Below are 51,655 nucleotides of genomic sequence, written 5' to 3'. Positions count from 1 at the left end.
TACCGGAATCATGCCGTAAAAGAAATTGCATAGAAACTTTAATTATTTGAACTGTCTACTTGACGCGGACCAGCGCCGCCGAACGCTTTTTTATTTATTTAATTTAGATAGCAAGTCTGACTGGTTTAATCAATAAACCGTTGTTTAAAAACAATTATTGTGGAAGGACTTTTTTAAATAATAGTTAAAATCAAATACGTTTTCGCAAAATTGTATGGTAAGATTTTGGTAACAAGTGCTTTCGTGAAAGTTGAGGTAATTGATGACGATGAAAAAAGTTAGTCTTGATATGACTGTTTATGAATTAGTACAGCAGCAACCGACAATTGTTCCTGTCATGGTCGCGCTGGGTTTGGACGGTGTCACTAATCCAGGACTTTTGCAGACAGCTGGTCGTTTCATGACCTTACGCAAGGGCGCTAAAATGAAATCAATTTCAATTTCAAGTTTAGTTAAGCAACTCCAACAAGCAGGTTTTGAGGTGGTAGCAGATGACGAAAAATAATCAGGCACCAGAGCACAATGCCGTTTATCGACAAAATAAGATTGTTGAAATATTAAAATTATTACATCAAGGTGGCTCATTTGAAGAGGCCAAGGCTATTTTTGACCAAACGTTTGCGAGTGTTGATGTTTCAGAGATTACTTCGGCAGAACGTGAATTAATTGCCAGTGGTTTAAATCCAATGGAGATCCAGAATCTCTGTAACGTTCATGCGGCAGTTTTTAAAGGAAAAATTAAAAAGGATCAGACTGAAACGCCAGATCAAGAGCAGCCAGGTCATCCAGTTCAAGTTTTGAAATTAGAAAATATGATCATTACCTCGTTATTGAAGGATGAATTACTGCCGTGCTTGAAAAAATGGCAACAGGATGGTCAAGACAGTGAATATTTGGCTCGTATGCAGCGCGCGCTTCATGACTTACTGACCATTGATCGTCATTATGCCCGCAAAGAAAATTTGATTTTTCCATTGATGGATAAATATGGTATTACAGCACCACCCAAGGTAATGTGGGGTGTTGATGATCGTATTCGCGGGTTGGTCAAACAGGCTAATCAGCTAGTCAATCAAGTACCGTTACCTGATAAATATCAAATTGAAACGGCAATCGAGACAGCTAACCAGGAAATCGTCGAGATGATTTTCAAAGAGGAAGAAATTATGTTACCAATGGTCAGCGAAGTTTTCACCATGGCCGATTGGGGCTTGATTGCTCGCGAAAGTGATGATATTGGCTACACATTAGTTCCGCAACCGTTACCTTGGCGACCAACGCCAGAACAATTAGCGGCGGAACCGGTCGCACCTAAGTCAACTATTGCTCAACAACTAAACGAAATGGCCCAATCTTTAGCAGCTGAACCAGTTAGTCATCCGGAAATCAATCCGCTCCTTAAGCAAGAAAAGGTTGCTGAGTTCAAACAGCAAATACCTGTGCCAACAAAGTCAACAACCCAGTCTACTAAGCGTTCTGCCGAGATAGCACCAACCCGGTTACAACTTGATGGTACTGGCTATGCCCAAGTTTTGTTTAACAATGGGACTTTGGATCTAAACGAATTAACTGGCATTTTTCAGGTGTTGCCGGTAGATTTAACTTTTGTTGATCAAAATGACCAAGTTGCCTGGTTTTCTGATGATGGCGAGCGCGTTTTTCCTCGGACTAAAGCTGTTATTGGTCGGGCAGTAGTTAATTGTCATCCGCCTAAGAGTGTTGATAAAGTTCAGAAAATTCTTAGTGATTTTCATCAAGGCTTGAAGAATCACGAAGACTTCTGGATCGATTTTCGGGGGCAACGCGTTTATATTCGTTATTTTGCCGTTCATGATCAGGCTGGTCATTATTTAGGTTGTCTAGAGGTGACTCAAAATATTACGACAATCCAACAATTGACTGGTGAGAAACGTCTGGAAGATTAGGTGAGTGAAACCATGATGATACTGCAGTTCAAAGGTTTTACGGTTCGCATTTATCAAGGGGATCTCACTCAAGTTGCCGGTGGTGCGATTGTTAATGCGGCCAATTCAGCTATGATCCCTGGTGGTGGCGTCGATGGTGCAATCAATCGAGCAGCAGGGCCGACTTTGGCGCCATTACAGCGCAGCCTGGGGCCAGTTGCTGTCGGGCAGGCAGTCGCAACACCGGCTTTCAAATTAGCTGCCAGTAAAATTATTCATACTGTTGGCCCGCGCTATGATCTGCAACAACCACGTCTGATGGCGCAGCAATTACAAGCCTGTTATGTGAATTGCTTGAAACTGGCCAATCAATTAAAATTAACAGCGCTAGCTTTTCCAGCAATTAGTACAGGTGTGTATCATTTTCCGGTTAAGTTAACTTTACCAGTGATTGCGGCAGTGTTGGATAATTATCAACAACAAGTAGGCACAGTTCGCCAAATTGATTTGGTTAATCATACCAGAAAAATTAATCAGCAGTATCAAGCCTATTTTCAACAATTACACTTAACAACACGATAACCAGCAAAAACAGCGTGTGGCAAAAGACGGTCAGCCGGTGAGCATTAACGTAAAATGCCGAACAATTCGTGAGAATTGCTCGGCATTTTTGCGTTAAGCGGAACCAGCTGCCTGTTGATAACACGTTTCAGCAACAAAAGTTCGTATTATTTTGGAGAATAGACACTTGCGTCACATATTCTTCGTCATTGTTAGCCAGCTTTTTTTCGATGTAGTGGAACTCGATTTAATTAGGTTGTCACCTGGGTGGGCCGGGGCTTGTGGGTGCCTTTAAGATACTCAGCCATATTTAATGGAATTTAGCTTGGATCACTTCTAGATCAATTGTGATTTCCGCGAAAGGATGGGCTAATAATTCAGCTTTCTGATCATTGCTGGCTTGCCATTCTAGCGGCGACATAACCATTAAATCAGTGAACTGGTTAGTATCCTTTAAAGGATAGGTATAGTGTAAATGCTGTTGCTGTAGGATAGTTGCCTCATCATTTAGCCGTTGTTGGACCGGATGATTAGAATAAGCAATTTTTTCGTCAGGGAGAAAACGATGACGTAGCTCTTGTAAGTACTGACTGCCAGGGATGACTTTGATCAGAGTCCCATCAGGTTGTAAGACACGAGCAAATTCTTGATAATGAGAAGGTGAGAAAATATTTAGAATGGTCGTGGCACTTTGGTCAGCAAAAGGTAAGTTTGTTAGATCAGCAATGGCCCACAATGTTTGGTCACTTGGCCGATTACTAGCTAAATAAATACCGGGTTTACTAATATCAAAGCCGATTTTAGCACCAGGTTGCTGGGTAGCTAATTGGGTTAAAAAACTACCTTCACCACAACCAACATCTAACAAGAAATCGGATTGTTGCGGCAGCCAACTCTGAATCAAGGTAATTAGGGGTTGAAACAGTCCTGAACGAATCATACGACCACGGGCGGCAAGCATATCAGTGCCATATTCCGTTTTGATTTGATGGTTAAGAAAATAGAGCGTGCCTTTTTTAGAAAGATCAAATTCATGGCCGCTTGCACAACGCAAACTGTTGAAGACGGCGGTCATGGGCTCATGACAAATCGGGCAGCGAAACAAGTGGGAAAATTTATTTAGAAATTCAGCGGCGGCGGTGATTTTCTTTACAGCCATAGTCAGTTAGTCATCCTTTTAAGAAAAGTATTAGCGTAATTTCCGGATTCAACTTGAAAATAGTCACGACAAACGGTGGGAAACTTGCTAGAATTAAGTTTAACACATGGCAGGAAGTCATAGTGGCTGATTTTCCGAGAAGGAGTGAATTAAAATGGTTAAGCTAGCACTGATTGCGGCTTTTGCCCAGCAACAATCATCTAATGATCATACGGGCCATGATTGGGCGCATTTACAGCGGGTGACTGCGCTAACGCAGCAATTATTGGGCAATTACCCTGCAGTTGATCAGAATGTGGCCTTAACGGCGGCCTATACCCATGATATTTTAGATGAAAAATTGGTCAGTTCTGAGGCAGCAGTCGTTTTACGGACTGAATTAATCACGAAGTATCAGCAAGCTGGCCTGACTAAAAAACAAATTGCGGCTGTTTTTGAAATTATTGATCATTTATCTTACAGTAAAAATCTTAAAACACACTGGCAGTTAAGTTTAGCGGGACAAATTGTTCAAGATGCTGATCGGCTTGATGCTTTAGGAGCGGTAGGAATTGGTCGCACATTTTATTACGGGGCTGCCAAAGGTGCACCGATGTACGACCCACAAGTACCGCCGCGAACAGCATTGACCCATCAGGCCTATCGTGAAGTCACACCAGTATTGAATCACTTCTACGAGAAATTATTCAAGTTAGCCTCCTTAATGAATACACCTGAAGCCAAGGCAGAAGCAGAACGGCGGACTGTATTCATGAAACAGTTTGTCGCAGCGTTTAAAGCTGAGTGGCAATTACCGGACACTAAAACTGAATAACTACTATATCTAGTAGCTGATAACGGTTTATCGTCTAGAAATAGTATTTTTAACCTTGAAAAAAGTGCCTTGTTTGTGTATGATAGTGAAGGTGTTTTTGGCGGAGAGACATTGTCGGCTTACATAGAAAGAACAAGTCGCACCAAAAATTGGATCGCCAAGACGACGGTCAAGTCTATAAAAGAATGGAAAGAATGTGATGGCAGTTTTAGTACTTAGTGGAGCAATTGGCGCAGGCAAGTCATCGTTAACCGGTTTAATCGCGGAACGATTGGGCACAGAAGCTTTTTATGAAAGTGTTGACGATAACCCAGTTTTGCCGTTATTTTATCAAGATCCAAGTAAATATGCCTTTTTATTACAGATTTATTTTTTAAATACTCGATTCCACAGCATTAAACGGGCATTACAAGCAGATAATAATGTGTTGGATCGTTCAATTTACGAAGATGCGTTATTCTTTCAAATGAACGCAGACATGGGCCGAGCTAATCAAACTGAAGTTAAAATCTATAAAGATTTGCTTGGCAATATGATGGAAGAAATCGCCGGCATGCCTAAGAAAAATCCTGACCTGTTAATTCATATTGATGTTTCTTATGAGACCATGCTGAAACGGATCACTAAGCGCGGCCGCTCATATGAACAAGTTACGACTGATCCATCACTAGTTAAGTATTACCATACTTTATTGGACTATTACGAACCATGGTATCAAAACTACAACTATTCACCAAAGATGCGGATTGATGGTGACAAATACGACTTCGTTGAAAATCCTAAAGACCGGGAAATTGTCTTAGGGATGATTGAAGAGAAGTTACGCGAAATGGGTAAACTGTAGACCGAAAGTTAATGGTTTATCTTAGTTGGTTCTACTAGTATGAATTAAAATATCAGTTCGAGTCTGGGACATAAGTCTATTTTTCAAAGCATAATCCGAACTTTCGTTGCTGAAACGTTTTCTCAAAAGGCAACCGGTTCCGCTTAACGCCAAAACACGGCACAATTCTTCTTACGAATTGTGCCGTGTTTTACGCTAATGCTGACCGGCTGACCGCCTTTTGTCACACGCTTGTTTTTTAGTTTTTCGCAACAATAGACGCAAACTAAATTCAAAATCTGATTCAGGTGTTAAAACAAAATTAGTTCTAACGTCATTCCAGCTGGAATGACGGCTGTTTAGTTAGCTTTGATTATCTTGCTTCGGTGAGCTGGCTGGTTCAGTTTTCTTGGCACGCCGTTCATCACGGTACTTGTTGAGGAATTCCTTGGCCTCTGTTCCCAACTGGCTAGGTTTGACTTGATCAATCGTTTGACGGACCGATAAACCAGCTTCGGCGATTAATGACTGCATCAGTTTCTTGTTCACTTCGCGCCATTGCCGTTTTGTTGTTGGTTGGGCCTCATTCATGCCCCGTAGCACAATGCGCAATGTTTCAGGCCAATTTTCTTCTAAGTAAGTAATTTCCTGATGGTTAGTCGCGGTGAATAAATCATAAACTGATTCGAGAAAATCCTGTTTGGTGTCGTCATCAACTTCTGTTAGCCAGCGGGCAATCGAGCGTTGCGTGTATTGTGACATGCGGCCGGTTGTCGCAATAATATTGAATTTGTGGCCAACAACTTGCCATGTGTAAGGGTCATGTTGTTTAAACCCGCGAGCTTGACTAGCCACGATTTGATACTCAGAATCTGGCTCTAGTAATAGACCAATTATCGATGATTGGGGAATAATTTTATGAATCTTGGGTAGTAACTCACCAGCGATTTCTTGTTTCAGTCCGGGGCCATCAGCACTATAAACCATGCGAATTCGTTGCTGCATGGCGGCACTAGCATGAGTCAGCACATAAACGGCTAAGTTTCCTCCCTTAGAATGGCCACCTAAATAGAATTCGCCAGGTAGCTCTTTGAATAAGTTTTGGGTGTAATGTAACGCCGTTCGTTGCGATGGAATCGCTGGGAGAAAGGTCATATTAAGATCTTCCTTCCAGTCAATTAGTGTGGCCGTTGTTCCCCGGAAAGAAATGTAATGCAATCTTGGTGCTAAGGTAAACGTGATGACGGTAATTTTTTGTTCTTTTTCAACATCAACTTTCGCTAACCAGTGATGCCAGGTAATGTTCTGAAATCGGGTTAAATGGTTAATTAGTTGTAATAGCTCCGCGTTGCCAGCAGGATTCCAAGTATCTGTCACTGCCATTTTGATTAGCGCTGGATCAGTTAAATCGCTCAGACGATTGACGCTATGTTGCGCTAAAACGCCAAAACCCAAATAGGCTAATTGGGCAAGAATGACGCCATCAATATCATTGAAGGGCACTTTCGTGAAATTATCGTTGCCGTATTTTTTAGCATAATCAATCATATTTGTCATTTTGCTCACCAGACTTTCTTATTATTGATGTTTTTTAATACTTGATTTAAAATGCTATTATTGCTTAATTTTAGCACGAATAAACTGGGAAAGCAGTTTTGATGAATGCGATAAAGCGGTTTTTTGAGTTTCAATCGGCTATAATGATTTTAGAAGAACTGAATGCTTTTTAATCGGCCCAAATTATCGAAACTAAATGGAGGGTTATTCATGCAAGCAAGCGACAAAGTTCTGTTAATGAATTTTGGAGATATTTACCCGCTATATGTTAAGAAAGTTGAGCGTAAAGGTCAAACGGCCGCTGATGTGATGCAGGTTGTCACTTGGTTAACTGGTTACTCGGCTTTAGAAATTCAAACTTTACAACAGCGCGAGTGTAGTTTAGCTGATTTCTTTAACCAAGCACCGGCTTTAAATCCTAAGCGGAAATTACTCCGAGGACGTATTTGCGAAATCAAGGTTGAAGCAATGGCTCCAGGAACAATGCAAGAGGTCCGTTATCTGGATAAGTTGGTTGATGACGTCGCCAAGGGCAAAGCTTGGGCAAAAATCCTACCAGCTTGAATAATCAGTTTACTTAAGCACCACGTTATCGGAAAACAGACTGCAAACTAATAGCTCAGTTGACAAGTCTTCAATTTACTTAGAAGGCTTGTCAATTGAGCTAGTTTTTATTTCAAAAACATTTCTGCTTCTGAATATATTTTTACTTAAGTCGTTCCCGAGTTCAGTTACGGCAGGAGCCCAGCAATTTTGAAGCCTGCTAAAATGGTGCCAAGACTTCCCCAATTAGGCGTTGGTGGTGGCTGGGCGATTAAGAGGGCGTGGAACGACGTGGCCGTCGATTTGAGCTTTTCTGCGAAAATCTCAAATTCGAGGCTTATTGTAAGTGCTAAAGCACCAACAATAATTTCACTGCTTCTCGCAAAATTGCTCGTACGCAAAGCCCCACTTCTCTGATGCCAATCGCCCAGCCACCACCAGGATAAACTAACAGAATTGATGACCACTGTTTAGAAGAGCAGATTGTGGTGAACTAATAATTTGATTGACAAGTTTTATGGAGTTGACCAAATTAATATATTATCCCAGATAAAAACGTTCAATCAGACTATTTGGTTTTACCGTTCAAGCTTAATATCAGTCTGACAGAGTTGAGCAACTCCACAATAGCTGACTTAACCACTTGCAATAGTGAAAGACACAATCTCAACTCCAGACGGAATGGAGGGCGTGGTTGTCAGCCAATGGGTTTGTATTCGCGTACGAGCTTGCGAGAAGCAGCCAAATTCTACTTAGCGATTTATCGCTTAGTAGAAGGCTTGTATTTGAGATTGTTGCGTAGCAATAGGCTCAAATCAATGCCGGCAGCGTTCCACAACCAAAACGCCCGGAATGGAGTCAGACGCAATTCTGTTTCAAAGCTTCACCAAGAGTTTAGCAATTTTGAACTTATATTCGCTTAAATCAATCTTGGTAACGTTCCACGACAGCAAGCCCGAAATGGTGTCAGAACCAATTCCGTTTTATCATCTTTATCGCTAAGTATCACTTTTTCATGAAATAATATTGGCTTAGGGAAATTAGTGCTCAGTAATTTTGCTGCGCTTGTGGTCGAACAACTAAGACCAACAAGATCAGCTCGATCAGACCGAGAATTACCAACATTTGAAAGGCATGTTGCGAACCAATTGCCGTTGCTAAACTAGTCGTTGTTTTGCCCAGATGGGTTTGGCTCTGATTAATGATCATTGAGACAAGGGAAGTACCTACAGCTCCAGCAAACTGTTGAATAGTGGTTAAAACAGCATTACCATCACTTTGCAAGAAAGTCGGTAAGTTTTTAAGACCATTGGTCATGATATTCCCGAAGGCTAAACCAACTCCGGCCATGAAGAGTAAGTAAAAGCAACTGATCATGGTACTCGTCAATTGCAGTGCGCGCAGACTAAATAACACAACAGCCAAGACTGAAAGACCGGCACCAAGCAGAATCGGTTTCCGCGGACCTAAATCGTCAAGAATTTTCCCACTAATTGGTGCAAAAATCGCACCAAGAACTGCACCTGGTAAAACCGTCAGCCCGGCAGCAATGGCAGTTTGGCTATTCACTAGTTGAATATAATTTGGCAAAATGAAAGAGAGCCCTAGCGCAATTAATTGCATGATGAAAAAGGCAGCGACATAACCACTAAAGCGTAAATAATGGAAAACTTGAAAGTTAATAATGGGACTAGTTAACTTCTTAGAACGGAAGACCAGTACAATCGCACCCAAAATACCAATCACTAATGCGCCTGCCACTGGCCAACACCAGAATGAATGATTGCCGATTTGATTCAATCCCAAAATGAGGCCAATAAAAGTGGCGCTAATTGCCAGCACGCTGGGTACGTCTAGCCAAGTAAAATGAATTGGTGTTTTCTGTTGGATCGTTAGCCGACCAAGAATTAAGGAACAAAGCAAAATTGGCAATAAGAAGGCAAAGATGTAACGCCAACCGAGACTAGTGACAACTAAACCGCCAAAAGTTGGACCAATTGCCGGGGCAATGGCGGTAATTAAAGTACCAATACCCATCATCAAACCGATTTTTTCAGCAGGGACCTGTTCTAAAATAATATTGAACATGAGTGGCAAAGCAATCCCAGTGCCTAATCCTTGCACGACTCGGCCAATTAATAGGATTGCAAAATTTGGTGCCACAAGATCTAAGATAACTCCCGTGATGAAAAGTAAATTAGCAGTGAGAAATAATTTTCGCGTGGCAAAGGAGCGTTTAAGATTGGCTGATAGCGGCACGATAATTGCCACAATCAGTAAATAAATCGTGGTCATCCACTGAACAGTACTAGTCGTCACTTGAAATTCGGTCATTAAAGTGGGAAAGGTGATATTCATGGCAGTTTCCACAATGACACCACAGAATGACATTAAGCCAGTGGCAATAATTGCACCGAAAACTTTTCCAGGAATTTTGGGTTTATTCATGTTTTTTTGCTCCTCTGGCAATGTAAAAATTTAAGAATCGTTCAAAAAGCGCCAGTTCGTCAGGACTAAAGCTTTGGGTAAGGGCCTGTTCTTCTTGCGCGAGATACTCAGCGAAAACCTGACTCAGTTTAGTTGCTGCTGGCGTTAAGGCCACAGCTTTTTGGCGGCTATCCGTCGCACTAGTTTTCCGAATGATCAAACCTTTTTTCTCCATTCGCTGTAAGAGCACGGTTGTGGTTGAACGTTGAATATTGAATTCTTGTTCTAATTCGTGTTGTTTGACTTCATTTTGCGGATGACGGCTTAGATAATCGATAATTGACATTTGGGTACCCGTTGAGCCATATTTCTCGGCGAAACGGTCTAAGTCACGGCTCATTTGATTACTCGCGATTTTTAAAAGTCGCCCCATATTTTGCTGCATGAATATTCATCTACTTTCTGCTAGCTAGCTAACAGAAATGCTATAATCAGATTTTTACCCAATGTCAACTAACAAATTCACTGATGGGACCATGGTCATTTTGAGAGATTCCGAATAAATTTCAGTAGTAATTTAGTTGTGGGGTGTGCGAAATAACGCTTAATTAGCCGAAAAAAAATAAATAATTCTCAATTGGTTTTGTTTTTTATAGTGAAGACTAATTCATTGGATTAGTTTCAAATGTAAGTGACTTATTCGCGATAGATTAGCATTTTGACTGTATTTGGCGTATGATTGGTATGGCGGTAAATGCTGATAAATATACATTTCAAAAATATAAACGTTTTCAAAAAACTATTGCATCTGCGAAAATCATGTGCTATTGTATTGGATGTGGAAACGCTTTAACAATTTCTGGAGGAACGGCAATGACAAAAGTTACAATCAAGGACGTGGCACGAGAAGCAGGTGTTTCCATTTCAACAGTTTCTAAAGCTTTGAATGATGTCAACGTTGTTAAACCAGATACCAAGAAGCACATTTTGGAAGTTGCCCAACGGCTTGAATATTCACCAAATCTGATTGGACAGCGGCTCAAGTCTGGTTCAACCCAAACAATTGGCTTCTTTACATCTAGTGTGACTGGCCCTTATTTCTCACTGTTAATGGATGCTTTGGCACATTTCAGTGAAAAAAGTGGTTATGGCTTAAACGTCTATATTTCCAGTGATCGTCACCAGATTATGAATACCATTCGTGGTAACTTGTTTGACGGGGTTTTGCTGTTTGATTTGGTTATTTCGGATCAGGATTTAGAAATTCTTAACTCGGAGAAAATGCCAGTCGTGTTTCTTGATCGGAAGTATACGTCGGAATATGCGACGAGTGTTATCTTTGATTCATTTCAAGCTGGTTATGATGTTGGTAACTATCTATTGAATCTTGGTCATCGAAAAATCGCTTATATTGCTGGGTTTGAAGGCGTTTATGATAGTGAGCAGCGTCTAGCTGGTTTGCGTAAAGCCCTGGCTGAGCGTTCGCTGGCAATTCCGCCATCATACTTGTTGCAAGGGCTGTTTGAAGAAGAAGCGGCTTATAATGCCGTACTTTCTTTCATTCGTAGTGCGCGCATTCAAGGCACTGAGATTCCCACCGCCTTTGTTGCTGGTAATGATATCAGTGCCATTGGGGCGATGAAAGCCTTGAAATATGAAGGTTATAACGTGCCGGAAGATGTGAGTGTCATTGGTTTTGATGATATTGATATTGCTGAGTACTTTAGTCCAGCGCTAACCACAATTCGCAACCCGATTGCCGCTCAAGCGCGGCAGTCAATTAATCTGTTATTACAACTGATTAAGGGTGAACGTAATGTGGCAGCCAAAGTATTACCAGGGGAACTGATTATTCGGAAGTCAGCCCGGAACATCTAGGTTAAATTGGTTCCAGTTTTTTAAATAAAAATAAAAACGTTTTTATTTCAGGAGGAGTAATCATGAATTCCGAAGCAAAGAGCAACAAAACGGTAGGAAAAAAAGTTGCTAATTGGTGTCGCGATTGGGCACGGCAATGGCAACTGCAGACAATGGTCCTACCAGGTATCATCTGTATGATTATTTTCAACTTCATTCCAATTTATGGGTTGACGTTGGCGTTTAAGAGTTATTCCGTAACTAGTACGATTCAGGATTCACCTTGGGTCGGCATGCAAAACTTCCAAACGATTTTGCAAGATAAGTATTTCTGGCAATCAGTTCAAAATACGGTGGGTATCAGTACCATCAAATTAGTAATTGAGTTTTTCTTACCTATTATTCTTGCCATTATGATTTTCGAACTGAACTGGGCACCATTTAAGAAGGTTGTTCAGACAATTACTTATTTACCTCACTTCTTATCTTGGATCATCTTAGGTGGGATGTTGATCACTTGGATGTCTTCTAACGGGATGTTAAATGGTTTGCTGAACATGTTAGGTTTCAATATTCACACGAACCACATGTTAAACGCCGGCGGTTATTGGAGCATTGCTTCCTTATCTGATGTATGGAAGGAAGCCGGCTGGGGCACAATTTTATATCTGGCTACCATGTCTAAAATTGATCCAACCTATTATGAAGCAGCTGAAATGGATGGTGCTTCCAAGCTTCGCCAAATTTGGAGCATTACGATTCCTGAAATGAGCAATATTATTGCTTTGAACTTGATTCTATCAGTTTCTGGGTTATTCAATTCTAACTTGGATCAAACTTTGGTTTTGATGAACTCACAAAACCAACCCAAAGCCGAAGTTATTAATTCCTATGTTTATCGAGTCGGTTTAACGCAAGGTGACTTCTCTTACGCGACTGCCGTAGGTTTAGGTGTCGGGATTATCTCAGTTGTCCTCTTGACGATCACTAACTTGGTCACTAAGAAACTGAATGATAATCAATCAGTCTTGTAAGCGGGGTGCGTAAAAATGATGTTATCGAAGAAACAAACTAAGAGTAATCTTTCCAAGGTTCGTAAAACTAAGGGTAACAAAGTCTTTGATGTCGTCAACGTGGTCATTATGACTTTATTCTCATTGATTATCTTGATTCCAATGTGGAATATCGTTATTTCATCCTTTGCCGATAAAAACGCGACTTCCTTTGTTTTCTGGCCAAATAAGTTATCAATTGCTAATTATGTGTCGGTTTTTAATGACAGCGGCATTTGGCAATCAATGTTTATCTCCGTTGCCAAAACCTTAGTCGGGGTTATCTTCCATTTATTCCTCTGCTCGATTGTCGCTTATGCCTTGAGTAAACGGCGGCTACGTGGTCGTAAATTATATTCGGCCATGGGGATTATCACGATGTTCTTCTCAGGTGGGATGATTCCAACCTACCTATTGATCAAGTCATTAGGTTTACTCAATTCGTTCTGGGTTTACATCTTACCAGCAATGTTCAGCTATTATGACATGGTTATCTTAATGAACTTCTTCCGGGATATTCCTGATTCCTTGGAAGAATCAGCCAAAATCGATGGGGCCAGTGATTGGAAAATCTTCTTCTCAATTATCGTGCCATTATCTAAACCAGCATTAGCCACCATCGGTTTATTCCACGGCGTTTGGCAATGGAATGACTTCATGACTGCTAAGCTTTATGTCACTAATGAAGCCTTATATCCAATGCAAATGCGCTTGTACGATATTATCGTCAAATCGCAAGCAGCGGCAGCAAATGGGTTGAATGCCCAGATTACAATTGCAACATCATCGAAGGGGGTGCAGTTAGCTACAATCGTGGTAACAATGCTACCAATCTTGGTTCTTTATCCATTTTTGCAGAAGTATTTTGTAACAGGTACAATGCTTGGCGCAGTAAAAGAATAATTTGAAGAGGTAGGGATACAGTAATGAAGAAAAAAGGAATTTTACGGGCACTATCAGCAGTCGTCGTTTTGGGATCTGCACTTATTTTAACGGCTTGTGGCGGCAAGAAATCTGATAGCAGTAGTTCTAGCAACTTACCAAAGGCTTCATACAAGGTTAGCAAGGATACACCAGCTTGGAAGAGTGATAAGAGCAAGACCACTAATTTGACTTGGTTTGTCAAAGAGGAATGGTGGAATAAAGATTACGGCAAGGATTACATCACCAAACAAATTAAGAAAGATTTGAATGTGAATATCAAGTTCGTCACTGGTGATGATACGAAATTAAATACTTATTTTGCCAGTGGTAACATGCCTGATATGATCACGATTGATGACCCTAACTCAAAGGTTGCTCGGACAGCTAATACTTGGGCATACTCATTACAAGATTTAGCCACTAAATACGACCCATATTTCTACAAGGTTGCACAAAAAGATACGTTGAACTGGTACAAGATCAAGGGTCAAACTTATGGTTACCCTAACTACTCAAATACACCAGCTGATTACAAGAGTGGTAAGATTTTACCACGTGACGCCTTCATCATTCGTCAGGACGTTAAAGATGCGATTGGTGATCAAGACTTTACGACACCAGAAGGCTTTGTTAAAGGGATGAAAGCAATTAAAGAAAAATTCCCTGACTTAATTCCATTTGGTTTTAATGACTTCAGTGGTGGTAATAGTTCATTAGAAAATGTGGTTCAAGATATGTTAGGTGTGCCAATTACGAAGAATGGTAAATATTATGATCGTGATTTGGACTCAGATTATATTAAATGGTTGAATGCTTTCCGTGAAGTTCATGCTGACGGTAACATTAGTGATGATAGCTTTACTGATGACTCTAACGCTTTTAAAGAAAAAGTTGCCAATGGTAAATATGCTACGATGATGATGGGTTCTGATGTTAACCAGGGGACTGACTTACAAAACTTCGCTACTAAGAGTCCGAACGCTGCGTACTTAGCAATCGATGGGATCCAAAGCACAGTCGGTCGTAAACCAACATTATCTCAAGCAGGTATTTCTGGCTGGTTGATCAACTATATTTCTAACAAATCAAAGCACCCTGCTAAAGCTATTCAAGTTTATGAATATCTCTTAAGCAATAAGGGTCAAATGTTAACAAACTTCGGTGAAAAGGGTAAGATGTATACTCAAGCTGCTGATGGTAAAGTTAGCTGGACACCATTTGCTAAGAAGTTGCAAGTTGAACAACCAACTAAATGGCAAAAAGATTATCGGATTGGTGAGTTTATCCTCTTCGGTCATGACCGTTATAAAGCTTTGAACAAGGATTCATATGTTAAAGCTGTTTGGCAAATGCAAGATTGGGGCAAGAAGTATTTGAAGCCACAATTCGTCATTGAAAACATTGCGCCAGATCCTGGTACTCAAGAAGCACGGGCTTTAAGTGCCATCCAAACGAACTGGAGTACAACGATGGTTTCAATGATCCGGGCCAAGGATAAAGCAGAGTTTGATAGTGCCTTAGCTAAGTACAAGAAGTTCCAGAAAGAAAATAGTATTGAAGCAATCAATAAGACGCGTGATGCTAATATTGTTGCTAATAAGAAAAAGCTTAACATGAAGTAATCCAGGTTAAGTTGACAATGTTAATTGTTTACTGAGATGGCCAGGGAAAATCCTGGCTTTCTTAGTTCCCAGAAGTAATCGCTAACAAAGGAGCTGCATGTCGATGAAGAAAATTTTCAGTATGAATGGTGGTTTATTCCGAGCCATGACCATTATTTATCAGGTACTGTGCTTGAATCTGCTATTCTTGTTGACCTCATTTCCAATTGTGACGATTGGTGCATCGACAGTAGCCTTATATCACTGTACTTTAAAAATTGCTAATGGCGACGAACCGGCCCTTTATCGGACGTATATGGCAGCTTTTAAAAGTAACTTTAAGCAAGGATTCGTTGCTGGTCTGGGTATGTTAGTTGGTGCTTTGTTCTTCTTTTACGCTATCCGTTATGCCTTGTTCCAGAAGCAACCGATCATTGTGATTATTATGGTCAGTTTATCAGCAATCTTCTTATTTACCAGTGAATATCTTTTCCCAATGTTAGCTCATTATGAGAACCAACTTGGTGCGCAAATCCGCAACGCCTTGGTGCTTAGTTTCCAGAACGCAGCCTTAAGTATTGTTTGTTTCATTAGCAATGCGGTGCTGATCGTGTTGTTCCCGATCCTGTTACCTAAGTTATTCTTCCTCTGGGTTTTCCTAGGAGTAGCTGGAGCCGCGATGATCAATAGTAAAATTATGACTCATATTTTTCAGAAGTATGACGACACAGAAGGGCAGAATTAATCATGCAACACTATATTGGAATTGATGTTGGTGGAACGACGATCAAATACGGTCTCGTGGATCATGCCGGGCAGATTCAGGCCCAAGGCGCCGTGCCAACACCATTAAATAAAAACGATTTTTTAGAACAATTAACTAAAATTGTCACTGATTATCAAACACAAGCAACAGATTTAGCTGGCATCGGGATCAGTATGCCCGGTATTATTAAAAATAACGGTTTTCTAGTCACCGCTGGGGCAGTGCGCAGCATGATCGGCGTTAACCTGAAAGCTGAAATGGAACAACGGACGAACTTACCAACCAACGTTGAAAATGATGCTAATGCAGCAGCCATTGCTGAACACTGGTTGGGTGCCGCCCAAGGGATTGAGAATTATCTTTGCTTAGTCTTAGGAACTGGTTTCGGTGGCGGTGCGATTATTAATAATCAACTTTATCGTGGCGCTCATGGGATGGCCGGTGAATTTGGCTGGATGTTGACGCATGATTTAGACTTTACCCGCGATTTAGAGGATGCCTCACTGAATAAATCTAGTGCGATTGTTGGCGGTCTTTGCCATACGTATACTTTGGCCAAACAACAATTAGATCCCGAATTTGAACGGTTGATCGATGCTCGGGTGATTTTCCAAGCAGCTGCAGCTGGTGAGAAATTGGCTCAAATGACGTTGGATAAATTCTATTATGATTTAGCAACTGGGATTTTAAACCTGATCGTTTGTTACGACCCAGAAGTTGTCTTAATTGGTGGTGGTATTAGCGCTAACCCAACCTTTATTCACGACTTGAATGCAGCTTTGACTGATTTGGAATTACGTCATGTCAGCGTTTCTGAGGTCAAAGATCAGACCATTGCTCAAATCAAACCAGCGAAGCTAATGAATAACGCCGGCATTATTGGCGCTGTCTACCAAGCAATGCAACGGCAAGAAGCTTAGATTGGAGATTATCATGATTACGAAATTTTTAAAAACTCAAGGTCGGCAAATTGTCACTGAAGATGGCCAGCCCATTCTGTTAAAAGGTTGGGGCATTGGCAACTGGTTGCTACAAGAAGGTTATATGTGGCAAGCCCATGGTCAATTGTTTGATCGGCCCCGTCGAATTGAACAAACGATTGCTGATTTAACTGATCAAGAGTTCGCTCAAGATTTCTGGCAAGCTTATCGCGATAATTATTTTACCGAAGCTGATGTGGCTTATATTCATCAGCAAGGTTATAATTCATTGCGCTTGCCATTCAACGCTAGTCTTTTTCTCGATGATGCTGGTGAGGTTGATGAACGTAACTTCTATTTAATGGACCAAGCAATTGCCTGGGCTAAGAAATATGACCTTTACGTTTGGATCGATATGCACGGGGCACCTGGTGGTCAAACTGGTGCGAATATTGATGATTCAATTGGCGATGTGCCTAATCTGTATTTGGTGCCAGAATATTGGCACCAAGCATTACAACTATGGCAATTCATCGCGCGACGCTATGCTGATGAACCAGCAGTGGCAGGCTATGATTTGTTAAACGAACCAATTCGGCCTGGCAACGACCATTTACAAGATTTCGATTATTTATTACCGAAATTAGCACAATTCTATGATGAAGCGATTGCTAAAATTCATGCCGTTGATGCCCGCCATATGTTCTCTTTGGAAGGTTATCATTGGGCCAGTGATCCAAGTGTCTTCAATCATCACTATGATGACAATTATGTGATTCATTTTCATCGTTACGGTGTATTACCAAGCCAGGAAACTTTTGCGGAATTTCTGGTAGTTAGCCGGCAATATGATGTGCCGCTGTGGTTAGGTGAGACTGGGGAAAATAATGATCGTTGGTTTGCCGGCATGGCCCAACTTTGCGAAGCTAATCAAGTCAGTCGTCATTTCTGGACCTATAAAAAAATGGGTCGGCAAAACAGTGGCGTCACCGTCAAAACACCTGATAATTGGTCATTGATCATGGATTACTTGCAAACTGGTCGTAAACCCGCAGCAAGTCAAGTGAAGACAATCTTGGCTGACTACCTAGATAATATTAAATTCGCCAATTGTCTGCCTAATCCAGACGTTGATCGGCACATTCTTTTGAAACCACCGGTTACCTACGCAGCAGTTAATTTTTCTGAAGTACCCGGTAGTTACCGTGGTGCAACTGCCCGTAGTAATTTCGTCAAGTATCATCAGGGCAAGAATCTGGATATCATCGTTCCTGACCTTCAGCAACCTGGCCAATCAACTTTTGATGTTCATTTGGATGATTATCGGCTGCGGCTCCACGAAAGTGAATTTGTGACTTATACTTTCTGGAATCAAGCGCCGGCGAAGCAAGTGCAATTATGTTTTGATGATCAATTGACGGCAGCCAACAGTCAAATTCAAGTTGTTGTCAATGACCAAGAAATCTTTGCAGGCCCATTAGTGGGGATTGATCTGCAGTTACCACTTGCGCAATTAACCCAGGTCAACGTTAAAATTGTTGTGATATCAGGGGTAGTTGGTTTAGCGAAAATCAATTTATTTTAGCCGGTGAGCATTAATGTAAAATGACGAACAATTCGAAAAGAATTGCTCGTCATTTTTGCGTTAAGCGGAACCGGTTGTCTTTTGAGAATACGTTACCGTGAGGTTATTTTTGGTGACAAACTTACAATTTTGCAAGTTAATTCGATGGTCTGGTTGGGGCTTATTTTTTAAAATAAAGCCATTAATTAATGAACGAGGTTTCGAATGAAAAAAATACTTGCAGTCATCGCCGTTCTAGTGGTCAGTTTAATTGGCTATTGTGGGTTTAAATATTATCAACAAACTTATCTCGGGACTGAAGCTTATGCGATTGTCCCAGCTCAGGTTCCCGTTAAAGAAATTGCTAAAAATCTTGCTGGTGAGCCTGAATCGAATCATTATGCTTATCATTATAAAATTGCCGTTGTCACGAAAAGTGGTCAAAAAATGATTCGTACCTTTGAGATTTCTGGTCGTCATCCCCAGCCATTACCAGCAAATAGTTTTATTAAGTTGAAAGCTAGCACTTTACGGGTGGTTGTTGGTCCGCAAACAATTTCTGAAAATGAAGTCCCAGTAAATGTTTTGCCAAAACTGTATGACCCTTCTCCGAAAAGCGAGTGAAATTAACTGGATTTATGTAAATTGCTCTGAATTTAATCATACTGGTTGTCGTAGTGGCTTAAATTATGTTTCAAGGGGCGGCGTAGCAGTGTCCCAGCGTCGCCTAGTTTCTCGATAAGTAACTCGCAGTGGTGTTAAAACTAGCGCTGTTTTAATAGTTCACTAAGTTTCCAGAACAATAAGTCATTCAGATGTTCTTCGAAAAATCCGGTTAGATTAGACATAAATATTGTCGGTCATCTGACAATCGCGGGACGAACTTGTTATACTTATAATAAGCCTTGTTTAATTTGTTGAAGGAGTTGGCAGCTTGATTAAAGCAATTACGCTAGATATTGATGGTACTTTAACTAATGATGATAAAGAAATTTCGCCGCGAACTAAAGCGGCTTTATTAGCAGCTCAGATGAATGGTGTGCGCTTGATTTTGGCAACTGGTCGCCCTGCTAAAGGAACTGAAAGATATGTTCAAGAACTGGCTATGGATCAGCATCATGGGTTGGTAGTGGCTTTTAATGGCTCGCAGGTAATTGACTGCCAGACGCAGCAAGTGATTTATAATCGGGCAATGACAGTGATTCAGTCAAAGGCCATTCTCAATCATGCTAAGAGCTTTGAGGTGATGCCGATGGTTGCCTTAGGTGATTATCTTTATGTGAATGATGTTTATCATAATTTATTACATTTACCTACTGAAGACCGCAATATCATCGAGTATGAGGCCCGCAATGACCGTTTGCAGTTGTGCGAGCAGCCTGACTTAGCTGCTTTTGTTAGTGAACCAATCAATAAAATTCTGTTGGCTGGTCAACCAGAATATTTACGGGCCAATTCGGCAGCGATTGCGGCACCTTTTGCCCATGACCTTAACGCGATGTTTACGGCAGATTTCTACTTTGAATTCACGAATTTAGGTGTGGACAAGGGAACGGCACTAGCCCATTTGTTACCTAAAATTGGTTTAACTGCTTCAGAATTGATAGCATTTGGTGATGATGAGAATGACTTGGCAATGTTGAATTTTGCCGGGATCGGCGTCGCAATGGCCAATTCCAAAGAGAAAATTCGCTTAGCCGCTGATGAAGTTACTTTAACGAATAACAATGATGGTATCGTCGCCAGTTTGGCAAAATATTTAGATTAGGAGTCAGGCAATTTGACAAAAATACTTTATTTAATGCGTCATGGTGAAACACATATTTAATGTACACCATAAAATTCAAGGTTGGTGTGACTCACCGCTAACAGAGAACGGGATTAATCAGGCCCAATTAGCAGGTCAATATTTTCGTGATCATCAAATTACGTTTGATCACGCTTTTTGCTCTACAGCCGAGCGAACCAGCGATACGTTGGAAATAGTAACTGCACAAAAAATGCCCTATCAGCGCCTAAAAGGTTTGCGCGAATGGGGATTTGGTGTTTATGAAGGTCAAGATGAGTCCTTAAATCCACAACCACCTTATGGTGATTACTTCCAACAATTTGGCGGTGAAACTCAGGAACAAGTCGAAGAACGAGTTTACGGCACGCTGGAGGACCTAATGCAACGGCCGGAAAACGAAACAGTCTTGGCTGTTTCTCACGGTGGTGCTTGTCATAACTTTTTGCGGCGAGCAGTTGGAACAACTGATAAGCTGACTCATGGTGTCCGCAACTGTACGATTTTTAAGTATCAATTTGCTGATGGGCAGTTCCAATTGTTGGATGTGGTTTATCCTGATTTATTGGCTGATTAGTTGGTGAAACGCGGCCGGGATTGATTTGAGTCAACTGCAGACCCAAGTTCAAAAGCACTAAAACCTAGTGAAGCTTTTGAAACAGACTTGGTTCTGACTGCATTGCGGGCTGCTTGTCGTGGAACGCCGGCTGATTGAAACCAATTACAGACCCAAGTTCAAAGTACTAAAATCTGGTGAAGTTTTTGAAACAGACTTGGTTCTGACTCCATTGCAGGCTGCTTGTCGTGGAACGCTGCCGGCATTGATTGAAGCCAATTACAAACCAAAGTTCAAAAGCACTAAAACCCGGTGAAGTTTTGAAGCAGACTTGGTTCTGACTGCATTGCGGGCTGCGGGTTGTGGAACGCAGCGGCCGTCGATTTGAGCTTTTCTGCGAAAATCTCAAATTCGAGGCTTATTGTAAGTGCTAAAGCACTAACAATAATTTCGCGGCTGACAACCCGGTCCCTCCATTCCGTCTGGAGTTGAGTTAGTGATTTTCACTGTTGTTAGTGGTTAAGGCAGTTATAGTAGGATTAAACAACTTAATTCACTCAGCAGCAATAATTGAATAGTTAGACCCAAATAGCCTGTGTGATACCTTTCAATTTTATCTTGAAAGATTGTCACACAGGCTTTGTTGTATACTGCAATCTAGTTTACTTACAGTGGTGCTCAATTCTGTTAGTTTTATCTGGTGGTTGCTGGGCGATTGGCGTCAGGTGTGAAATTATTCTTAACGGTTTACCGTTTAGAATAAGGCTTGTATTTAAGATTTTTCGCAGAAAAAGCTTAAATCAATGCCCACGCCGTTCCACGCCCTCAAAATCGCCCAGCAACCACCTTCCCAAATTAAGGAAGACTTGGCACCAGTTTAAGTAGCGTTCCACAACTCGCTGGCTGCAACGGAGTTGTCTATTACTTTGCCTAAAACAATCCCCCTTAGCCTTAAACGCCGCGTTGGCTAAGCAAGAAGATTGACGAGTGAACATTGATACTTATAAGCTTAAGCTGAGCAAGCTGAGCAAGCTGAGCAAGCTGATCAAGCTGAGGTAAATCAATGCCGCCAAATTTTTTTAAAAAACACACCGAGGATACAGCCAACAATGGTCACAACTAATACTAAAAGACTACTTGGAATAATGATCAGCCCCAGATAAGTTAAGCCTAATGTGAGTCCGATAACTGTGACTTGTAGTAGATAATTGAGCCGCTTGTCAGCAATAACCTGTAAATAGAGGAGCCCAATGAACATTGCGACAATGGCAAAGTCGAGACCAAAACGGGCCGGATTTTGGATGAAATTACCTAGTAAGGCGCCGATTAGCGATGCCATGACCCAAGTGAGGTAAGCAATTAAATTCGCTGTGTTCAACCAGGGGAAGTTAAGCTGATTGTCAGTGTAGTTTAGTTTGTTCATCCCTAAGGCAAAACTTTCATCGGTCAGCAAAGTACCAATTAGAATATTATCAGTCAAACTTTTATGTTCAAAATAGGGAGCAATTGTCAAGCTTAATAAAATCATCCGCGAATTAATCAAAAATGTCGTAGCAATGATCGATAGAATCGGACTACTGGTGGCCAGCAAACTTACGGTAATGAATTGTGCTGAACCACCATAAATAATTGCTGACATTAAGAAAATGATTATTGGACTTAAGCCAGCAGCGTGACCTACTAGGCCAAAAGCCACGCCGATTCCTAAGTAACCAAAAACAGTTGGTAATGTTTCTCGAATGGCACTTTTAATCGTCAATTCTGCATTCATTAATTGGACATCACTTTCTGAATATTAGTTACCGGCGATTAGTCGGATCACGCCTAACGAGCAGACACCAACAAGCACAATCACCAGTAAATTCTTAGATAAAATGGCACTAAGTAGGGTGGGACCAGAGGCAATTAAGTTCGGCCAATTAACAGTTGGTAAGTGACCTAAGTGCTGCGTGAAGAGGCTGCTGAACCAAAGTGCTGACATAATTACAATCGGCACAAAGCTAAGATACTCTAGCACAGTTTCAGAAAGATTGAATTTTTTCAATAAAATAAATGGTAATATTCGCGATAGCCAGGTGACTAGGCCACAACCGAGAATTGTTAAGATCGTGTAGTTAAAAGTAGACATGTTTTAAAATCACTCCAATTGCGCAGCCAACTAAAGTTACCGCGAGAATTAATAGTCGTCCAGGAATAATGATCATACCGAAGTAAACCATCACTAAACTGCAGCCAATTAAAATCAGTTGTAACGTTTTGGGTAATTGTTGGTCTGATTCAAACTGTAAATAGGTCAGACCGATAAACATAGCAATGACTGCAAAATCAACACCAAAACGTTCAGGATTAGTTAATAAACCACCAAGAAGTGCACCAATCAAGGTCGCACTTAAACAGACCAGATAAGGCAGTAGTGCGGCGCCATGAAACCAAGCAAAGGTTAGTCGTCCCTTAGTATAGTTAATTTTATTAATTGCTAAGGCAAAGCTTTCATCAGTTAGGAGGCTGGCCAGTAAAATGGTTTTTAAGAAAGATTGTTGCTTAAAATGCGGCGCCAAAGTAATCCCTAATAAGATTAAACGTGCATTGATCAAGAAAGTTGCGGCAACAATTGCCATCACTGGTTCTTGGGTCAGCAGCAGACTGATTAACACAAATTGGGCTGAACCGGCAAAAATCAAAGCCGACATTAGTAACATTAGGCCAGGACTAATACCAGCGGCGCGACCAACAATTCCTAAGGCCAAGCTGATGCCGAAATAACTAAAACCAATCGGAATTGCTTCATGCCAACCAGCGCGGCGGGTTAAATCATCATTCATCGGGGGCTCCTGTTCTTAACACTAAGCTGAATAATCATCATAGCGTTATTTTACCAATTATTTCTAGGTAGCAGTTAATATTAATGAATATTTTTTCATTAATGTTTGAAAAATCAAGAAACAATCAGTTGACAATTAGTAGTAGACTTGTAAAATCAAGGTGTAAAAGTCGCATTTATCCATGGGGAGATGGGCGTTATGGCACGTTTAGTCAAGATTTTAACTAGAATGAAAGGCTATTCATTTTTTCAAATCATTCAGCGAACATTAGTCATTTTATTTCCATTTGCATTATTAGGTGCCTTTGCCCAAGTTATTTCGACTTCATTTTTATCTGTTGGGGGATTTTTCGGAAGCATTTTTGAAATTAATGCCTGGCTGCCTCACTATCAAGCACTACGTGTGTTATTTGATGATTTAAGCCAGTTGACTTTGGGAATGTTAACGATTGCGGGTGCTTTCGAAGCGGCAAAGTATACGGCCAAGCATTATCAAAAAGATGATCAAATGGCTGGTTTAACCGCAGCGATTTGTTATGGCTTGATTTTCTTTCATCGCATGAAGGGGAACACCGTAACAATTGAGATGCGTTACTACGACTATCATTGGTTATTAGTTGGTATTTTGGTTGGCTACTTAGTGGGGCGTATTTTTAAACGCCATGGCATGGATGCTCAGGAACCACAACCTCAGAATGATTTAATTTTGAGTCGGGCTTTTGGCGCCTTAAAACCAATTTTTGTGGCTGTTTTTTGGGCATTAGTCTTACATGCTGTGTTTGGGTTAGTCCGCTATTATCGAATTGATTCTTATGTCTTGAATACAATTCAAAACTTTACGAACCAACCAAGCAGTTTCATGTTTACCATGACCAGTGCTTTGCTAACAACTGTTTTAGCTTGGTTTGGCTTTGCTGGACCACTAGCCTTCTCAACTAAGGTGGTTGAAACTGAAGTATGGGATAACTTAAGCTATGCCCTCAGTCATGGCTCAAGTTGGAAAATCCCGCATCCTTATTCGGCTAGCTCACTTTACCATAGTTTTGGTACTTTTGGTGGCACTGGTGTTTTATTGGCGCTGGTGATTGCCATGATTGTCGCCAGTCATAGTCGAAATTCTCGGATTGTTAGTCAATGGAGCTTATTTCCTGCAATTTTTAATACTAATTTTCCAGTGATGATCGGGATTCCTGTTTTATTGAATCCACTCTACTTGATTCCCTTTACTTTAATGCCATTGTTTAACATGGCAGTCGCTAGTTTATTTATTTGGTTGAAAGTCATGCCGCCAGTAGCTTACCCAGTACCTTCAGGAACGCCGGGACCACTCGTACCATTTATTGGCACCAATGGTAATATTATGGCGCTGGTCGTGGCTGCATTTATTTTGATTTTGGATGTACTACTTTATCTGCCATTTATTCGCTTAACTGAAAATGTTGATCAGGTAACCGATCAGGAGGGAGCTTTAGCACATGAAGCTAATTAAAAAGTTCTTTCGTAATAAAAAAAGCTGGTTACTTCTTGGCATTTTCTTTGGCCTAATCATCATTTTGGCGTTTCCTTCTTATGCCTGGACGCAAGCTAATGTTAAGCAAATGGCCACTCGGCATAACTCTAAAATGTCCCCAGTGATTATGATTCCTGGTAGTAGTGCCACCCAAGATCGCTTCGATGAATTAGTTCAAAAAATCAATCAAGCTGATGGGCGGAAGCATAGCTTGCTGAAATTAAAAGTAATGAATTCTGGTCAAATAAATGTTACCGGGGAAATCCGCCCCGGTGATAATGAGCCCTTTATTGTTGTCGGCTTTGAAAATAACCAAGATGGTTATGACAATATTAAAAAAGAGTCGAAGATGTTCAATAGTGCTTTCACACAATTAACTAAGAAATACAATTTTAACAATTTTAAAGCTTTTGGTCATTCCAACGGCGGCTTAGTTTTTACTGATTTTTTGGAAAATTATTTTGATAATGATGAGATTACGATGAAGTGTCTGATGACAGTAGGGACGCCTTATAATTTTGAGGAGAGTTCAACCAGTCGTAAAACACAAATGTTGGCTGATTTCATTAAGAATCGTAAAAAAATTCCTGACGATTTAGTCGTGTATTCACTGTCAGGCACGCAAAATTATGATAGTGATGGGATCGTGCCCATTAACAGCGTGGCCGCTGGTAAATATATTTATCAAGGACAGGCAGCGAGTTACACGCAAATTACGGTTTCCGGGAAAATGGCACAACACTCGGCAATGCTTGATAATCCCCAAATTATTACCATTATGGAACAATATTTGTTAAATCAAAAAGCCAAAGCGACCACGACTAATCGTAATCTTAACGATGATAGTCCCACTACTGATTTCAATAACAATACTGGTAATTAAGGCCACTCATCTATTGGTCTATTTGTCACGACGTCTGACTGCCTAAGACCTAGATAACAGTAATAAAGCCTGTGCGCTAATTTTCGAGATAAATCCGAAAATTAGCGCACAGGCTATTTTAGATATTTTTTATGATGACTGTTTAATCAAAGCGGTAATAAAGATCCAGTTCTGGCAGCCAAGGTTCGGTCTTAGTTTGTTTTAAATCAGCGGCTAGTAATTCTGGTTTGAAACTATGCCAAGGAACAGTCCGACGAGCATTGATCTTTGTAGCCAAGGCTAGGATATCAGCTCGTTTGGCATGGCCGCTGGCACCACAGGACTCAATGGTCCAATGATTTTCAGTTAGAAAATCTTGTAGTTGAGCAAAGCGTGGATCGTAGTCACCTAATGGTTCCCCATTAGCATGCAGATAAAGCCCACCAGCAAAAGATTTTAGGCGATCGTGATTCGCCCAAGAGTTTTGTAAAGTAAATTGTTGGGGATTTTGTTGTAATTGTTGTTCGATTTCAGCCCAAGGATAATAAGTCGTGTTGGCTGGTGCACCATTGACTGGCTGCTCCGAAATTTCCTTGATTTGCTGTTCTGGCGCAAAGGTCCGAATCAATTGGGCATAATCTGGCTCCCAAAGCATTGGCCGACCAGCGGCCAATGCAGTTTCGTTGAACCGAATTAAACGTTCAACGTTACGGGGATAGGGATTGAGCACAATGACTTGCTGGCTTGTTTTGATTTTAGTGGTCAATCGTTCAGGCAAATCTTGCTCAGTTAACACTGGCTCATGATGATCCCCAGTGACCATCTGTGGTTGTTCACTGGCAAAACTATAAGTAGTTGCTTCTGTCAAATAAACGTCTAATTGATTTTTAACAAAGTCGGACCAATGATTAACGCGGTCTTGATGATAGCCACCAATCCGAACATCACCAGAATGCATGAACTTGTGCTTGCCATCTTCAATGAGCAAAGCCATTGGTGCAATCACATCATGATCACTGAGAAAACCAGTGACTTTCAAGGAACCCACTGTGATTGTTCCCTGATCGGCGAGTGGTCGTAGATTAGTTACCTGAGGTTCAACGCCTTGGGCCATTAACAACTGATAAAGTTTGAGACCATCAGCAGACATATAAATTGGGATGTCATGGTTTTGTAGGTAGCGCAAAGCACCCATATGATCTAAATGTAGGTGTGAAATAAAAATCGCCTGATGCTTGAATTTTGTTGTTTGATTAGGTAACAACAGGTCGGGCAAATTAGGTAAATGATGCTGGGCAATTGCCTCAGCCACAGTTTGCCCAGTTAAATCAGCGGCGACCCCAAAGTCCATGATGACGCGACTATCACCATTGGCAATCTCAATAATATTACCGCCAATTGTTTTAGTCCCATTCAAAAAACGTAGTGTTGTCATTTCGTATCCCCTCTCCAATTTGACTAGTAAATCAGTGTAACGCAATCAAGCTGGAAAGACAAAGATTTTATTAACCAAAAGCAAACTATTTTCCAATAAAATAAATCAGCCGCAGTTTTGCGGTTGCATCGTTTAAAAAAAGTTATTTTAATGGGCAAGCTATCGTTTTTTAGGAAAATGGTTATACTTAAAAGGGTAGTGTCGCCCTGAAATCATATTTTCTGGGTTAGACAATAAATGAGTGATTAAATAATGAGGAGGACTTTTTTATGAGTTGGCAAGATGCAATTGATCCCAAATTACAGGCAATTGTGGCCCAAGTTGATGCAAAAATTGCCCCACGTTTAGCAGAAATTGATGATCAAATTCTCGATAATCAGGCTAAAGTGCTACGGGCGTTTCAGGATAACCACGTTTCCGAAGCCGATTTAGTTGGCAGTACTGGTTATGGTAATTCTGATGAGGGCCGTGATCATTTAGAGGCTATTTACGCTGAGGTACTTGGTGGCGAAGATGCGCTAGTTCGGCCCCAATTGGTTTCTGGTACTCATGCAATTGGGGTTGGTTTACTGGGGCTAGTTCGACCTGGCGACGAAATTTTGTACATTACAGGAGAACCTTATGATACTTTACAAGAAGTTTTAGGCTTAGCTGGTAATGGTATTGGCAGTCCCAAAGAATATGGCATTAAAGTCAACTATGTGCCCCTATTAGCTAATGGTGAAGTTGATTTTGCAGCCGTCAAGCAACGAATTACTGACAAAACTAAAGTCGTCGCTATTCAACGTTCTTGTGGTTATGCAACCCGGGCTTCGTTCACTATTGCAAAAATTGCCGAGATGGTAAAAGTTGTTCGCTCAGTTAAACCTGATGTTTGGATTTTTGCTGATAATGCTTATGGTGAATTCTCCGAACGTCAAGAACCGCTCGATGTTGGTGTTGATTTAATGGCTGGCTCGCTCATTAAAAATGCCGGTGGTGGTTTTGCTAAAACTGGTGGTTACATTGTTGGACGCAAAGATTTAGTTGAACGGGTTAGCTATCGTTTCACTGTGCCTGGTCTTGGCGGTGCTGAAGGGGCGACCTATGGCATGATGCTTGATATGTTCCAGGGATTTTTCGTAGCGCCACAAACTACGGGCAATGCGATTAAGGGTGCTATTTTTGAAGCGGCATTACTGGAAGCACTTGGCTTGCCAGTGGCACCGAAATGGGATGACCCTCGAACTGACCTCATTCAGACCGTTAATTTTGGTAATCAAGAAGATATGGTCAAATTTGCCAAAGCAATTCAACAAAGTTCGCCAGTTGATTCTTATGTTGAACCAATTCCAGAACAAATGGCTGGTTACGAAGATAAAGTCGTCATGGCAGCAGGGTCCTTTATTGAAGGTTCCACAATTGAATTTTCCGGTGATGGGCCAATTCGGCCGCCATACACCTTGTATTTACAAGGCGGATTGACCTATGCCCATGTCAAACTAGGCATTACGCAAGCAGCCCAGACAACCTTCTTTACAAAATAATTTTGGCAGCATTTTTAGCAGCAATATGAACTGACGGTCTAAGAATCATGATTTAAAGAATATCTTGGTAATAATTAGTAGCCTGATTGACTAACACGCTGGCTTTAAAAGCAGTGGTTATCAATTAGGCTCTTTTTATTCGTCTGAATTAGAATCGGGCGGTAGTTTGATTGGCGAATTTTTCTCAAGTAACCGCGCTGGCTTTTGTTTGTGCCAGTTGTCTAGACTGGGTATAATAGCGATAGAAAATTATTGGGATAAAAACAATGTCCATGGTTATCGGAATGTTGATTATTTTTTTGGCCGTCGTCATCAGTAATGTGGGGGCGCGGTTTTTACCAGGAGTTGCTAGTACTTATATTAGTATTGGATTAGGCTTGATAATTGGTCTATGGCCACTGACTAATCACTTTATTCCTGCTTTTAATAATGAAATGTTTATGCTGCTTTTCCTAGCCCCATTACTTTATTTTGAGGGTCAGCGGACGCCGATTTTCTTTGTTCGTAAACGTCTGGGCAGTATTATGGGAACAGCGATTTGGTTGGCAATTGCCACGGCCGTCATTGGCGCGGCATTATTGCACTGGGTCTTTGGCGAGCAACTGGCACTGGCTTTGGTGATTGTGGCAATTGCGGTGCCAACTGATGCGACTGCTTTTGATGCGGTGGTTGAAGGACGCAAAATTTCGAAGCCAGTTCGTAAGGCGTTGGTTTTCGAAGCGATGTTTAACGATGCCACTGGATTGGTCTTGCTACAAGCGGGCTTATTGTGGTTACGAACTGGTCAGTTAACTTTTTGGCAAAACACTTGGGAATTAGTCTTTACCACGGTTGGCGGTATTCTTGTGGGTCTAGTGATTGCCATGGCAGTGATGTTGCTACGGCAATTATTGCTCCGCAGTAATGGTAACGTGATTTCTGCCCAAAATTTGATTTACTTGATTACCCCATTTGTAATTTATTTAGTTGCGGAAGCATTCTGTGTTTCCAGAATTATTGCCGTTGTGGTGGCTGGTCTAGTTAATAACAGTGAAGTGGCGCGCAGCCGCTTTAGTTCGCCTAAACAAACTCATTTTGGTGTCCAAATGGTTCGGTTTACGACTGAAATTTTAAATAGCTATATTTTTGTCGTTCTTGGGGTTAATTTGGTGCGAATAATTGCCGGTCGTGCTTATCATCAGGTGCTTTATAATTCTTGGCATTGGCTAGCTGTAGGGTTGTTAGTTTACGCCGTTCTGATCGGTTCACGTTATCTTTATGGCCGTTTCTTTGTTGCTGATCATTCTCGTCGCTCAGCACTGATTTTTTCGTTGGGTGGGGTTCATGGCACTGTTACGCTAGCCATGACCTTTTCTGTTAGCAATTATTTGAGTCAAACCACTTATGCTTTGGCAGTGGTAGTTGAGACGGTTATTATTGTGCTTAGTATGTTGGTGCCATTGGTCGTTTTTAAAGTGATCTTGCCAGTAGATGCCGATGAGGAAAATCGGCAGCGAATTATGGGAGAAATGCGCCAAGAAATGGTAGCTGTTGCCCTAAAGGAAATTGAAAAAATGGCCCTCTGTCAGCCAGTTGCTGCCAATGTTACTTACGATTTGCGTGATCAAATCCAGGCCAATACTCTAACTACTTTTGTGCGTGAGTGGCATCAGACAAATTTGCAACATGTGACCTTGTCGGCAACTCAAACGACTGAACAACACCGGGCTTTGATGCAGAACGGCGATATTTGTTTGACTTAAGCAAACAGCATATGGTTGATACAAGTTACATTCATGAATTATATAGTGAAATTCTTGTGGCTGAGTCACTGGTACTTGATCCCAGCAGTCAGGTTGTTTAATTAGGTCATTTAAGACCAAGCTCGGCCAGAATATTCAGAATGCAGTTCAATTATTAGTGCCGGTGTCAACAGTGGGCAACGATTAGACTAGCTGCGGTGGCAATTCCTTTGCTATTCCTAAGCGAAAACGGCACAATAAAGATAACTAAACTTGAAATGAGGGGTAGCAATGAAACTTGCCATGTATCAGCAACAACCAATCTTAATTCAAGAAAATCACTATCGACCAATCTTAAATGAGTCAACTGTTCAAGCACTATTGCCACAATTAAATCAAGTACTAAATTTAGGTCCAGTTCAGCCATTACCAGAATTACAAGAACTGCAAGCGCCAGTTACCACACCGCGCCAAATTTTTGCTGTAGGGTTTAATTATCGCGAACATTTAACAGAATTAGCAACGCAAGCACCTAAAAGTCCTAATGTGTTCACCAAATTTCCGAGTTCGTTAGCTGGCCCACGACCGACCGTAAAAATTCCCAGTCCGCAAACTGACTGGGAAACTGAATTGGTTATTGTAATTGGCCGTGGTGGGCGCCAGTTCACCACGGCGACAGCATTAGATCATGTGGCTGGCTATATGGTAGGTCAGGATCTCTCTGATCGTCAGTTACAGTTTGCGAATGATAAACCACAATTTTCATTGGCGAAATCTTACGCGAATTTTGCGCCCACGGGTCCTTGGCTGACGACGATTGACGAAGTGGCTGATTTAGGCTCATTAACTTTAAGCACGACTGTTAACGGTGTTGAAAAGCAAAAGAGCTCGCTGGCACATCTTATTTTCGGCGTGCCGGAGTTAGTCAGTTACTTATCGCAAATTGTGGCCTTATATCCTGGCGACTTGATTTTTACCGGGACACCAGGTGGTGTTGGCGCTGGTCGTTCACCTCAAGAATTTTTGCATTCAGGTGATCAGTTGGTCAGCCGAATTGAGCAACTAGGTGAATTAGTAATTAATCTGGAATAAAACTTGCCAGCAATTAATTTGCAAATTACACTTAAACGATTGCTTACTTGCGGGGCGGTCATTACTAATTACGGTAGTAATAATTGTGTGCAAGAATGATTTAAAGGAGTGTTAATTTGAAATCTGAGAAAGAACGAATGTTGGCTGGCGAACTTTACAAAGCAGCTGATCCCGAATTGCGGGCGATGAGTGCTCGTCGGAAACAGATTTTGCGAATTTATAACCAAACGACTGAAGAACAGGGGGCCTATCGAGTTACTTTGTTGAAACAGCTTTTTGGTAAAACGGGTCAGGAAATTTATATTGAGCCAGAATTCCATTGCGATTATGGCGTCAATACTTTTATTGGCGAGAACTTTTATGCAAATTATGATTGCTTATTTTTAGATATCGCGCCAATTCACATTGGTGATAACGTCATGCTAGCACCGCGGGTTTGCTTGTATACTGCAGGTCATCCAATTGATGCGGCAATTCGTAATGAACAATTAGAGTATGGTTATCCGATTACAATTGGCAATAATGTTTGGATTGGCGGTAGCACCGTGGTCAATCCTGGGGTAACCATCGGTGATAATACCGTCATTGGTTCAGGGTCGGTTGTGACTAAGGATATTCCTGCTAATGTCATTGCAGTAGGAAATCCATGTCATGTTCTACGACCAATTACCCAAGCAGACCATGACTATTGGCAAGCGCAACGAGATCGGTATTACCAAGAATAGCAAGCGCTAAAAGTTAAACTAGTCAAAACATCAGCGCGTGACAAAAAGCGGTCAGCTAGTGAGCCTTAACATAAAAAAGCAATCAATTCGTCTGAATTGATTGCTTTTTTTGCGTTAAGCTCAACTGGCTGCTGCTTGAGAACACGTTTCAGTTGGTAAAGTTCATTTTATTTTGGAAAATAGACTTTTGTTACAGCCGCGTGTTTTTTAATGACAATTATTTTTAAGGTGCCAAGTTGTTTTTAAACAGTGGCCTAGTAATTTTTAGATTAAAGTTTCTTTGGCGCTGGCTTAGCAGTGGTGGTTTGGTCCCAAAGCTTTTTAGCTGCAGGAATATCAGCCAAGCGGTCCAAAGAAGCAGCTGGCATTACAATGGTGTTATTCTCACCTTCGGCCATCTTTTCCATGGCTTCGATATTCTTATATTGCAAGTACGCATCAGAGTCCTTAACCAAGGCTTCATTAACAGAATTAATCTGATCACGAATGGATTCATATAAGAGCCGTTGACTTTGAGCGCGACCTTCGGCTTCCAAAATCTGGGTCTTCTTGTTACCTTCGGCTTGCAAAATAGCGGACTGTTTGCTACCTTCAGCGTTGGCAATAGCAGCTTGTTTTAGACCTTCAGCCTGCATGATGTTAGCTTCCTTTTCCCGAGAAGCCCGCAGTAACTTGTTCATTGATTCTTGAATATCTTGGTCAACTTCGACGGAGTCAATGTTAGCACGGTCAACATTCAGACCATAGCCAGCTGTTACTTCACTTAATTGATCAAAGAGAGAATGGTTAATTTGTTCAGTACCATTTAAGACGTCGTTCAAATCCATGTTACCAATAATACCCCGCAGTGCAGCCCGTGTGTCCTGAACCATACTGGTAACTGAGTCTTTGTTTTTGTAAACATAAGCATTAACATCAGTAATATGGTATTTCAACGTTTCTGAAATTTTGACCACAACGTTGTCTTTAGTGATCACTTCCTGCTCGGCAACCCGCATGGGAATTTGTTTCATATTGACAACTTCAATGATGCGATAAATTAACGGCACCACCATATGAAATCCTGGTTGCAAAGTTTTAACATAAACGCCCAATCGTTCGACGATGCCCACTTCGCCGGTATGGATAATTGCGATTGACGAGAAGAAAATCCATAACAAAAGTATGAGGACAACCACAACAATGGCAATGGTAACAATATTATTGAACATACAAAAGCCTCCCTTTAAAATTTGAGTCGATCATCTGGACGCCGTACGTAAAGAAATAGTGGCGAAACTCGAAAGACTTCGAGAACATCACCGATTTGCGCTTGACCTTCAATGCGATAATGATAATAAACACCAAATAACTCTACAACGCCAGTCGTTAATTGCGATGTATTGTAAAAGGTCATGCCGATCAAGCGATCATCTAACATCCAGTTTCCTCCTAACTTTGTTCAGCAATCGACTTGCTTTTGAATAAGCTCATTTTACCATACTCACTGGTGGGGTACTCAGTCTAACAACTGATTTTTAAGCGTTTACGTCCAATAGCCACAACAATTTGCGAAAAATCATTGCCCTGAAGTGACAAAAATGTTCGTTAATTCCGGTGATATTTATTTTATTGATGAATAGTGGGATTGTTAGCTAAATAGAGCGTTTGCAAAGTTTTGTGGTGAAAAAATTGCACGTAAAAAAGCTTTTCTCAATTTCCAAAAACCTGTAAGATATGAACAATGAACTTGATTTAGTCGGGGATGTTTGTTAATGACCTTGGAACGTAAAGGAATGTGAATATGGGACAGCCAAAAGTACAATTAGAAAAAGCGATGGGACTTACTTCAGCATTAGCAACAGTCATGGGGACGGTAATTGGCGGTGGGGTTTTCTTTAAAATCTCGATTCTAGCACAACAAACACGCTCAGCTAGTGTCTTACTGACGGTTTGGGTAATTGCTGGTTTTTTGACGATTGCTGGTGGACTTTGTTTAGCAGAAATCGCCACTTCAATTCCGAAAGCTGGTGGCGCTGTTAACTACATTGAAGCTGCTTATGGCAAAATGCCCTCATTTTTACTTGGTTGGGCGCAAATTTTGATATATTATCCAGCTAATATTGCGGCACTTAGTATCATTTTTGCCACACAGTTTGTCAGTCTTTTAGGTGTGAGCCAGTCATGGATCGTGCCGATTGCTGGCGTCGTTGCCTTATCAATTACTGGTCTCAATTTGTTAGGCGCGCGTTTGGGCAGTTGGGTCCAAAACTTAACTTTATTTATCAAATTAATTCCCATTGCCTTGATTATTATTTTTGGCTTAACTAGTCCTCATGGACAAACAGTCGCCTTATGGCCATTTCAACCAGGACATGGCGTTTCTTGGTTTACAGCCCTAAATGGTGGCTTATTGGCAACGATGTTTGCTTACGATGGTTGGATCAGCGTCGGTAATATGGCCGGCGAAATGAAAAATCCACGACGTCATTTGCCGATTGCTATTGTTGGTGGTTTAGGATTAACGACGTTAGTTTATGCGTTGATCAATTTGGCCTTTTTAAAAACATTACCGATTAGTCAGTTGGCGACTAACCCCACTGCCGCGGCGGCCAGTGCGGGGGTTATTTTTGGTCAGGCTGGCGGTCGCCTGGTGACGATTGGAATTCTTGTATCTGTTTACGGCGCGATTAATGGCTATACCATGACCGGCATGCGCGTGGCTTATGCCATGGGAGTTAATAATACGATTCCCTTGGCGCAGTATTTTCGCAAAATTACTCGCCTCACGCGTGTCCCAATTTGGGGTGCCTTGTTTCAATTGATGGTAGCCTTATTGATGATGTTACTGGGAAATTTCAATTATTTAACTGATATGCTGGTTTTTGTTATGTGGGTTTTTAACACCATGATTTTTGGCGCGGTATTCATTTTACGCCGCCGTCAACCAGATTTACTCCGTCCTTATAAAGTTTGGGGTTATCCACTGGTCCCATTAATTGCCATTGCGGGAGGATTATTCATCGTTATTTCTACTTTGATGACACAATTATCATTAGCCTTAGTCGGTCTCGGTTTAACAGCTTTGGGTATTCCAGTCTATTATTGGCAACAACATCAGTTAGCACGTCATAAATAGCACGCGATTGTTAGAAAAATGACTGATGCTGACCAAGGGCCTATTTTATTTGACGTTAGGTTAGTGGACTTCATGTTGGTCACTGGTTAAAACATGAGTGTTAGGACAATCAACTTCATTCAGGTAGTAGCCAAACATGAATAGTTCAATCAAAAGAGCCGATGAGCTTAATCTCTGGTTTATACCAGTAGAGATTAGCCCATCGGCTCTTTTAAAAACTAGTGCAACTTGCTTTTCAACTTACTTTTCAAATAATGCTGTTTAATTTGCTAATTAACCTGGTCAAATTAGCGATGATTAATGTTAATGAATCAAAAAAGTTGAGACTAGCAAAGCCACTATATTATTCAGCAAATGTAGACTATACGTGAAGGAAATGTTTTCTTGTTGCCGTAAGTAAGCCATTGTAAAAACAATGCCTAAGGGCGCATACAAGATAATATCTTGAGGAGCATTAACATGAATCAGAACAAAGGCACTGCCAGAAATAATGGCTGCCAACCATTTAGGAATCAGCTGACTTAAGTTACTTAATAGAATTTGGCGAAAGACAGTTTCTTCCAGCATCGGCCCCAGAAGCACGAATAATAAAAAAGTGGCCCAAATTGGTGTGCCCTTAGTCGCATCATTAACCGCATTTTGGTTAGCAGCTTGTTGACCGACTAATCTTGCAACGACGCTGTTAAGAAGCAGTATCGTGAAATAATAAAGCAGTAGTTGTTTAATTCGTTGACCAGTTTGCTGGCGAAAGTAACTAAAATTTTGCATGATATGCTGACTATAAAAGAGCAACATCAACAGAATCGGTAGCGCGTATAGCAATGCGTTTAAACCAAAAGTTGTGCGCCAAGTTGGCGGTAGTATATGCCGCAGTGAAAACAGGCGCTGTCGCGGAATTATTTCAAGAAAAAGTAGGTAAGCCAGTAAGAGACTACCTGATTTTAACCATTCTTTTTTGGTCAGTTGCTGAGTCATTGTTCACGCACCTTAACTAGCGTGTGACAAGAGGCGCTAAGCAAAACCAGTTGCCTTTTGAGAACACGTTTTGGAACCTAAAGTTTGATTTATTTTTTGGCAAAAGAATTGATCTCACAGTCTTATCTTAATGACTGCAGTCAAGCTTCAGCTAATCATTAGTACCTGTTTTAGCTGCATCAGCTTCATCTAGATTGCTAGTCTGGTCTGTTTGATCAGCAATTTGATCTAAATTAGTGGTCGCTGCTGAGTCCGCAGTTTGCTGTTCAGTAACTGTTGTATCGGCAGTATCCTGATCTAAGGCCAAATCATCTAGTTCAAAAACCAAATCATGGTCAGCTTCGTCAACCGGGACATCTGTGCCCTTAGGTAGGCGTGGTTGATCGCGATGATTGATGACTGGATAAGTTTGGTCACTGGATTCATCATAAATTTCAATTGGTCCTAAGTGATTTGCAAAAACCTTTAGCTGAAAGCCGTAGTGATCGAGAAAGACAAGCTGTTCACCATCCAAACCAATAATTCGGCCTGGTAATTCTTTCTGATCAATTTTAATCGTGAAGTCACGGCCAATCGCCATTTCGTGCTTTTGCTTTGTTTGTGGGTCTGTAAAAGACCAACTTCCTGCATAACGTAAGGATAAGTCGGGTTGACGTTTTTGTTGTTGTTTACGATGATGAGTTTTTGTTAAGAAGCGGCTAACTTGATTAATGCCATGAATTCCCGCTGAGTAAATATCTTTAATACGCATTTTGATCTCCTTTAATAACTAACCATAATCATATCATCAGTTTCCGCAATTTGATATGAAAAAGCATGAATCTTTCGTTGTAATTTTGTTACAATAGAGTAACAGTGAACCTATGAGGTAAAGGGAAAGAAGAGGAATAATCAATATGACCAATGTTGGGACAATTGGAACCAGTGAAATTACGAAAACATTCCTAAAAGCATGTATTGCCAGTCGGGCTTTTAAAATCAGTCATTTATATTCACGGACGACTGCAAAGGCACAAGCGCTGATTGATGAGTTTTTTATTCCAGAAGCAACTGCCGATGATGATTTAACGAAATTTCTAAGTGCGCCTGATCTAGATGTGGTTTATGTCGCTTCACCAAATAGCATGCATTTTAGCCACGTTAAGGCTGCCCTAGAACACGGGAAGAGTGTGATTGTTGAGAAACCAGCCTTCGTAACACCAGCTGAATATCAGGCAATTGATGCGATTTTACAGCAACATCCAGAGCTTCATGTGATTGAAGGTGCTCGCCATTTGTATGATGCCAATTATTTGGCAGCTACTGAGAAAGTACGGCAGTTTAACGAAATTACCGGTGCGACTTTGGCATATATGAAATATTCTAGCCGTTTTGATGCTTTTCAAGCGGGTCAAAATCCAAATATTTTTTCGCCTAAGTTTGCTGGTGGTGCCCTGTATGATCTGGGGGTTTATTTAGTCTATGCAGCCGTTGATTGGTTTGGCGAGCCATTATCATGTGATTACCACGCTACTAAAGCCGATAATGACATTGATCTCCATGGATTGGCACGGCTTCATTATGAAAAATTTGATGTTGCTTTAATTTTTGGTAAGGATCAGCAATCCTTCTTGCCAAGTGAGGTCTACTCTCATCGGCAAACGTTGTGGCTGGACAATTTAGGGACGCCAGCGCGCGTTCGCCTATATGATAGTCCAGCAGTTTACACCGATTTGTCGCAACATGCTGCCGAAAACCCACTCTACGACGAAGTCAGTGCAATCAGCCAGATGTTTACCAATCGTGAGGACGAACGTTTTGACCATTACTGGCAATTAACAGGCCAGGTCAACCATGTCTTAGATCAATTACGCCATTCTGCAGGTATTGTTTTTGAAAGTGAGCAAAACTAATGACCATTCCAACTTATCAACAACCAATCACACCGTTTCTTAAAATTTGGCAACAATCTGGTTTCAAAACACCGACGCCAATTCAGCAAGGTGTATATTGGCCCATCAAACAAGGTCAGCCTGTTTTAGGATTAGCGGCCACCGGAAAAGGTAAAACTTTAGCATTTGGCTTACCTTTATTAGAAACGCTGCAACCCGGTGAACAGACCCAGCTGATTATTTTAGAACCGAGTGCTGAATTAGTGATTCAGGTTCGGGATGTTTTACAACCTTATGCCCAACAAGTGCAAATGTCGGTTCAAGGCATTGTTGGAAAAGCCAACTTACAACGGCAATTGGCGACTCTGAAGAAGCATCCGGAAGTGATTGTTGCAACAGTTGGTCGTTTAACTGAATTATTAGATCGCAAGGCCATTAAAGCTGATCGGATAACGAGCTTAGTAATTGATGAAGCAGATCTGCAACTGGATGAAGAACATCGTGAAGATACGCGTCAGCTGATTGGTGCCTTACCAGCGGAGACACAAATGATTTTGATGTCGGCTACAAGTCAACCAATTTTTACAGAATTGGAGAAGTGGTTCGGCTATGAATTTGAGCGTATTGATACCCGTGAACAAGATGCACAACAACAACACATTGCCCATGATTTCGTAGAAGTTGGCAATCACTACAAAGCAGAGTTCTTGAAACAATTAGCTCGCGGTCCTTTAAATCACACCGCAGCATTAGTTTTTGTCAAAAATCGTGGTAGTGCCAAGACCTTGGCCAAGACGTTAACTTTCTATAACCTTAAAGTGGGGCTACTGCTAGGTGATGAAACGAGTCAGCAGCGGCAACGAGTGATGCAACAATTCCGACGTGATGAACTGACTTATCTAGTAACCACTGAGTTGGCAGCTCGGGGCTTAGATTTTGCTGAATTGCAAATGGTGGTCAATTATGATTTGCCTAATTCCTTAACAAATTATATTCACCGTGCTGGCCGAACTGGCCGGATGGGCCGACCTGGTGTGGTATTAAATCTAGGTAATGATCATGATCGTCGTAATTTACAACATCTATTGGCTGGTCATTACCAATTAAGCCAAGTTTATTTGACTGAGAAACAGCTTCAAACTGAAAAACCAGTCGCTAAGCCCGAAAAGATGATTCGTACGGCTCAAAAATGGTCTATACCAAAATCAAAAAAAGATCAGCCATTGTCAGAATCAAGTAGCTTGCGTAAAAAAGCACACAAGAAAAACCGCTTACGTAATAAAAAAAACATTGGCAAACCACATAAAAAACTAATTTAAATTAGCCACTTTGACCAATAAAGTCATTGATATAGCAAGGCTTAGCAGCTGATCGATAAATACGTGGCAACCCTTTCATTACTGATATATCGCAATGAAAGGGTTGACAATTCATTGGTAATATTATTATAATTAAAACATGGTCTGGACCAATCATCGAGATTTAATAAAAACAGACTTGTTGTGAAGATTTGATTGTGCTAAACTTGGTCTTAGCGATGAAAATGTTTTCATTGCTGACTGCTTTTTACAGGTTTTTGCAATTATTTTTAGTTTGTTAACCTTGTTAACGAAAGGAGGCCATACAATTGGACGACGATCAAAATTTACAATCAATCATGGGATTGATTGTTAATGGTGGTAATGCAAAGAGCAGTTCCATGGAAGCGATTCAAGCTGCTAAGACTGGTGACTTTGACGGTGCCGATGCAAAGCTTAAAGAGGCTGATGCTGCTTTATCTGAAGCACATAACTCTCAAACAAGCATGTTAACCAAAGAAGCAAGTGGTGATCATGTTAAAGTTACTTTGTTAATGGTTCATTCTCAAGATCACTTGATGAATGCAATTACTTTCCGTGATTTAGCGGGCGAAATTGTCGATTTATATCGGAAATTAGCTAAAGAAGGTAAGTAGTTTCAAAACAAGTTCTTTTCTACATGGGTTGGTTCAAAAGACTAATATTTTATTTATGGGTTAGCTATTATTTTGGAGGTTATATTTTATGCAAGCAGTTATGAATTGGTTGGAGAAATACCTTGTTCCTATTGCAACCAAAATCGGCTCAATTCGCTGGTTAGTTGCTTTACGTGATGGCTTTATTTCCACAATGCCTATCACTATGGCAGGTTCTCTTGCAACATTATTAAATGCCTTGTTAAATACTTATCCCGCACAATGGGGCTGGACTGGCTTTGTTAACGCAATGCAACCAGTCATTGCTATTGACGGATTTGTATGGAATGGTACTTTAGCAATCTTCGCCATTTTCTTTGCAGCTATGTTTGGTTATCACTTAGCTGTTAACTATAAAGCTGATGGCTTAGGTGGCTCATTAGTTTCATTGTCAGCATTCTTCATGAGTGTTAATACAACTACTAGCTTGACTTTAACTAAGTCATTGTCTAAAGGTGTACAAAAAGCATTCACTGATGCTGGTGCTACTGCAGTAGCTGATAAATCAATTACTGTTGGTGGCTTGTTCTCAATGAGTCAATTGAACTCAGCAAGTTTATTCACTGCAATGATTTTCGGTGGCTTCTCTGTTGCCATTTATATTTGGTTATTACACAAAGATATTACAATCAAGATGCCAGATTCAGTTCCTCCTGCAGTTTCTAAAGCATTTACTGCTTTGATTCCTTCAATGGTTGCTCTGTATGCTGTTGGTATTGTTAACTACATCTTTAACAAGATTACTGGTCAAGTATTCGGTGACTGGTTGAACGCAACAATTCAAGCACCATTATTGAAAGCAGGCCAAGGTGCCGGCATGGTTATCTTAGTTGCTTTACTTGTTCAATTGTTCTGGTTCTTCGGTATTCATGGACCTAACGTCTTGGCACCAATTTTGGAATCAATTTGGGGTACTTCTCAATTAGCTAATATTGCTGCCTTCAAAGACGGCAAGCCAATGCCTTATCTCTGGGTTCGTAACTCATTTGATATTTATGCTTGGTTTGGTGGTTCAGGTGGTACTATCGTATTGATCGTTGGTATCTTGATCTTCTCACATCGTGCTGACGAAAAGGCAGTTGCAAAATTAGCCCTAGCACCTGGGATTTTCAACATCAACGAACCAATTATGTTTGGTTTACCAATCGTTTTGAATGCGATTTACTTTATCCCATTCATCATTGCTCCAGTTATCAACGTAACAATTGCTTACTTTGTAACTCAAGCAGGATGGGTTAACCCTGTACAAATTGCTGTTCCTTGGATTACTCCTCCAGTATTGTTTGCCTTCATGGCAACTGGTCTTGACTGGCGTGCAGCTGTCTTAGCGATTGTCAACATCGTTATTGCATTCTTTATCTGGTTACCATTTATCATTACTTCAAATCGACTAGATCCAGCTGCCGAAGACGAAGTTGCTAAATAGTACTGATATAACCAAAAAGCTAGTTCCATAATGGGGCTAGTTTTTTTATTACTTAAATATTTGAGTAACTGAAAAATTTTCGCGTTGTTTATGAATAATCACGTTTAGAAAAGTTATATCAGTTAGAAATCTTTTGTCAAAATCTATCTATTTTTGATGGGATTACTATCTTATATAAAATGTTGAAATTTCTGATAGGATTCTTGACAGGAGGGTTGGTTGTATTTTTTTAATCAAAGAATTAACTGGAGAAAAAATAATAATTTTCATCAGTCATTTTACTATTAAAAAACTATGACTTTTTCGTGTAAATACGGCTATTAGCTTGCTTTTAAGGGCATTAATGTCTTATCCTATATAATGTAAGTAAACTTAATAATAAAGGAGAACTACACATGATTTTTTTAAATGCACCAATTCAACAACAACAAATTATCGATTTATTGAACAACTACAGTGAAAACGGTGTTAGCTTTGAATTAGAGAGCAAAAAAGGCATGAAACTTGTTTTCAAAACTAATATGGATGACCTTGAGGCAGCTGCTAAGTTGGCTAAATCAGTTATTAAAGCTGAACCATGGGGCTCAGTTCTTTACTTCCAGGCCGGAGTAGAAAAATAATGCGTCGTCGTGGCCTCTTTATTATGTCGTTGGGTTTTGTCGTAATTATGTCAAGCCCAGCTAGTGCAGGTGCTACTGATATTCGCACGGGATTATTGGTGTTAGGTTTAACAGTTGTAATCGTTGGTTATCATTTTTATCGTAAAGATAAGAAGGCTGCCTTTGCACAAGAGGCCGCTGAAAAGGCTAAGAAGTTGGCTGAAGAGGCAAAGAATGTTGGATCAAATGCCTCAGACGAGGAAAAGGTGACCAAGAAATGAAGATTATTAAAACATTAAATGTGCCATCAAGTTATTTATATCGTAAGGTGATTGATTCAGTGCTCTACGATATTCGTAGTCAAACTAAGGAATCAATTGATGAAGCAAATCTTGAAGGATATTCCTATGTCAAGACTTTTTCAAAAACTACCGCTGCACGTTTAACTGTTACTAAACTTATACCAAATGAAGCTTATCATTACGAAACTGAATCCAATAAAAGTACTTTTAAAGTTAGTTATGACATGAAATCTTTACCTGATAACAAGACTGAATTAACTTATGAGGAAAGTGTTGTTTCTGATGGTTGGATGAAGCAAATGAATGATTTGCTAGTCGGCTGGATTTTAGGTTGGATGCGTCGTCGGAATTTCAAAAAAATGTTAACACAAATTGAAGAATCTTATTAATTTGTAATTTTGCCACTAACTTCAGAAATTTTTTCAGACCTGAGTAATTCGGGTAATTGAATGAAGAACTGGTTGTTAGTGGTTTTATTTTAATTATCAGGCAAATATTGAATTGGAGGCATATACATGGCACAACAAATGAAACCATTCCCTAAGAATTTCCTCTGGGGTTCGGCCTCAGCGGCTTATCAAATTGAAGGTGCTTATCGCGAAGGCGGCAAGGGCTTATCAGTTTGGGATCAGTTCGTCCGAATTCCTGGCAAGACTTTTAAAGGGACTAATGGTGATGTAGCGGTTGATCATTACCATCGTTATCGTGAAGATGTTGATTTGATGGCAAAAGCTGGCTTGAAGGCTTATCGTTTTTCAATTGCTTGGACTCGTATTTTTCCTAATGGTAATGGCGAAGTTAATCAAGAAGGTTTGAAGTTCTATGATGATTTAATCAATGATTTGATTGCTCACCAAATCGAACCAGTTGTAACAATTTATCATTGGGATCTGCCACAAGCTTTACAAGACGAGTATCAAGGTTGGGAATCACGGCGGATCATTGCTGATTTTGTTAATTATGCCAAGACGTTATTTGACAATTATGGTGATCGCGTTAAGTATTGGGTTACTTTGAACGAACAAAATGTCTTTATGCAACATGGCTATTCAATGGCGAGTCATCCACCAGCAGTCACTGACCCTAAGCGGATGTACGCTGCTAATCATATTGCTAACTTGGCTAATGCAAGCGCGATTAAATATTTCCATGAACATGGTTATCAAGGTCAAATTGGCCCAAGCTTCGCTTATAGTCCAATCTATGCTGTTGATGCAGCTCCAGAAAATCAATTAGCTGCTGATAATGCCGAACAATTGAATTCTTATTACTGGATGGATATGTATGTTTTCGGTCACTATCCAACGATTGTTCGCAATTGGCAAGAGAAGCAAGGTATTGCGCCAGAAATCACGGTTGAGGATCAAGCATTATTAGAAAATCCCTTGTCTCATCCTGATTTTATGGGCTTGAACTATTACCAAACTGGGACCGTTGCTAAGAATGATACTGGTGTTGGTGCTGCCGCTGAGAATACTTCTGGTAAGAAGGGCACGATTAAAGAATCTGGTGTGCCAGGCATGTTCAAGAATGTTAAGAATGATTATTTGCAAAAAACTGATTGGGATTGGAATATTGATCCAGTTGGTTTGCAAATTGCTTTACGCCGAATCAACAGTCGCTATAATTTACCAGTTTTAATTACTGAAAATGGGCTAGGTGCATTTGATACCTTAGAAGCAGATCATGAAATTCATGATGATTATCGGATTCATTTCTTGCGGGAACATGTGAAAGCAATTCACGCTGCAATTGATGATGGTCTCCAAGTCATTGGTTACACAACTTGGAGTTTCACTGATTTATTAAGTTGGCTAAATGGCTATCAGAAGCGTTACGGTTTTGTTTATGTTGATCGTGATGAAAAGAGTGCTAAAGATTTGGCACGTTATCCTAAAGACAGTTTCTACTGGTATAAGCAAGTGATTGCCAGCAACGGTGAAGATTTAGGAGCGAAATAATGACCCAGGTGGTTGAAATTTCCGTTCAAGATCAGCAATTGTGGCAAGAATACCTGGCGCTCTGCTTTTATGCTTTTGATCGTGTAAATAATGATGGTCGGGCTGAAAAATTAACTGAACTTGGTCGTCATAGTCACACTTATGTGATGTTAGATGATCAAGGCGAGGTGAAGAGTGGCTTAATGGTGACTAATCTCCCGGTTAATTGGCATGGTCAAGAGTTCCTAATGGGCGCTGTTGGTTATGTGGCTACTTACCCAGAGTTTGGTGGTCAGGGTGCCATTAGTCAGTTGATGAGTGCGGCTTATACCCAAATGGCGGCAGATGGTGTTTATTTGTCTTATTTGGCACCGTTCGCGTTTACATTCTATCGGCGCTTTGGTTATGAACAAGTCTTTGATCAAGTCGTGTATGAACTGGCTAGTCGTGATTTTCCACGTCTGCCTAAAGTAACCACTGGACGAGTTGAACGGGGAAGTTTCTTAGCCGATCTACCATTGATGGCTGACTTGTATGGTAAGAGTTATCAAAGTCAGCAGGGTGGCGTTGTTCGTGCAACTTGGTGGCAAGAATATCGTTTTAGTAAACATCCTAGATTTGAAGTCGCCTTTTCATACGATGATGCTGATCAAGCGGATGGTTACTTGCTTTATGAGCGGACGACTGGTGAGACTTTTACCATCGTGGAATTAATGACGACGACGCCAGCTAGTCAAATGCGGTTGTTGCAGTTTGCTGGCAAACATGTTAGCAGTTATCAAGAACTGTTATATGTTAGTGGCAATCAAACGGTACAAAATGATTTACTGCCAGAGGCTTATCAACTAACTACAAAAGTTCAGCCGTATATGATGGCAAGTGTCGTTGATTGGGCGGGCTTAATTGCTGAATGGCATTTTACTGCTGATTTAACAACGCCAATCATTTTGGCAATTGCGGACGATTTCTATCCAGCTAATGCCGGCTTATGGCAATTAACTGTTAACAATGGTCGTGGCAAACTGACGCCAACTGAAGCGACAGAGATTGACTTACGAATCGATACTCGGCAATTGACAAAGGTTGTTCTTGGTTACCGTACTTTAGCGACGCTTCAGCAACGTGGTGAAATTCAGGCAGAGTCAGCAGTTTTACAAGCTTTGCAGAATTGTGTCAACTACGCTGAAAAGCCAATGTTATGGGATTACTTCTAGATCAGTTGGACCTTGCTTAATGTCAAAAAAGAGTCTGGGACATAAGTCTATTTTCCCAAAAAATAAAACAAACTTTAGCTGCTGAAATGTGTTTTCAAAGGCAGCCAGTTCGGCTTAACGCCAAAAAAGCAATCAATTCGTCTGAATTGATTGCTTTTTTACGTTAAGGCCCACTTTGTCAGCTATTGGCATTTTTTATTTAGAAGTCGGTTGCTTAGATTTGGGCCGTAAGACGATAATTAGTAACACTAAGGCAACTATTGCTAGTATGAACAAAGCTTCAAAGGCGCGCTGGGTGCCAATTGCGGTACTGATGTTAAGCGAAGTTTTGCTGTAAGCGAGCTGACTTTGGCCAATAATTGTTGAGACTAAGGATGTGCCAACTGCACCGGCAAATTGTTGGAGTGTCGTTAAAACCGCATTGCCATTGGTTTGTAAATCATTAGGTAGGGACTGTAGTGCACTAGTCATCACGTTACCGGCGCCAAGACCAATTCCGGTCATATAAAGTAGGCCAATCAAGGTGATTCGAGTACTGGTTAACTGCATCGAAGTCAGAACAAATACTAATAAAGCAAGTACGATCAGACTCATGCCGATTAGAATTGGCCGTCGCGCACCGAATTTGTCCAGAATACGACCACTGATCGGCGATAAGGCGGCTGCGATAACCGCACCAGGTAAAACAGCCAGGCCAGCAACAATCGCTGTTTGCTGATTAACTAGTTGAATATAGGTCGGCAAGATAAATGATTGGCCCAAGGTCATGAGCTGAATAATAAGAAATGCTCCCAGGTAGCCACTAAATTGAAGCTGCCGAAAAACCTGAAAATTGATCATTGGATTAGTTAAATGCTGTGAGCGAATAATCAGTAGGATTAGGGCCACAATTCCGATAATTAATGCACCAGCCACTTGCCAACTCCAGAACGGTTGTTGACCGATTTGATTCAAACCAAAGAGCAAACCAGTAAAAATCACAGCGGTCGTTAAGATACTCCAGATATCAAATTTAGTCGCTTGAACTGGGTTGTTTGCTTGATTGTAAATAAGCCGAGAATCAATGAGAAAATTAAAATAGGTAGAAATGCAAAAATATAACGCCAGCTTAAATTAGCGACAACCAGGCCACCAAAAGTTGGTCCAATTGCTGGGGCAATCGCAGTGATCAAGGTACCAACGCCAATCATGAAGCCAGTTCGTTGTGGCGGTACTTGTTCCAGAATGATATTAAACATTAAGGGAAGCGCAATCCCTGTTCCTAAACCTTGAATAACGCGTCCAATTAACAACAAAGAAAAATTCGGTGTAATCAAATCTAAAACCACGCCGGTGATAAAAAGTAGGTTTGCGGTTAGAAATACATTTCTAGTTTTGAAAGCTCGTTTTAAATTTGCCGACAGTGGGACCACCGTCGCGACCATCAATAAGTAGATAGTTGTGAGCCATTGGACGGTATTGGTGCTCACCTTAAATTGAGTCATTAAAGTCGGAAAAGCCACGTTCATCGAAGTTTCTACAATAACGCCGCAAAACGACATGAGTCCTGTAGCCAGAATTGCCCCATAAAGTTTAGCGGATATTTTCTGATTAGCCATTTTGATCTCCCCCTCTAACCAATTGGTACGCCAATAATTGAATAATTATTTCTAACTCAATGACAAGAAATAATTAACAACTAAAGCTATCCATAATCGCGAAAAATTAAGTTATCATAATTAAAGAAGCACCATTAATCAATAAGTAAATCTGATTGAATAGTTAAGCTTAATTGCATACTTATTGCATAAATGGAGTTTAACTATTGACGACACTATAAATACAAATCGATTGTTTGTCAATAATTTGTGACTGAAAGGCTTACTTAATTAAGGTGAGGTATTGAAAATGAAAAAATGGCAGTGATATCAGCAGAACGTGACCAAAGGTGGTTAGGCAGAACTTGAGATCGGTAGTCATATTCTTGGTTCTTAAAGTGTTCGCATTGCTGGCATAGTTCTGCGTAATAGTAGGCTTACCTGAAAAGTATGATCACCAGCCGTTAGTTTCATTTTGCCACCAATAGCTGTAGTCAGGGATTGGACAATACTGAGGCCTAAGCCAGTGTTTTGATAAGTGTGAGCAGTGTCAGTCGTGAAGAAACGGTTGGTCAACTGTTCAATGTTGGTGATAGATGCGCTGGTCTGATTGCTGAACGTTAAGGCGACATGACTGTCATCAGCTTCTTTTAACTGAACTGTAGCTGTCTGGGTAGCATATTTTAACCAATTACTGATTAAGTTTTGAATGATTCGTTTCATTAAGGCCTGATCAGTAGCGAGCTGAATGTTTTCATCAATTTCTAGCTGGACCGTGATTTTCTTAGTGGTTAGTTCATCATAAAAGTTAAGTAGTTCGCCTTCCAGTAATTGTGACAGGTTTGTTGGTTGAATTTTTAATTTTTCGGCTTGAGCTTGAATCAAATTAAAGTCAGTTAAATGATGGAGATAGTAATTAACCGCTTTTAAATTACTGGTGATTCGTTTAATGGTGGTTTGATCAGGATTGTCAGTTTGTCGCGCTAATAGCTGACTATAGCCCATAGCAACAGCTAACGGTATTTTGATGTCATGAATCAGATTCATTAATAATTGATGAATCTTTTTTTCTTGCTGATTAATGGTTTGTTCAGTGACTTGTAGCTTAGTCAGATTGGCATTGATCTGCTTGATGAGTTGCCGAATAATTGGCAGATTTGTATTGGCTGTGACCAGTGCATTAGTTTGATGTTGATTGATATAATTTAAATCAGAAATGATTCGGTTTAAATCAATTACAATCATGAATAAGCAACTCAGCAAAATTAAATTGGTTAGCGCTAAAAAAAGCAATATTGCAGTCATTGTTGGTCTCCTCGTAATAGCATCTAAGTAGCGTTTTTGTGATCGGACGATTTCAAATTTGCGGATAGCTGATAACTAATCATGCTGGTCCTAACGGATTTTCAATTGAAATCTGCGCCAAAGCGATTTTAAAATAGTTATCCAGTATCTTGCGTCAAATGCAAATCAAATAAGATGAACACCAATCCCCCAAATTGAAATAATATATTGTGGTTCAGTCGCTAATTCATTGATTTTGACACGTAAATTGCTGAGGTGAACATTGAGCGTATTCTCAGCATTTTGGTATTGATCACCCCAGACGGTTTCGTATAACTGTGCTTTAGCGAAGACTTGATGGGGATGTCGTAGCAATAAGGCTAAGATTAAAAATTCTTTTTTAGGTAGTGTTAATGGTTGCTAGTTGACCCAGACTTGATGTGTGGTTAGATCTAATTTTATTTCAGCGAAAGATAGGATATGACTGCTTGGTTGTCGCTGTTGTTGGCGCAATTGTACTTCGATTCGTGCAGTTAATTCGTCCAAGTCAAATGGTTTGGTTAGGTAATCATTTGCACCAGCACGTAGTAAAGCGACTGTTTTCTGCTTGTCTTGAATAGCCGTCAGTACAATGATCGGTACCGTCGAAGAACGGCGCAAGGTTTTCAACACACTCTCACCAGTTAGGTTAGGCAGCATTAAGTCAAGAATAATCAAATCCGTTTGTTCTTCAGTCGCCATTTTTAAGCCAGTGATACCATCAAATGCTGCAAGGACTTGATAGTTGGGCGCCAGTACTTCACTTAATAACGCTTGAATATCGTGATTGTCCTCGATGATTAAAATCTTTGTCATTTGTTTGCCTCCGCATCTCTGATTCAAGTATAGCTGATGCCTAGCAGAACAACAATTTAGGTTTAATTAAGGAAGTTTTATGCTGATATTTAAGGATTACAGAATAAACTAAATAACTGATGGAGGTAAGCAAATGACAATTCCCGTTTTAGAAATTAAACAAGTTAGCAAGAAATTTGGTCACTATCAGGCCTTAACGGATATTGATCTCACCATTAATCGTGGTGATATTTTTGGCTTGATTGGTGAAAATGGTGCCGGTAAAACTACTTTGATGCGTTTGATTACGCAGCTCTCGCCTTTGCAGCAAGGGCAGATTACCCTGTTAGGCGAAACTGGCAGCCATTATCAGCAAGCACTCAGTCGTATTGGGGCAATAATTGAGAGTCCAGCTTTCTTTAAAAAGTTAACTGTTGCAGAAAATTTGAAGATTTTTGCCATTCAACATGGGTTAAGTGGTTCGCAACTTATTGACCAAACGCTTGCTTTTGTCGGACTGGCTGAAAAGGCGAATACTAGAGCAGGTCGGTTATCTCTAGGTCAAAAACAACGGTTAGGTTTAGGCCTAGCAATTTTGCCGCAACCTGATTTTTTAATTTTGGATGAACCAATTAACGGTTTGGACCCGGCAGGTATTATTGAATTTCGCCAGTTGTTAAAGCGATTAAATCAAGAGCGTCAAACGACAATTCTGATCTCTAGTCATATTCTGACTGAGTTGTATCAGGTCTCGACACGATTTGGTTTTATTCATCATGGCCATTTAATTCAACAATTGACAAAAGCAGCGTTAGATGAGGCAAATCAGTCAGGTGTATTGATTACGACACCAATGGTTGCTTCAGCAGCCCGTATCCTAGATCAAGCGGCTTATACGGCTTTACAAGTCATTGATGATCAGCATTTATTAGTTCAAGCAACTGCTGCTGATCCTGCTAAAATCAATCAAATATTAGTTAGTGGTGGGGTAGCCGTGACTGCCATCAACCAGCGGACTGGTTCGTTGGAACAATATTACACCGCATTGTTGCGTAAGGAGGGTGGTAAATAATGATTAATCAAATTCGAGCTGATTTTTATCGCCAACGGCATACTTGGGGAAGTTATTTAACTGTTTTGTTAACAATTATTTTTAGTGCTACGATTACTGCACAACGGTCGGTTGGCGGTATTATGATCAATGGCACTGACTTATTACAACGTTTAGAAAATAGTAAGTGGACAGTTTTAAGCGGGTTACAATCGGCCACATTATCATCAAGTGTTTTATTATATGGTTATTTAGGTATTTTTGTCATTGTTATTGGCTATGAGTTTTCTCAAAGCACTTATAAAAATACGTTAATTTCAAGAATTTCACGACTGCAATTTGTCTTGGCAAAGTTTTTGACTTTATTTTTGGATTTGTTGGGCTTGGTTGGTATTTTTTATATAACAGCTTTCCTCACGGGCAGAATTGTTGGTCGTGCTTGGGGAGAACCATTACCAACTTTACTGGGCCACTTGGCAATCATGATTTTAACAGTGGCTTTCTTTATTAATGTGATTTTTGGGATTGGCTTATTATTGTTAGTTGTGACGCACTCGACGGTGATTGCGGCAGTCACAATTGCTGTGTGGCCACTGCTAGTTTCTTTGATTGGGATGACCACCCAATGGAGTTGGCTAAAATACTTTGATTTCATGGGCACTGCCCAACAAATAACCACGCAGTCACTGGCAACAATCAAGTTTGCACCAATTATTGGCACCAGTTTGGGATTAATTGTGGTGATCATTGTCGGTTCAACGATTGCTATTCGTCACCAAGAACTTTGAATTAACGACAAAACCTGTATCACCATTTTGATTAATTGCTATAGTCCCTTTAAGGTTGACAATTGAAATAATATAATTCCTTTGTCAATTTTAAGGGGACTTTTTATGCCTAGAACTAAATATACGGCCGCACAGAAATTAGATATTATTCTGGGCCTAGCAAAAACTGATTTATCT

The 51,655-nt window shown here is 40.6% G+C and carries 46 protein-coding genes and 3 pseudogenes; 34 read left to right on the top strand and 15 right to left on the bottom strand.

Annotated features, from left to right (window positions below; all coding sequences use genetic code 11):
* Positions 1–262 precede the first annotated feature (262 nt).
* The 3 genes from EKM81_RS05435 to EKM81_RS05425 are packed head-to-tail and all read left to right on the top strand — an operon-like array spanning position 263 to position 2,486.
* Positions 263–505, top strand: a complete 243-nt coding sequence (locus EKM81_RS05435) for a DUF1858 domain-containing protein (protein WP_225420186.1) — start codon at positions 263–265, stop codon at positions 503–505.
* The gene (locus EKM81_RS05430) at positions 492–1,925 is read left to right on the top strand and encodes a DUF438 domain-containing protein (RefSeq protein WP_125649508.1); all 1,434 of its coding nucleotides are present in this window, start codon (positions 492–494) and stop codon (positions 1,923–1,925) included. Before EKM81_RS05435 ends, EKM81_RS05430 begins: the two co-directional genes overlap by 14 nt.
* Positions 1,926–1,937: 12 nt before the next feature.
* A complete protein-coding gene (locus EKM81_RS05425) occupies positions 1,938–2,486 on the top strand; it encodes a macro domain-containing protein (RefSeq protein WP_125649505.1) in 549 nt (182 codons plus the stop codon).
* Between the two features lie 289 nt (positions 2,487–2,775).
* On the opposite strand, the gene EKM81_RS05420 is transcribed toward EKM81_RS05425, so the two are convergent.
* Positions 2,776–3,624, bottom strand: coding sequence for a methyltransferase domain-containing protein (locus tag EKM81_RS05420; RefSeq protein WP_125649503.1), 849 nt, complete (start codon positions 3,622–3,624; stop codon positions 2,776–2,778).
* Positions 3,625–3,778: 154 nt separating this feature from the next.
* Here EKM81_RS05420 and EKM81_RS05415 point away from each other — a divergent pair, with 154 nt between their 5' ends.
* Together EKM81_RS05415 and EKM81_RS05410 are read left to right on the top strand one after the other, a co-directional pair.
* Positions 3,779–4,438 carry an HD domain-containing protein gene (locus tag EKM81_RS05415; protein WP_125649499.1) on the top strand — a complete coding sequence of 220 codons (660 nt, stop codon included), beginning with the start codon at positions 3,779–3,781 and terminating at the stop codon, positions 4,436–4,438.
* A 199-nt stretch (positions 4,439–4,637) separates the two neighbouring features.
* On the top strand, positions 4,638–5,282 hold the full coding sequence (locus EKM81_RS05410; protein ID WP_125649496.1) for a deoxynucleoside kinase: 645 nt from the start codon (positions 4,638–4,640) through the stop codon (positions 5,280–5,282).
* A 342-nt stretch (positions 5,283–5,624) separates the two neighbouring features.
* Here EKM81_RS05410 and EKM81_RS05405 read toward each other — a convergent pair whose 3' ends face one another.
* Positions 5,625–6,818, bottom strand: coding sequence for an Mbeg1-like protein (locus EKM81_RS05405; protein WP_125649493.1), 1,194 nt, complete (start codon positions 6,816–6,818; stop codon positions 5,625–5,627).
* 210 nt (positions 6,819–7,028) lie between these two features.
* Here EKM81_RS05405 and EKM81_RS05400 point away from each other — a divergent pair, with 210 nt between their 5' ends.
* Positions 7,029–7,382 (top strand): DUF2200 family protein, encoded by a 354-nt coding sequence (locus EKM81_RS05400; protein WP_125649490.1) that lies wholly within the window; start codon positions 7,029–7,031, stop codon positions 7,380–7,382.
* A 1,026-nt stretch (positions 7,383–8,408) separates the two neighbouring features.
* Here the strand turns inward: EKM81_RS05400 and EKM81_RS05395 are convergent.
* Positions 8,409–9,809 carry a DHA2 family efflux MFS transporter permease subunit gene (locus EKM81_RS05395; RefSeq protein ID WP_125649487.1) on the bottom strand — a complete coding sequence of 467 codons (1,401 nt, stop codon included), beginning with the start codon at positions 9,807–9,809 and terminating at the stop codon, positions 8,409–8,411.
* Positions 9,802–10,233 (bottom strand): MarR family winged helix-turn-helix transcriptional regulator, encoded by a 432-nt coding sequence (locus EKM81_RS05390; RefSeq protein WP_125649484.1) that lies wholly within the window; start codon positions 10,231–10,233, stop codon positions 9,802–9,804. Before EKM81_RS05390 ends, EKM81_RS05395 begins: the two co-directional genes overlap by 8 nt.
* A gap of 428 nt (positions 10,234–10,661) precedes the next feature.
* On the opposite strand from EKM81_RS05390, the gene EKM81_RS05385 reads away from it, so the two are divergent.
* The 10 genes and pseudogenes from EKM81_RS05385 (at position 10,662) to EKM81_RS05340 (ending at position 20,835) form a co-directional block, all read left to right on the top strand.
* Positions 10,662–11,666, top strand: a complete 1,005-nt coding sequence (locus tag EKM81_RS05385) for a LacI family DNA-binding transcriptional regulator (RefSeq protein ID WP_125649481.1) — start codon at positions 10,662–10,664, stop codon at positions 11,664–11,666.
* 152 nt (positions 11,667–11,818) lie between these two features.
* A complete protein-coding gene (locus tag EKM81_RS05380; RefSeq protein WP_225420187.1) occupies positions 11,819–12,679 on the top strand; it encodes an ABC transporter permease in 861 nt (286 codons plus the stop codon).
* Positions 12,680–12,697: 18 nt separating this feature from the next.
* Positions 12,698–13,600, top strand: a complete 903-nt coding sequence (locus EKM81_RS05375; protein ID WP_191987266.1) for a carbohydrate ABC transporter permease — start codon at positions 12,698–12,700, stop codon at positions 13,598–13,600.
* A 23-nt stretch (positions 13,601–13,623) separates the two neighbouring features.
* Entirely contained in the window at positions 13,624–15,243 is a 1,620-nt protein-coding gene (locus EKM81_RS05370; protein WP_125649473.1) for a type 2 periplasmic-binding domain-containing protein, read from the top strand.
* Positions 15,244–15,346: 103 nt separating this feature from the next.
* Complete coding sequence (locus EKM81_RS05365; RefSeq protein WP_164509216.1) at positions 15,347–15,967, top strand: YesL family protein; 621 nt, start codon at positions 15,347–15,349, stop codon at positions 15,965–15,967.
* Positions 15,968–15,969: 2 nt separating this feature from the next.
* Positions 15,970–16,908: an ROK family protein gene (locus EKM81_RS05360; protein WP_125649467.1), complete on the top strand. Its 939-nt coding sequence runs from the start codon at positions 15,970–15,972 to the stop codon at positions 16,906–16,908.
* 13 nt (positions 16,909–16,921) lie between these two features.
* Positions 16,922–18,493, top strand: a complete 1,572-nt coding sequence (locus EKM81_RS05355) for a glycoside hydrolase family 5 protein (RefSeq protein ID WP_125649463.1) — start codon at positions 16,922–16,924, stop codon at positions 18,491–18,493.
* Positions 18,494–18,697: 204 nt separating this feature from the next.
* Positions 18,698–19,096, top strand: a complete 399-nt coding sequence (locus EKM81_RS05350; protein WP_125649461.1) for a YxeA family protein — start codon at positions 18,698–18,700, stop codon at positions 19,094–19,096.
* 310 nt (positions 19,097–19,406) lie between these two features.
* Positions 19,407–20,240, top strand: coding sequence for a Cof-type HAD-IIB family hydrolase (locus tag EKM81_RS05345; protein WP_125649458.1), 834 nt, complete (start codon positions 19,407–19,409; stop codon positions 20,238–20,240).
* Positions 20,241–20,273: 33 nt separating this feature from the next.
* A pseudogene (locus EKM81_RS05340) lies at positions 20,274–20,835 on the top strand (histidine phosphatase family protein).
* Between the two features lie 1,039 nt (positions 20,836–21,874).
* On the opposite strand, the gene EKM81_RS05335 reads toward EKM81_RS05340, so the two are convergent.
* Genes EKM81_RS05335 through EKM81_RS05325 form a run of 3 tightly spaced genes read right to left on the bottom strand, consistent with a single transcriptional unit; the run spans position 21,875 to position 23,636 of the window.
* Positions 21,875–22,585, bottom strand: coding sequence for an AzlC family ABC transporter permease (locus EKM81_RS05335; protein WP_125649456.1), 711 nt, complete (start codon positions 22,583–22,585; stop codon positions 21,875–21,877).
* A 24-nt stretch (positions 22,586–22,609) separates the two neighbouring features.
* A complete protein-coding gene (locus EKM81_RS05330; RefSeq protein WP_125649453.1) occupies positions 22,610–22,942 on the bottom strand; it encodes an AzlD domain-containing protein in 333 nt (110 codons plus the stop codon).
* On the bottom strand, positions 22,929–23,636 hold the full coding sequence (locus tag EKM81_RS05325) for an AzlC family ABC transporter permease (RefSeq protein WP_125649450.1): 708 nt from the start codon (positions 23,634–23,636) through the stop codon (positions 22,929–22,931). Before EKM81_RS05325 ends, EKM81_RS05330 begins: the two co-directional genes overlap by 14 nt.
* Before the next feature lie 198 nt (positions 23,637–23,834).
* On the opposite strand from EKM81_RS05325, the gene EKM81_RS05320 reads away from it, so the two are divergent.
* Both EKM81_RS05320 and EKM81_RS05315 read left to right on the top strand, forming a co-directional pair.
* Positions 23,835–25,124 (top strand): PTS transporter subunit EIIC, encoded by a 1,290-nt coding sequence (locus EKM81_RS05320; protein ID WP_164509215.1) that lies wholly within the window; start codon positions 23,835–23,837, stop codon positions 25,122–25,124.
* Positions 25,111–26,028, top strand: coding sequence for an alpha/beta hydrolase (locus tag EKM81_RS05315; RefSeq protein WP_125649444.1), 918 nt, complete (start codon positions 25,111–25,113; stop codon positions 26,026–26,028). The genes EKM81_RS05320 and EKM81_RS05315 overlap by 14 nt, the downstream gene beginning before the upstream one ends.
* Positions 26,029–26,170: 142 nt before the next feature.
* On the opposite strand, the gene EKM81_RS05310 is transcribed toward EKM81_RS05315, so the two are convergent.
* On the bottom strand, positions 26,171–27,442 hold the full coding sequence (locus EKM81_RS05310; RefSeq protein ID WP_125649442.1) for an MBL fold metallo-hydrolase: 1,272 nt from the start codon (positions 27,440–27,442) through the stop codon (positions 26,171–26,173).
* Between the two features lie 269 nt (positions 27,443–27,711).
* On the opposite strand from EKM81_RS05310, the gene EKM81_RS05305 reads away from it, so the two are divergent.
* The 4 genes from EKM81_RS05305 to EKM81_RS05290 all read left to right on the top strand — a co-directional run bounded on the left by EKM81_RS05305 (position 27,712) and on the right by EKM81_RS05290 (position 32,506).
* Complete coding sequence (locus EKM81_RS05305) at positions 27,712–28,968, top strand: methionine gamma-lyase family protein (protein ID WP_125649439.1); 1,257 nt, start codon at positions 27,712–27,714, stop codon at positions 28,966–28,968.
* 266 nt (positions 28,969–29,234) lie between these two features.
* The gene (locus EKM81_RS05300; protein ID WP_225420185.1) at positions 29,235–30,710 is read left to right on the top strand and encodes a cation:proton antiporter; all 1,476 of its coding nucleotides are present in this window, start codon (positions 29,235–29,237) and stop codon (positions 30,708–30,710) included.
* A gap of 270 nt (positions 30,711–30,980) precedes the next feature.
* Positions 30,981–31,781: a fumarylacetoacetate hydrolase family protein gene (locus EKM81_RS05295; protein ID WP_125649437.1), complete on the top strand. Its 801-nt coding sequence runs from the start codon at positions 30,981–30,983 to the stop codon at positions 31,779–31,781.
* Between the two features lie 116 nt (positions 31,782–31,897).
* Positions 31,898–32,506 carry a sugar O-acetyltransferase gene (locus tag EKM81_RS05290; protein WP_225420184.1) on the top strand — a complete coding sequence of 203 codons (609 nt, stop codon included), beginning with the start codon at positions 31,898–31,900 and terminating at the stop codon, positions 32,504–32,506.
* 269 nt (positions 32,507–32,775) lie between these two features.
* On the opposite strand, the gene EKM81_RS05285 is transcribed toward EKM81_RS05290, so the two are convergent.
* Together EKM81_RS05285 and EKM81_RS05280 are read right to left on the bottom strand one after the other, a co-directional pair.
* Complete coding sequence (locus EKM81_RS05285) at positions 32,776–33,717, bottom strand: SPFH domain-containing protein (protein ID WP_125649434.1); 942 nt, start codon at positions 33,715–33,717, stop codon at positions 32,776–32,778.
* 14 nt (positions 33,718–33,731) lie between these two features.
* Positions 33,732–33,926: a hypothetical protein gene (locus EKM81_RS05280; protein WP_125649431.1), complete on the bottom strand. Its 195-nt coding sequence runs from the start codon at positions 33,924–33,926 to the stop codon at positions 33,732–33,734.
* 363 nt (positions 33,927–34,289) lie between these two features.
* On the opposite strand from EKM81_RS05280, the gene EKM81_RS05275 reads away from it, so the two are divergent.
* Positions 34,290–35,624 carry an APC family permease gene (locus tag EKM81_RS05275; protein WP_125649429.1) on the top strand — a complete coding sequence of 445 codons (1,335 nt, stop codon included), beginning with the start codon at positions 34,290–34,292 and terminating at the stop codon, positions 35,622–35,624.
* Positions 35,625–35,927: 303 nt separating this feature from the next.
* On the opposite strand, the gene EKM81_RS05270 is transcribed toward EKM81_RS05275, so the two are convergent.
* Positions 35,928–36,599, bottom strand: a complete 672-nt coding sequence (locus tag EKM81_RS05270; protein ID WP_125649426.1) for a CPBP family intramembrane glutamic endopeptidase — start codon at positions 36,597–36,599, stop codon at positions 35,928–35,930.
* A 151-nt stretch (positions 36,600–36,750) separates the two neighbouring features.
* Positions 36,751–37,350 carry a DUF4828 domain-containing protein gene (locus EKM81_RS05265; protein ID WP_125649423.1) on the bottom strand — a complete coding sequence of 200 codons (600 nt, stop codon included), beginning with the start codon at positions 37,348–37,350 and terminating at the stop codon, positions 36,751–36,753.
* A gap of 145 nt (positions 37,351–37,495) precedes the next feature.
* On the opposite strand from EKM81_RS05265, the gene EKM81_RS05260 reads away from it, so the two are divergent.
* The 9 genes from EKM81_RS05260 to EKM81_RS05220 all read left to right on the top strand — a co-directional run bounded on the left by EKM81_RS05260 (position 37,496) and on the right by EKM81_RS05220 (position 45,944).
* Entirely contained in the window at positions 37,496–38,491 is a 996-nt protein-coding gene (locus EKM81_RS05260) for a Gfo/Idh/MocA family protein (protein WP_125649420.1), read from the top strand.
* A complete protein-coding gene (locus EKM81_RS05255; protein ID WP_125649417.1) occupies positions 38,491–39,789 on the top strand; it encodes a DEAD/DEAH box helicase in 1,299 nt (432 codons plus the stop codon). Before EKM81_RS05260 ends, EKM81_RS05255 begins: the two co-directional genes overlap by 1 nt.
* A gap of 338 nt (positions 39,790–40,127) precedes the next feature.
* Positions 40,128–40,424 carry a PTS lactose/cellobiose transporter subunit IIA gene (locus tag EKM81_RS05250; protein ID WP_125649511.1) on the top strand — a complete coding sequence of 99 codons (297 nt, stop codon included), beginning with the start codon at positions 40,128–40,130 and terminating at the stop codon, positions 40,422–40,424.
* Between the two features lie 88 nt (positions 40,425–40,512).
* Positions 40,513–41,889: a PTS sugar transporter subunit IIC gene (locus EKM81_RS05245; protein ID WP_125649414.1), complete on the top strand. Its 1,377-nt coding sequence runs from the start codon at positions 40,513–40,515 to the stop codon at positions 41,887–41,889.
* Positions 41,890–42,284: 395 nt separating this feature from the next.
* Positions 42,285–42,509 carry a hypothetical protein gene (locus tag EKM81_RS05240; protein WP_125649412.1) on the top strand — a complete coding sequence of 75 codons (225 nt, stop codon included), beginning with the start codon at positions 42,285–42,287 and terminating at the stop codon, positions 42,507–42,509.
* The gene (locus EKM81_RS05235; protein WP_125649409.1) at positions 42,509–42,769 is read left to right on the top strand and encodes a hypothetical protein; all 261 of its coding nucleotides are present in this window, start codon (positions 42,509–42,511) and stop codon (positions 42,767–42,769) included. Before EKM81_RS05240 ends, EKM81_RS05235 begins: the two co-directional genes overlap by 1 nt.
* Complete coding sequence (locus EKM81_RS05230) at positions 42,766–43,179, top strand: DUF3284 domain-containing protein (protein WP_125649406.1); 414 nt, start codon at positions 42,766–42,768, stop codon at positions 43,177–43,179. The genes EKM81_RS05235 and EKM81_RS05230 overlap by 4 nt, the downstream gene beginning before the upstream one ends.
* A 126-nt stretch (positions 43,180–43,305) precedes the next feature.
* Complete coding sequence (locus EKM81_RS05225; RefSeq protein ID WP_125649403.1) at positions 43,306–44,751, top strand: glycoside hydrolase family 1 protein; 1,446 nt, start codon at positions 43,306–43,308, stop codon at positions 44,749–44,751.
* Positions 44,751–45,944 carry a GNAT family N-acetyltransferase gene (locus EKM81_RS05220; protein WP_125649400.1) on the top strand — a complete coding sequence of 398 codons (1,194 nt, stop codon included), beginning with the start codon at positions 44,751–44,753 and terminating at the stop codon, positions 45,942–45,944. The genes EKM81_RS05225 and EKM81_RS05220 overlap by 1 nt, the downstream gene beginning before the upstream one ends.
* Before the next feature lie 195 nt (positions 45,945–46,139).
* Here EKM81_RS05220 and EKM81_RS11565 read toward each other — a convergent pair.
* The 3 genes and pseudogenes from EKM81_RS11565 to EKM81_RS05205 form a co-directional block, all read right to left on the bottom strand.
* A pseudogene (locus EKM81_RS11565) lies at positions 46,140–47,542 on the bottom strand (DHA2 family efflux MFS transporter permease subunit).
* 372 nt (positions 47,543–47,914) lie between these two features.
* On the bottom strand, positions 47,915–48,826 hold the full coding sequence (locus EKM81_RS05210; RefSeq protein WP_125649397.1) for a sensor histidine kinase: 912 nt from the start codon (positions 48,824–48,826) through the stop codon (positions 47,915–47,917).
* A gap of 165 nt (positions 48,827–48,991) precedes the next feature.
* A pseudogene (locus tag EKM81_RS05205) lies at positions 48,992–49,660 on the bottom strand (response regulator transcription factor).
* A 133-nt stretch (positions 49,661–49,793) separates the two neighbouring features.
* Between EKM81_RS05205 and EKM81_RS05200 the strand changes: the two are divergent.
* Both EKM81_RS05200 and EKM81_RS11255 read left to right on the top strand, forming a co-directional pair.
* Positions 49,794–50,711: an ABC transporter ATP-binding protein gene (locus tag EKM81_RS05200; protein WP_125649394.1), complete on the top strand. Its 918-nt coding sequence runs from the start codon at positions 49,794–49,796 to the stop codon at positions 50,709–50,711.
* Positions 50,711–51,478, top strand: a complete 768-nt coding sequence (locus EKM81_RS11255) for an ABC transporter permease (RefSeq protein WP_191987265.1) — start codon at positions 50,711–50,713, stop codon at positions 51,476–51,478. The genes EKM81_RS05200 and EKM81_RS11255 overlap by 1 nt, the downstream gene beginning before the upstream one ends.
* Positions 51,479–51,655 lie beyond the last annotated feature (177 nt).

The organism is Lapidilactobacillus gannanensis (assembly GCF_003946675.1).
Classification (GTDB): Bacteria; Bacillota; Bacilli; order Lactobacillales; family Lactobacillaceae; genus Lapidilactobacillus; species Lapidilactobacillus gannanensis.
This window is presented reverse-complemented; position numbering and strand designations above follow the sequence as displayed.

Excerpts from the sequence above, each read along its gene's own strand:
- EKM81_RS05335 (WP_125649456.1), bottom strand. The coding sequence starts at position 22,585 with ATGAATGCAGAATTGACGATTAAAAGTGCCATTCGAGAAACATTACCA.
- EKM81_RS05285 (WP_125649434.1), bottom strand. The coding sequence starts at position 33,717 with ATGTTCAATAATATTGTTACCATTGCCATTGTTGTGGTTGTCCTCATA.
- EKM81_RS05320 (WP_164509215.1), top strand. The coding sequence starts at position 23,835 with ATGGCACGTTTAGTCAAGATTTTAACTAGAATGAAAGGCTATTCATTT.
- EKM81_RS05375 (WP_191987266.1), top strand. The coding sequence starts at position 12,698 with ATGTTATCGAAGAAACAAACTAAGAGTAATCTTTCCAAGGTTCGTAAA.
- EKM81_RS05300 (WP_225420185.1), top strand. The coding sequence starts at position 29,235 with ATGTCCATGGTTATCGGAATGTTGATTATTTTTTTGGCCGTCGTCATC.
- EKM81_RS05220 (WP_125649400.1), top strand. The coding sequence starts at position 44,751 with ATGACCCAGGTGGTTGAAATTTCCGTTCAAGATCAGCAATTGTGGCAA.
- EKM81_RS05210 (WP_125649397.1), bottom strand. The coding sequence starts at position 48,826 with ATGACTGCAATATTGCTTTTTTTAGCGCTAACCAATTTAATTTTGCTG.
- EKM81_RS05275 (WP_125649429.1), top strand. The coding sequence starts at position 34,290 with ATGGGACAGCCAAAAGTACAATTAGAAAAAGCGATGGGACTTACTTCA.
- EKM81_RS05325 (WP_125649450.1), bottom strand. The coding sequence starts at position 23,636 with ATGAATGATGATTTAACCCGCCGCGCTGGTTGGCATGAAGCAATTCCG.
- EKM81_RS05260 (WP_125649420.1), top strand. The coding sequence starts at position 37,496 with ATGACCAATGTTGGGACAATTGGAACCAGTGAAATTACGAAAACATTC.
- EKM81_RS05310 (WP_125649442.1), bottom strand. The coding sequence starts at position 27,442 with ATGACAACACTACGTTTTTTGAATGGGACTAAAACAATTGGCGGTAAT.
- EKM81_RS05365 (WP_164509216.1), top strand. The coding sequence starts at position 15,347 with ATGAAGAAAATTTTCAGTATGAATGGTGGTTTATTCCGAGCCATGACC.
- EKM81_RS05420 (WP_125649503.1), bottom strand. The coding sequence starts at position 3,624 with ATGGCTGTAAAGAAAATCACCGCCGCCGCTGAATTTCTAAATAAATTT.
- EKM81_RS05390 (WP_125649484.1), bottom strand. The coding sequence starts at position 10,233 with ATGCAGCAAAATATGGGGCGACTTTTAAAAATCGCGAGTAATCAAATG.
- EKM81_RS05380 (WP_225420187.1), top strand. The coding sequence starts at position 11,819 with ATGGTCCTACCAGGTATCATCTGTATGATTATTTTCAACTTCATTCCA.
- EKM81_RS05225 (WP_125649403.1), top strand. The coding sequence starts at position 43,306 with ATGGCACAACAAATGAAACCATTCCCTAAGAATTTCCTCTGGGGTTCG.
- EKM81_RS05435 (WP_225420186.1), top strand. The coding sequence starts at position 263 with ATGACGATGAAAAAAGTTAGTCTTGATATGACTGTTTATGAATTAGTA.
- EKM81_RS05230 (WP_125649406.1), top strand. The coding sequence starts at position 42,766 with ATGAAGATTATTAAAACATTAAATGTGCCATCAAGTTATTTATATCGT.
- EKM81_RS05395 (WP_125649487.1), bottom strand. The coding sequence starts at position 9,809 with ATGAATAAACCCAAAATTCCTGGAAAAGTTTTCGGTGCAATTATTGCC.
- EKM81_RS05255 (WP_125649417.1), top strand. The coding sequence starts at position 38,491 with ATGACCATTCCAACTTATCAACAACCAATCACACCGTTTCTTAAAATT.
- EKM81_RS05430 (WP_125649508.1), top strand. The coding sequence starts at position 492 with ATGACGAAAAATAATCAGGCACCAGAGCACAATGCCGTTTATCGACAA.
- EKM81_RS05315 (WP_125649444.1), top strand. The coding sequence starts at position 25,111 with ATGAAGCTAATTAAAAAGTTCTTTCGTAATAAAAAAAGCTGGTTACTT.
- EKM81_RS05415 (WP_125649499.1), top strand. The coding sequence starts at position 3,779 with ATGGTTAAGCTAGCACTGATTGCGGCTTTTGCCCAGCAACAATCATCT.
- EKM81_RS05240 (WP_125649412.1), top strand. The coding sequence starts at position 42,285 with ATGATTTTTTTAAATGCACCAATTCAACAACAACAAATTATCGATTTA.
- EKM81_RS05330 (WP_125649453.1), bottom strand. The coding sequence starts at position 22,942 with ATGTCTACTTTTAACTACACGATCTTAACAATTCTCGGTTGTGGCCTA.
- EKM81_RS05245 (WP_125649414.1), top strand. The coding sequence starts at position 40,513 with ATGCAAGCAGTTATGAATTGGTTGGAGAAATACCTTGTTCCTATTGCA.
- EKM81_RS05405 (WP_125649493.1), bottom strand. The coding sequence starts at position 6,818 with ATGACAAATATGATTGATTATGCTAAAAAATACGGCAACGATAATTTC.
- EKM81_RS05250 (WP_125649511.1), top strand. The coding sequence starts at position 40,128 with ATGGGATTGATTGTTAATGGTGGTAATGCAAAGAGCAGTTCCATGGAA.
- EKM81_RS05425 (WP_125649505.1), top strand. The coding sequence starts at position 1,938 with ATGATGATACTGCAGTTCAAAGGTTTTACGGTTCGCATTTATCAAGGG.
- EKM81_RS05200 (WP_125649394.1), top strand. The coding sequence starts at position 49,794 with ATGACAATTCCCGTTTTAGAAATTAAACAAGTTAGCAAGAAATTTGGT.
- EKM81_RS05295 (WP_125649437.1), top strand. The coding sequence starts at position 30,981 with ATGAAACTTGCCATGTATCAGCAACAACCAATCTTAATTCAAGAAAAT.
- EKM81_RS05385 (WP_125649481.1), top strand. The coding sequence starts at position 10,662 with ATGACAAAAGTTACAATCAAGGACGTGGCACGAGAAGCAGGTGTTTCC.
- EKM81_RS05370 (WP_125649473.1), top strand. The coding sequence starts at position 13,624 with ATGAAGAAAAAAGGAATTTTACGGGCACTATCAGCAGTCGTCGTTTTG.
- EKM81_RS05410 (WP_125649496.1), top strand. The coding sequence starts at position 4,638 with ATGGCAGTTTTAGTACTTAGTGGAGCAATTGGCGCAGGCAAGTCATCG.
- EKM81_RS05265 (WP_125649423.1), bottom strand. The coding sequence starts at position 37,350 with ATGCGTATTAAAGATATTTACTCAGCGGGAATTCATGGCATTAATCAA.
- EKM81_RS05280 (WP_125649431.1), bottom strand. The coding sequence starts at position 33,926 with ATGTTAGATGATCGCTTGATCGGCATGACCTTTTACAATACATCGCAA.
- EKM81_RS05400 (WP_125649490.1), top strand. The coding sequence starts at position 7,029 with ATGCAAGCAAGCGACAAAGTTCTGTTAATGAATTTTGGAGATATTTAC.
- EKM81_RS05360 (WP_125649467.1), top strand. The coding sequence starts at position 15,970 with ATGCAACACTATATTGGAATTGATGTTGGTGGAACGACGATCAAATAC.
- EKM81_RS05355 (WP_125649463.1), top strand. The coding sequence starts at position 16,922 with ATGATTACGAAATTTTTAAAAACTCAAGGTCGGCAAATTGTCACTGAA.
- EKM81_RS05305 (WP_125649439.1), top strand. The coding sequence starts at position 27,712 with ATGAGTTGGCAAGATGCAATTGATCCCAAATTACAGGCAATTGTGGCC.
- EKM81_RS11255 (WP_191987265.1), top strand. The coding sequence starts at position 50,711 with ATGATTAATCAAATTCGAGCTGATTTTTATCGCCAACGGCATACTTGG.
- EKM81_RS05350 (WP_125649461.1), top strand. The coding sequence starts at position 18,698 with ATGAAAAAAATACTTGCAGTCATCGCCGTTCTAGTGGTCAGTTTAATT.
- EKM81_RS05270 (WP_125649426.1), bottom strand. The coding sequence starts at position 36,599 with ATGACTCAGCAACTGACCAAAAAAGAATGGTTAAAATCAGGTAGTCTC.
- EKM81_RS05235 (WP_125649409.1), top strand. The coding sequence starts at position 42,509 with ATGCGTCGTCGTGGCCTCTTTATTATGTCGTTGGGTTTTGTCGTAATT.